The organism is Rhodanobacter sp. UC4443_H10, assembly GCF_052978325.1.
The window spans coordinates 738,118-792,380 of the sequence record NZ_CM129668.1; the positions used below are offsets into that span (position 1 = coordinate 738,118).

General features: G+C 67.6%; 56 protein-coding genes, 1 tRNA gene and 1 other RNA gene (2 of these 58 only partly in view). 25 read left to right on the forward strand and 33 right to left on the reverse strand.

The genetic code is table 11. The features are described 5' to 3' along the window. The 13 genes from ACVCMB_RS03380 to ACVCMB_RS03440 all read right to left on the reverse strand — a co-directional run. On the reverse strand, positions 1–278 hold the 5' portion of the coding sequence (locus tag ACVCMB_RS03380; RefSeq protein WP_395118618.1) for a PIG-L deacetylase family protein. 709 nt of this gene lie to the left of the window's left edge; the window shows 278 of its 987 coding nt (coding positions 1–278); its start codon is at positions 276–278; its stop codon lies beyond the left edge, outside the window. Continuing rightward, on the reverse strand, positions 278–1,213 hold the full coding sequence (holB, locus tag ACVCMB_RS03385; RefSeq protein ID WP_395118620.1) for a DNA polymerase III subunit delta': 936 nt from the start codon (positions 1,211–1,213) through the stop codon (positions 278–280). Before holB ends, ACVCMB_RS03380 begins: the two co-directional genes overlap by 1 nt. Next, a complete protein-coding gene (tmk, locus tag ACVCMB_RS03390) occupies positions 1,210–1,851 on the reverse strand; it encodes a dTMP kinase (protein WP_395118622.1) in 642 nt (213 codons plus the stop codon). Before tmk ends, holB begins: the two co-directional genes overlap by 4 nt. After that, positions 1,848–2,888 carry an endolytic transglycosylase MltG gene (gene mltG / locus ACVCMB_RS03395; protein ID WP_395118624.1) on the reverse strand — a complete coding sequence of 347 codons (1,041 nt, stop codon included), beginning with the start codon at positions 2,886–2,888 and terminating at the stop codon, positions 1,848–1,850. Before mltG ends, tmk begins: the two co-directional genes overlap by 4 nt. Further along, complete coding sequence (gene pabC / locus ACVCMB_RS03400) at positions 2,885–3,706, reverse strand: aminodeoxychorismate lyase (protein WP_447106139.1); 822 nt, start codon at positions 3,704–3,706, stop codon at positions 2,885–2,887. The genes mltG and pabC overlap by 4 nt, the downstream gene beginning before the upstream one ends. Continuing rightward, positions 3,706–5,052, reverse strand: a complete 1,347-nt coding sequence (locus ACVCMB_RS03405) for an aminodeoxychorismate synthase component I (RefSeq protein WP_447106140.1) — start codon at positions 5,050–5,052, stop codon at positions 3,706–3,708. The genes pabC and ACVCMB_RS03405 overlap by 1 nt, the downstream gene beginning before the upstream one ends. Before the next feature lie 11 nt (positions 5,053–5,063). Next, complete coding sequence (fabF, locus tag ACVCMB_RS03410) at positions 5,064–6,302, reverse strand: beta-ketoacyl-ACP synthase II (protein ID WP_395118630.1); 1,239 nt, start codon at positions 6,300–6,302, stop codon at positions 5,064–5,066. A 231-nt stretch (positions 6,303–6,533) separates the two neighbouring features. Then, positions 6,534–6,773, reverse strand: coding sequence for an acyl carrier protein (gene acpP, locus ACVCMB_RS03415; RefSeq protein ID WP_007513179.1), 240 nt, complete (start codon positions 6,771–6,773; stop codon positions 6,534–6,536). 199 nt (positions 6,774–6,972) lie between these two features. Then, positions 6,973–7,716, reverse strand: a complete 744-nt coding sequence (fabG, locus tag ACVCMB_RS03420) for a 3-oxoacyl-ACP reductase FabG (RefSeq protein ID WP_447106141.1) — start codon at positions 7,714–7,716, stop codon at positions 6,973–6,975. Positions 7,717–7,754: 38 nt separating this feature from the next. Further along, the gene (gene fabD, locus ACVCMB_RS03425; RefSeq protein WP_447106142.1) at positions 7,755–8,702 is read right to left on the reverse strand and encodes an ACP S-malonyltransferase; all 948 of its coding nucleotides are present in this window, start codon (positions 8,700–8,702) and stop codon (positions 7,755–7,757) included. A 144-nt stretch (positions 8,703–8,846) separates the two neighbouring features. Next, complete coding sequence (locus tag ACVCMB_RS03430) at positions 8,847–9,821, reverse strand: beta-ketoacyl-ACP synthase III (protein WP_447098836.1); 975 nt, start codon at positions 9,819–9,821, stop codon at positions 8,847–8,849. 148 nt (positions 9,822–9,969) lie between these two features. Continuing rightward, positions 9,970–10,164 carry a 50S ribosomal protein L32 gene (gene rpmF / locus ACVCMB_RS03435; protein WP_136257062.1) on the reverse strand — a complete coding sequence of 65 codons (195 nt, stop codon included), beginning with the start codon at positions 10,162–10,164 and terminating at the stop codon, positions 9,970–9,972. 83 nt (positions 10,165–10,247) lie between these two features. Next, complete coding sequence (locus tag ACVCMB_RS03440) at positions 10,248–10,766, reverse strand: YceD family protein (RefSeq protein WP_447107210.1); 519 nt, start codon at positions 10,764–10,766, stop codon at positions 10,248–10,250. Positions 10,767–10,911: 145 nt separating this feature from the next. On the opposite strand from ACVCMB_RS03440, the gene ACVCMB_RS03445 reads away from it, so the two are divergent. The 6 genes from ACVCMB_RS03445 to ACVCMB_RS03470 all read left to right on the forward strand — a co-directional run bounded on the left by ACVCMB_RS03445 (position 10,912) and on the right by ACVCMB_RS03470 (position 16,536). Further along, on the forward strand, positions 10,912–11,367 hold the full coding sequence (locus tag ACVCMB_RS03445; protein ID WP_395118638.1) for a hypothetical protein: 456 nt from the start codon (positions 10,912–10,914) through the stop codon (positions 11,365–11,367). Further along, positions 11,367–11,963, forward strand: coding sequence for a Maf family protein (locus tag ACVCMB_RS03450; protein ID WP_447106143.1), 597 nt, complete (start codon positions 11,367–11,369; stop codon positions 11,961–11,963). Before ACVCMB_RS03445 ends, ACVCMB_RS03450 begins: the two co-directional genes overlap by 1 nt. Before the next feature lie 77 nt (positions 11,964–12,040). After that, positions 12,041–12,982, forward strand: coding sequence for an AAA family ATPase (locus ACVCMB_RS03455; RefSeq protein WP_395118642.1), 942 nt, complete (start codon positions 12,041–12,043; stop codon positions 12,980–12,982). Then, positions 12,982–13,935, forward strand: a complete 954-nt coding sequence (locus ACVCMB_RS03460; RefSeq protein WP_447106144.1) for a DUF58 domain-containing protein — start codon at positions 12,982–12,984, stop codon at positions 13,933–13,935. Before ACVCMB_RS03455 ends, ACVCMB_RS03460 begins: the two co-directional genes overlap by 1 nt. Beyond that, positions 13,932–15,899 carry a transglutaminase TgpA family protein gene (locus tag ACVCMB_RS03465; RefSeq protein ID WP_447106145.1) on the forward strand — a complete coding sequence of 656 codons (1,968 nt, stop codon included), beginning with the start codon at positions 13,932–13,934 and terminating at the stop codon, positions 15,897–15,899. Before ACVCMB_RS03460 ends, ACVCMB_RS03465 begins: the two co-directional genes overlap by 4 nt. A gap of 46 nt (positions 15,900–15,945) precedes the next feature. Then, entirely contained in the window at positions 15,946–16,536 is a 591-nt protein-coding gene (locus tag ACVCMB_RS03470) for a Slp family lipoprotein (protein ID WP_447106146.1), read from the forward strand. 65 nt (positions 16,537–16,601) lie between these two features. Here the strand turns inward: ACVCMB_RS03470 and ACVCMB_RS03475 are convergent, their stop codons facing one another. The 8 genes from ACVCMB_RS03475 to ACVCMB_RS03510 all read right to left on the reverse strand — a co-directional run bounded on the left by ACVCMB_RS03475 (position 16,602) and on the right by ACVCMB_RS03510 (position 21,596). Next, positions 16,602–16,946, reverse strand: coding sequence for a histidine triad nucleotide-binding protein (locus ACVCMB_RS03475; protein WP_395118650.1), 345 nt, complete (start codon positions 16,944–16,946; stop codon positions 16,602–16,604). 37 nt (positions 16,947–16,983) lie between these two features. Next, complete coding sequence (gene recR / locus ACVCMB_RS03480) at positions 16,984–17,583, reverse strand: recombination mediator RecR (RefSeq protein WP_447098830.1); 600 nt, start codon at positions 17,581–17,583, stop codon at positions 16,984–16,986. Between the two features lie 103 nt (positions 17,584–17,686). Then, on the reverse strand, positions 17,687–18,010 hold the full coding sequence (locus ACVCMB_RS03485; RefSeq protein ID WP_447106147.1) for a YbaB/EbfC family nucleoid-associated protein: 324 nt from the start codon (positions 18,008–18,010) through the stop codon (positions 17,687–17,689). Further along, entirely contained in the window at positions 18,010–19,671 is a 1,662-nt protein-coding gene (dnaX, locus tag ACVCMB_RS03490; RefSeq protein WP_447106148.1) for a DNA polymerase III subunit gamma/tau, read from the reverse strand. The genes ACVCMB_RS03485 and dnaX overlap by 1 nt, the downstream gene beginning before the upstream one ends. An 82-nt stretch (positions 19,672–19,753) precedes the next feature. Then, an RNA gene (gene ffs, locus ACVCMB_RS03495) (signal recognition particle sRNA small type) lies at positions 19,754–19,850 on the reverse strand. Positions 19,851–19,900: 50 nt separating this feature from the next. Then, positions 19,901–19,993: transfer RNA gene (locus tag ACVCMB_RS03500), tRNA-Ser, on the reverse strand. Between the two features lie 116 nt (positions 19,994–20,109). After that, positions 20,110–20,868 (reverse strand): MBL fold metallo-hydrolase, encoded by a 759-nt coding sequence (locus ACVCMB_RS03505; protein ID WP_447106149.1) that lies wholly within the window; start codon positions 20,866–20,868, stop codon positions 20,110–20,112. Continuing rightward, a complete protein-coding gene (locus ACVCMB_RS03510) occupies positions 20,865–21,596 on the reverse strand; it encodes a 3-deoxy-D-manno-octulosonic acid kinase (RefSeq protein WP_447107211.1) in 732 nt (243 codons plus the stop codon). The genes ACVCMB_RS03505 and ACVCMB_RS03510 overlap by 4 nt, the downstream gene beginning before the upstream one ends. A gap of 75 nt (positions 21,597–21,671) precedes the next feature. On the opposite strand from ACVCMB_RS03510, the gene ACVCMB_RS03515 reads away from it, so the two are divergent. Then, on the forward strand, positions 21,672–22,715 hold the full coding sequence (locus ACVCMB_RS03515; protein ID WP_447106150.1) for a glycosyltransferase family 9 protein: 1,044 nt from the start codon (positions 21,672–21,674) through the stop codon (positions 22,713–22,715). A gap of 18 nt (positions 22,716–22,733) precedes the next feature. On the opposite strand, the gene ACVCMB_RS03520 is transcribed toward ACVCMB_RS03515, so the two are convergent. Then, positions 22,734–23,663 (reverse strand): LysR family transcriptional regulator, encoded by a 930-nt coding sequence (locus ACVCMB_RS03520; protein WP_447106151.1) that lies wholly within the window; start codon positions 23,661–23,663, stop codon positions 22,734–22,736. 104 nt (positions 23,664–23,767) lie between these two features. Next, positions 23,768–23,908 carry a hypothetical protein gene (locus ACVCMB_RS03525; RefSeq protein WP_447098825.1) on the reverse strand — a complete coding sequence of 47 codons (141 nt, stop codon included), beginning with the start codon at positions 23,906–23,908 and terminating at the stop codon, positions 23,768–23,770. Between ACVCMB_RS03525 and acnA the strand changes: the two genes are divergently transcribed. Then, positions 23,907–26,660, forward strand: a complete 2,754-nt coding sequence (gene acnA, locus ACVCMB_RS03530) for an aconitate hydratase AcnA (protein WP_447098824.1) — start codon at positions 23,907–23,909, stop codon at positions 26,658–26,660. The genes ACVCMB_RS03525 and acnA overlap by 2 nt on opposite strands. An 85-nt stretch (positions 26,661–26,745) precedes the next feature. Here the strand turns inward: acnA and ACVCMB_RS03535 are convergent, their stop codons facing one another. Continuing rightward, positions 26,746–27,192, reverse strand: coding sequence for a hypothetical protein (locus ACVCMB_RS03535; RefSeq protein WP_395118660.1), 447 nt, complete (start codon positions 27,190–27,192; stop codon positions 26,746–26,748). Positions 27,193–27,336: 144 nt separating this feature from the next. Here ACVCMB_RS03535 and ACVCMB_RS03540 point away from each other — a divergent pair, with 144 nt between their 5' ends. Next, positions 27,337–29,022: an AMP-binding protein gene (locus tag ACVCMB_RS03540; protein WP_447106152.1), complete on the forward strand. Its 1,686-nt coding sequence runs from the start codon at positions 27,337–27,339 to the stop codon at positions 29,020–29,022. 70 nt (positions 29,023–29,092) lie between these two features. On the opposite strand, the gene ACVCMB_RS03545 is transcribed toward ACVCMB_RS03540, so the two are convergent. Continuing rightward, positions 29,093–29,461 carry a PilZ domain-containing protein gene (locus tag ACVCMB_RS03545; RefSeq protein ID WP_395118664.1) on the reverse strand — a complete coding sequence of 123 codons (369 nt, stop codon included), beginning with the start codon at positions 29,459–29,461 and terminating at the stop codon, positions 29,093–29,095. 846 nt (positions 29,462–30,307) lie between these two features. Here ACVCMB_RS03545 and ACVCMB_RS03550 point away from each other — a divergent pair. The 4 genes from ACVCMB_RS03550 (at position 30,308) to arsC (ending at position 33,917) form a co-directional block, all read left to right on the forward strand. Continuing rightward, positions 30,308–31,240, forward strand: coding sequence for a segregation and condensation protein A (locus ACVCMB_RS03550; protein WP_395118666.1), 933 nt, complete (start codon positions 30,308–30,310; stop codon positions 31,238–31,240). A 62-nt stretch (positions 31,241–31,302) separates the two neighbouring features. Next, positions 31,303–32,166: an SMC-Scp complex subunit ScpB gene (gene scpB, locus ACVCMB_RS03555; RefSeq protein ID WP_447106153.1), complete on the forward strand. Its 864-nt coding sequence runs from the start codon at positions 31,303–31,305 to the stop codon at positions 32,164–32,166. Further along, positions 32,163–33,563, forward strand: a complete 1,401-nt coding sequence (locus ACVCMB_RS03560; protein WP_395118670.1) for a pseudouridine synthase — start codon at positions 32,163–32,165, stop codon at positions 33,561–33,563. The genes scpB and ACVCMB_RS03560 overlap by 4 nt, the downstream gene beginning before the upstream one ends. A gap of 9 nt (positions 33,564–33,572) precedes the next feature. Then, on the forward strand, positions 33,573–33,917 hold the full coding sequence (gene arsC / locus ACVCMB_RS03565; RefSeq protein ID WP_447106154.1) for an arsenate reductase (glutaredoxin): 345 nt from the start codon (positions 33,573–33,575) through the stop codon (positions 33,915–33,917). A gap of 34 nt (positions 33,918–33,951) precedes the next feature. Here arsC and ACVCMB_RS03570 read toward each other — a convergent pair whose 3' ends face one another. The 3 genes from ACVCMB_RS03570 to ACVCMB_RS03580 all read right to left on the reverse strand — a co-directional run bounded on the left by ACVCMB_RS03570 (position 33,952) and on the right by ACVCMB_RS03580 (position 36,933). Continuing rightward, positions 33,952–34,752, reverse strand: coding sequence for an amidohydrolase (locus ACVCMB_RS03570; protein WP_447106155.1), 801 nt, complete (start codon positions 34,750–34,752; stop codon positions 33,952–33,954). A 2-nt stretch (positions 34,753–34,754) separates the two neighbouring features. Continuing rightward, positions 34,755–35,894, reverse strand: a complete 1,140-nt coding sequence (locus ACVCMB_RS03575) for a pyridoxal phosphate-dependent aminotransferase (RefSeq protein ID WP_447106156.1) — start codon at positions 35,892–35,894, stop codon at positions 34,755–34,757. 64 nt (positions 35,895–35,958) lie between these two features. Next, positions 35,959–36,933 (reverse strand): LysR substrate-binding domain-containing protein, encoded by a 975-nt coding sequence (locus ACVCMB_RS03580; RefSeq protein ID WP_395118678.1) that lies wholly within the window; start codon positions 36,931–36,933, stop codon positions 35,959–35,961. 127 nt (positions 36,934–37,060) lie between these two features. Here ACVCMB_RS03580 and ACVCMB_RS03585 point away from each other — a divergent pair, with 127 nt between their 5' ends. From ACVCMB_RS03585 to ACVCMB_RS03610, 6 genes are all read left to right on the forward strand, one after another. Continuing rightward, entirely contained in the window at positions 37,061–38,731 is a 1,671-nt protein-coding gene (locus tag ACVCMB_RS03585; protein ID WP_447106157.1) for an amidohydrolase, read from the forward strand. A gap of 272 nt (positions 38,732–39,003) precedes the next feature. After that, positions 39,004–39,351 (forward strand): hypothetical protein, encoded by a 348-nt coding sequence (locus ACVCMB_RS03590; protein WP_447106158.1) that lies wholly within the window; start codon positions 39,004–39,006, stop codon positions 39,349–39,351. A gap of 2 nt (positions 39,352–39,353) precedes the next feature. Then, positions 39,354–39,728: a GntR family transcriptional regulator gene (locus ACVCMB_RS03595; protein ID WP_395118684.1), complete on the forward strand. Its 375-nt coding sequence runs from the start codon at positions 39,354–39,356 to the stop codon at positions 39,726–39,728. Then, positions 39,725–40,582 (forward strand): ABC transporter ATP-binding protein, encoded by an 858-nt coding sequence (locus ACVCMB_RS03600; RefSeq protein WP_395118686.1) that lies wholly within the window; start codon positions 39,725–39,727, stop codon positions 40,580–40,582. The genes ACVCMB_RS03595 and ACVCMB_RS03600 overlap by 4 nt, the downstream gene beginning before the upstream one ends. Beyond that, positions 40,579–41,538 (forward strand): ABC-2 transporter permease, encoded by a 960-nt coding sequence (locus tag ACVCMB_RS03605; RefSeq protein WP_395118688.1) that lies wholly within the window; start codon positions 40,579–40,581, stop codon positions 41,536–41,538. The genes ACVCMB_RS03600 and ACVCMB_RS03605 overlap by 4 nt, the downstream gene beginning before the upstream one ends. A 34-nt stretch (positions 41,539–41,572) precedes the next feature. Continuing rightward, positions 41,573–42,265 (forward strand): hypothetical protein, encoded by a 693-nt coding sequence (locus ACVCMB_RS03610; RefSeq protein WP_395118690.1) that lies wholly within the window; start codon positions 41,573–41,575, stop codon positions 42,263–42,265. A gap of 163 nt (positions 42,266–42,428) precedes the next feature. Here ACVCMB_RS03610 and ACVCMB_RS03615 read toward each other — a convergent pair whose 3' ends face one another. Continuing rightward, positions 42,429–43,811: a class II fumarate hydratase gene (locus tag ACVCMB_RS03615; protein WP_447106159.1), complete on the reverse strand. Its 1,383-nt coding sequence runs from the start codon at positions 43,809–43,811 to the stop codon at positions 42,429–42,431. A 226-nt stretch (positions 43,812–44,037) separates the two neighbouring features. Between ACVCMB_RS03615 and purB the strand changes: the two genes are divergently transcribed. From purB to ACVCMB_RS03630, 3 genes are all read left to right on the forward strand, one after another. Then, positions 44,038–45,405 (forward strand): adenylosuccinate lyase, encoded by a 1,368-nt coding sequence (gene purB, locus ACVCMB_RS03620; protein ID WP_447098814.1) that lies wholly within the window; start codon positions 44,038–44,040, stop codon positions 45,403–45,405. A 103-nt stretch (positions 45,406–45,508) separates the two neighbouring features. Next, positions 45,509–47,320, forward strand: a complete 1,812-nt coding sequence (locus ACVCMB_RS03625; protein ID WP_447106160.1) for a DUF885 domain-containing protein — start codon at positions 45,509–45,511, stop codon at positions 47,318–47,320. A gap of 13 nt (positions 47,321–47,333) precedes the next feature. Next, on the forward strand, positions 47,334–47,537 hold the full coding sequence (locus tag ACVCMB_RS03630; protein WP_447110585.1) for a hypothetical protein: 204 nt from the start codon (positions 47,334–47,336) through the stop codon (positions 47,535–47,537). On the opposite strand, the gene ACVCMB_RS03635 is transcribed toward ACVCMB_RS03630, so the two are convergent. After that, entirely contained in the window at positions 47,513–48,880 is a 1,368-nt protein-coding gene (locus ACVCMB_RS03635) for an amidohydrolase family protein (protein ID WP_447106161.1), read from the reverse strand. The two genes, ACVCMB_RS03630 and ACVCMB_RS03635, sit on opposite strands and share 25 nt — an antisense overlap. Continuing rightward, the gene (locus tag ACVCMB_RS03640) at positions 48,877–50,301 is read right to left on the reverse strand and encodes an amidohydrolase (protein WP_447107212.1); all 1,425 of its coding nucleotides are present in this window, start codon (positions 50,299–50,301) and stop codon (positions 48,877–48,879) included. Before ACVCMB_RS03640 ends, ACVCMB_RS03635 begins: the two co-directional genes overlap by 4 nt. 456 nt (positions 50,302–50,757) lie before the next feature. Here ACVCMB_RS03640 and ACVCMB_RS03645 point away from each other — a divergent pair, with 456 nt between their 5' ends. Continuing rightward, positions 50,758–51,105 (forward strand): hypothetical protein, encoded by a 348-nt coding sequence (locus ACVCMB_RS03645; RefSeq protein WP_447106162.1) that lies wholly within the window; start codon positions 50,758–50,760, stop codon positions 51,103–51,105. Positions 51,106–51,165: 60 nt separating this feature from the next. Here the strand turns inward: ACVCMB_RS03645 and ACVCMB_RS03650 are convergent, their stop codons facing one another. Then, entirely contained in the window at positions 51,166–51,585 is a 420-nt protein-coding gene (locus tag ACVCMB_RS03650) for a hypothetical protein (RefSeq protein ID WP_447106163.1), read from the reverse strand. Positions 51,586–51,883: 298 nt separating this feature from the next. On the opposite strand from ACVCMB_RS03650, the gene ACVCMB_RS03655 reads away from it, so the two are divergent. Continuing rightward, positions 51,884–52,432, forward strand: a complete 549-nt coding sequence (locus ACVCMB_RS03655) for an ATP-dependent nuclease (RefSeq protein ID WP_447106164.1) — start codon at positions 51,884–51,886, stop codon at positions 52,430–52,432. On the opposite strand, the gene ACVCMB_RS03660 is transcribed toward ACVCMB_RS03655, so the two are convergent. Beyond that, positions 52,403–53,559 (reverse strand): IS3 family transposase gene (locus ACVCMB_RS03660; protein WP_447105647.1). Its coding sequence is split into 2 segments (ribosomal slippage): positions 52,403–53,310 and positions 53,310–53,559, totalling 1,158 coding nucleotides; the frame shifts between segments, so codons are not numbered across the junction. The genes ACVCMB_RS03655 and ACVCMB_RS03660 overlap by 30 nt on opposite strands. Positions 53,560–53,651: 92 nt before the next feature. Between ACVCMB_RS03660 and ACVCMB_RS03665 the strand changes: the two genes are divergently transcribed. Further along, a protein-coding gene (locus ACVCMB_RS03665) for an ATP-binding domain-containing protein (RefSeq protein ID WP_447106165.1) crosses the window boundary here: on the forward strand, positions 53,652–54,263 show its 5' portion. It continues 96 nt past the right edge of the window; the window shows 612 of its 708 coding nt (coding positions 1–612); it begins with the start codon at positions 53,652–53,654; its stop codon lies beyond the right edge, outside the window.

Genomic DNA, 54,263 nt, shown 5'->3' on the forward strand with positions numbered 1-54,263 from the left:
AGCGCGGCGAGCGCATGCTGCAATTCGGCCGCGCGCCGCTGCGCCCAGCGGCGCCGATCCGCCGCGCCGAGGCGCCAGCGGCGTTCCAGCGCGCGCTGCGGCCAGGGATTGTTGTCGCCGGCGGTCAGCAGCAGGATGCGCACCTCGCCACCGGCCGCCAGCACTTGCTGCAGCAGCACGCCGGTGGCCAGGGTTTCGTCATCGGGATGCGGCGCGATCACCAGCAGACGGGTGCTCGCGGAGAACTCTGGCCCGCCGTCGCCCCGGGCACTGTCCATCAGCGCCACCGGGACAGCAGCTCCAGCAGCAGCAGATCCGGGCGCAAGGGGCCGCGCAGGCCCTCGCGTGCACGGTTGCTGGCGTCGTGCCAATCGCCCAGCGCCGCCGCGTCCAGCGCGCTGCCCAGTGGCGGGCGATCGCCCAGCGAACGGGCGCGCAGTTCGTCGGCCGCGGCCTGCGCGGCAAACCACAGCCGTTGCGCCGGCTCGTCGTCCAGCCAGCGCTTGACCACCTCGGCCGCCTGGCCGCGCCCGCCGGCCAGCGCCGCCAGGTCGCGGCGGACTTCGGTGCGCTGCTCCAGCGCGCCATGCCGGCTCCATTGCATGGCGAGTCCCGGGTTGCCACCGGCTGCCGCCAGCGCCGCCCTGCCGTCGGCCACGCCTTCGCGCTGCAGCCAGGCCAGCGCCAGCGCCGGTTCGGGCAGATGGAACTCGATCCGCTGGCAACGGCTGCGGATCGTCGGCGGCAACCGCCACGGCGCATCGGCCAGCAGGATCAGCATGGTTTGCGCAGCCGGTTCCTCCAGCGTCTTCAGCAAGGCATTGGCCGCCGCGGCGTTCATCGCGTCGGCCGGGTCGATGGTGACCACCTGCCAGCCGCCGAGCTGGCTGCGCATGGCCAGCCGGGCGGACAACTCGCGAATCTGGTCGACCACGATCTCGGTGCGTGGCGTGCCGTCCTTGCGCAAGCCGAAGGTCAGTTCCACCCGGTCCGGATGCGAGCCGGCCGCGGTCAACCGGCAACCCCGGCAATGCCCGCAGGCTTCGCCGTGCACCGGCTCGGTGCACAGCAGGCCGCGCACGAAACGCTGCGCGAACGCACGCTTGCCCAGGCCGGCGGCACCACACAGCAGCAGGGCGTGCGGCAGCGCGCCGCGCTCGCGACGGGCCTGCAGCCGCGACCAATGATCCTCGTGCCATGGCAGTGCGTTCATCGGGCCGACCCTTCCAGCCACTCGATCAAGGCATGCGTGGCCGTCTGCAGCACCTGCCCGGGAGCCTGGCTGGCGTCGATGACGCGGAAGCGGTTCGGCTCCTGTGCCGCGCGGTCGCGGTAGCTGGCACGCACCCGCTCGAAGAACGCGTCCGCCTCGGACTCGATGCGGTCGGCCTCGCCGCGACCGGCGGCACGGGCGCGCCCGGCCGCGACCGGCAGGTCGAGCAGCAAAGTGAGATCAGGCTTCACGCCGTCGCAGGCCCAGCGCTCCAGTTCCTCGATGCGCGCGGCGGGCTGGCCGCGTCCACCGCCCTGGTAGGCGTAACTCGCGTCGGCAAAGCGGTCGCACACCACCCACTGCCCCGCAGCCAGCGCGGGCTCGATCACCTCGCGCACCAGCTGTGCGCGCGAGGCGAACATCAACAGCAGTTCGGTCTCCGCCGCCAGCGGGGCCAGCGCCGGGTCCAGCACGATCGCGCGCACCGCCTCGCCCACCGGCGTGCCGCCCGGCTCGCGCGCCTGCACCACCGACAGCCCGCGCTGGCGAAGGCAGGCCAGCACGCCGGCCAGCAAGGTGCTCTTGCCGGCGCCCTCGCCGCCCTCGAGGCTGATGAACCTGCCGCGCGCGGGACTCATCGGCAGCGCTTCCGCTGGTAGCAGTCGACGTTGCGGTTGTGCTCGGCCAGGGTGCTGGAGAACACGTGGCTGCCATCGCCGCGCGCCACGAAATACAACGCATCGCCGGCGGCGGGATGCAGCGCGGCCGCGATCGCCGGCCGGCCCGGCAGGGCGATCGGTGTGGGCGGGAGGCCGGGCCGGGTGTAGGTGTTGTAGGGCGTGTCGGCGGCGAGATCGCTCTTGCGGATGTTGCCGTCGTAACGCGCGCCCATGCCGTAGATCACGCTGGGGTCGGTCTGCAGCAGCATGTGATGCTCCAGGCGCCGGACGAACACCCCGGCGATCTTCGCACGCTCGTCGGCGCGGCCGGTTTCCTTTTCCACGATCGAGGCCAGGATCAGCGCCTGGTACGGATTGGCCAGCGGCAAGTCCGGCGCACGCCCCGGCCAAAGCGCCGCCAGCGTACGCTCCATCGCCGCATGGGCGCGGCGCAGGATGTCCAGCTCGCCGTCGCCCTTCACGTAGGCGTAGGTCTCTGGCAGGAAGCGTCCTTCCGGCGCCTCGCCGCCGGCGCCGATGCGCTGCATGATCGTCGCGTCGTCGAGGCCGCTGGTGTCGTGCTGCAGCACGTCGGCCTGGGCCAGCGCGCGGCGCAGCTCGGCGAACGTCCAGCCGTCGACGATAGTGAAGTTGCGCTGCAGGACCTTGCCCGCCGCCATGTCCGACAGCAACTGGCGCGGCGTGATGCCGGGCGCGAGCGCATATTCCCCCGCGTGCAGTTTGCCGGCCACGTGCATCTGCTCGGCCAGCAATCGCCAGTACCACGGGCTGGCCGTGGTCAGACCCTGTCGCCGCAGCTCGGCGACGATGCCCCGGAAACTGGTGCCGCGGCTGACGTCGATGCTTTGCTGTTGCGGCGATACGTTCAACGCGGTCACGCTGAAACGATGGTAGTCGTTCCAGCCCACCGCCAGCGCCGCAGCGAGCGCCAGCGCCAGCACCACCAGCAGCAACCCGTGCAGCCGCGCAGCCCCGCGCATCGCTCGAACACTCATCCGCCCTGCTCCATTGAAAATCCCAGATCGCGCCAATGCTGCTGCAACCGGCGCGCCACTGCGCCGGGTGCCCAGGTCCAACGCTCCAGCGACTGTACCGGCACGATGCCGCGCACGCTCGAACTCAGGAACAGTTCGCTGGCCCCGGCCAGGGCCTCCAACCCGATCTCGGCCACGCGCGCCGACATCGCCTCCAGCACCTCGGCCCGCGCGACCCCGGCGATACCGCAGCGGTCCACGGCCGGGGTCAGCAACTCGCCATCGATCACCGCGAACAGGTTGGCCATGGTCGCCGAAATCACATGGCGGTGGCCATCGCACAGCACGCCTTCGGCGATCGCCGGATCGTTCCACTCGGCGCGCGCCAGCACCTGCTCCAACCGGTTCAGATGCTTGACGCCGGCCAGTCGCGGCTGCTCGGCCAGCCGCAGCCGGCACACCCGCATGCGCACGCCGTGGATGGCCGCCTCTCCCACCGGCGGCGGCGGGAACGCGGCCACCACGCGGGTGGGTCGCGGCGTTGCCGGCGGCGCATAACCGCGCTCGCCGATGCCGCGCGTCACGGTGATACGCACCACCGCATGCGCCATGTCCGCCCGGACCTGCTGCGTTTCGTGCCAGAGCTGGTCCGGGTCGGGCGCGGGAATCAGCAGGCGCTCGCAACCGGCCGTCAGCCGCTGCATGTGCCGCGCCCACAGCGGCGCGCGCGTGCCGACCAGGCGGATGCTCTCGAACAGGCCGTCGCCGTAACCGAAACCGCGGTCGAGCACGCTGACCCGATCCGCGGCCACGCCGTCGACCAGCAGCCGCGCCGCCATCAGCCCGGCTTCCCGAGCGCGCGCAGCAGGCCGCGTGCCTTGGCGCGCGTCTCGTCCAGCTCGGCGGCGGCTTCCGAGTCGGCGACGATGCCCGCGCCGGCGCGCAGGCTCACGTGCTCGCCGCTCAGCGTCAGGGTGCGGATCAGGATGTTCAAGTCGAGATCGCCATTGCAGTCCAGGTAGCCCAGCGCGCCGGTATAGGCGCCGCGCGGCGTGCGCTCCAGCGCGGCGATGATCTCCATGCAGCGTACCTTGGGGCAGCCGGTGATGGTGCCGCCGGGAAAGGTGGCGGCGATCACCTCGCCCGGCGTCACGCCGGCGCGCAGCCGTCCGCGTACATTGGAGACGATGTGGTGAACATGGGCGTAACTCTCCACCACCATCAGCTCGTCGACCTCGACCGTGCCCGGCGCGCAGACACGACCCAGGTCGTTGCGCTCCAGGTCGAGCAGCATCACGTGTTCGGCACGCTCCTTCGGGTGGGCGCTCAGTTCGCGGATGCGCGCATGCTCGTCGTCGCCGCTCAGCCGCGGGCGCGTACCGGCGATCGGACGCGTCTGCGCCACGCCGCCGCGCACTTCCACCAGGCGTTCGGGCGAGGAACTCAGCACGGCCCAGCCCGGCTGTTGCAGCAAACCGGCGAACGGCGCCGGGTTGGCGCGGCGCAAGGCGTCGTAAAGCGCCGCCGGCTGGGGAGGCAGCGCGTAGCGGGCGTTCCAGCCGCGCGACAGGTTCACCTGGAACGTGTCGCCGGCCCGGAGATGTTCGTGAATGCGCTGCACGCCATCGAGGAAGTCGCCGGGCGGGTCTTCCTCGATGGTCTCGAGTGCGGGCAACGGCGGCCATGCCGCCGGCGATGCAAGATCGGCTTCGAGCCGGTCGAGCAACGGCTCGAAGCCGGCCTCGGCGACCAGCCAGGTGCATTCGTGCCAATGGTCGACGATGATCGCCGCCGGGCAGCGCACGGCCAGCGCCAACGGCAGCGTCGAGCTGGGCGGCAACTTCAATCGGGGCTCGATCTCGGCGGCCAGTTCATAGCTCAGCAGCAAAACCCAACCGCCGTGGAACGGCAACTCGTCGGCGCCAGCCGGGCACCGCCCGGCAAGCCACGCCCGGTCCAGCGCATCGAGAAAGCGACCCGGCTGCACGCGACCGTCCCCGTCGCGCAACACGCCATCGGCGACCAGTTCCAGGCGCTCGCCGGGAAACGCGAACAGGATGTCGTAGCGCGATTGCGCGCTGCCGTGCACGACGCTCTGCAACAGGCAGGGATAGCGCTCGGGGAGCGCCGCCGCCGGCGCGAGAAGATCGCGCCGGCCGTCCAGCCGGCGCCGATGGCAAGCCATGCCCGCGTCGGTCAAACGCGACGGAACGCCAGCGTGCCGTTGGTGCCGCCGAAGCCGAACGAGTTGGACAGCACCACGTCGAGCTTCGCCTCGCGCGCGACGTTGGGCACGAAGTCGAGGTCGCAGCCTTCGCCCGGCTCGTCCAGGTTGATCGTGGGCGGCAGCACCTGGTCGCGCAGCGCCAGCACGCTGAAGATCGCCTCGACGCCACCGGCCGCGCCCAGCAGATGGCCGGTGGTGGATTTGGTGGAGCTCATCGCCAGCTTGTACGCGTGGTCGCCGAACACCTTCTTCGCCGCCATCACCTCGCCGAGGTCGCCCAGCGGCGTGGAGGTGCCGTGGGCGTTGACATACTGCACGTCGGACGGATTGAGGCCGGCGTCGTTCAACGCGGTCTGGATGCAGCGCGCCGCGCCTTCGCCGCCTTCGCTGGGCGCGGTCATGTGGAATGCGTCGCCGCTCATGCCGAAGCCGACCAGCTCGGCGTAGATGCGCGCGCCGCGCGCCTTGGCATGCTCGTACTCCTCCAGCATCACCACGCCGGCGCCGTCGGACAGCACGAACCCGTCGCGATCCTTGTCCCACGGGCGACTCGCCTTGGTCGGCTCGTCGTTGCGGGTGGACATCGCCTTGGCCGAGCAGAAGCCGGCCATCGCGGTGCCGGTGGTGGCGAACTCGGCGCCGCCGGCGATCATCGCGTCGGCATCGCCGTACTGGATCATGCGTGCGGCCAGGCCGATGTTGTGCGCGCCGGTGGTACAGGCAGTGACGCAGGCGATGTTGGGGCCCTTCAGGCCGAACATGATGGACAGCTGGCCCGAGACCATGTTGATGATCGAGCTGGGCACGTAGAACGGCGACACGCGGCGCGGGCCCTTCGCGGCCAGTTCCAGCGTGGTCGATTCGATCGTGTACAGGCCGCCGATACCGGCGCCCACTGCCACGCCGACGCGCGGCGCATTGGCATCGGTGATCTCCAGGCCCGAATCGCGCAGCGCCTGGGTGCCCGCCGCCACGCCGTAGTGGATGAACGGGTCCATCTTCTTGACGTCCTTGAGCGGCATCCATTCGGCGGGGTCGAAGCCGCTGACCTGGCCGGCGATGCGCGTCGAGTAGGCCGAGGTGTCGAAATGGACGACCGGCCCGATGCCGCTCTCGCCCTTGACCACCCGATCCCACGCGCTGGCGATGTCGTTGCCGACGGGCGAGATGATGCCCATGCCGGTCACTACTACTCGACGCTTGCTCATGCTTGTTCCTTCGTTATTCCCGGGAAGCTGCCACGACCGATGGCCGGCGCGGCGCGCTTCGGGTGCGTCGTCCGTGGCGCCCGACGATGCGCGATGCACCATACGGGTTCGGACGTTGCGAAATTCAGAAACGAAAACTGCGCCATTCAGGCGCAGCATTCGATACCGCTGCCCATCCTTGCCGGCTCGCACGGGGCGTGCCAGGCGGGATGGACATGCCTCCGGAACCGATCAGTCCTTGGAGTGGGCCTTGATGTAGTCGACGGCCTGCTGCACGGTGGTGATCTTCTCGGCATCCTCGTCCGGGATCTCGGTCTCGAACTCTTCCTCGAGCGCCATCACCAGCTCCACCGTGTCCAGCGAGTCCGCGCCCAGATCATCCACGAACGAAGCGTTCGCCGTGACTTCATCTTCCTTCACGCCCAACTGCTCGACGACGATTTTCTTGACGCGTTCTTCGATGGTGCTCATGTTGCCCATACCTCTCAAGGGGTGATTGTTTGTCGGTACCGGTCCGACTGCATGGCTCAAGACCGGCGGCATTGTAGTGGCTAAGCGCCAGCGCTGCCACGATTCGCCGGCGATGGCTGGACCTGCCTGCCGCTGACCGACGCGAAAGGGCGATTGTCGCCCAAAACGAGGCCGCTGGCGACAGCTGCGTGCGCATGCCTCACGGCATGTACATCCCGCCGTTGACGTGCAAGGTCTCGCCGGTGATGTAGGACGCCGCAGGCGAAGCCAGGAATCCCACGGCCTTGGCGATGTCGCCGGCATCGCCCAGACGGCCGAGCGCGATCTGGCCGAGCAACCCGTGGCGGGTCTCTTCCGGCAGTGCGCGGGTCATGTCGGTGTCGATGAAGCCGGGCGCCACCACGTTGACCGTGATGCCGCGCGTGCCGATCTCGCGCGCCAGCGATTTGGAGAACGCGATGATGCCGGCCTTCGCCGCCGCGTAGTTCGCCTGGCCGGGGTTGCCGGTGAGCCCGATCACGGAGGCGATCGAAATGATGCGGCCCTTCTTCGCCTTCATCATGCCGCGCATCACCGCCTTCGACGTGCGGTACACGGAGGTGAGGTTGGTGTCGATGATCGCCTGCCAGTCCTCCTCCTTCATCCGCATCAGCAACTGGTCGCGGGTGATGCCGGCGTTGTTGACCAGGATCGAGACCGGGCCGAATTCCTTCGCGATGGCGTCGACCAGCGCCTCGATGGCGGCGCCGTCGGTGACGTCCAGCACGCGGCCGTGACCGCCGTGCGCAGCCATCCGCTCACCGATCGCGGCGGCGCCGCCTTCGCTGGTGGCGGTGCCGATCACGATGGCGCCCATGGCCGCCAGCTCGTCCGCGATCGCCGCGCCGATGCCGCGGCTGGCGCCGGTGACCAGCGCGATTTCACCTTGCAGTGGGTTGCTCATTGTCGGGTGTTCCTTCGGGGAATCGGAAAACTGAAAACTCACGCCCACTCGGCGCGGGCGGCATCGAGCTGGGCCGGATCGCCAAGCGGGCGCGCCTCGATGCTCTTGTCGATGCGCTTGATCAGTCCGGCCAGCACCTTGCCCGGCCCGCATTCGGCGATGTGCGTGGCACCGCCAGCGGCCAGTGCCTGCACGCACTCGGTCCAGCGCACCGGCAGGTACAACTGGCGCTGCAAGGCGCCGCGGATCTCCTCGACCGTGCCGTAGCTGCGCGCCTCGGCGTTCTGGATCACCGGCACGCGCGGAAGCTGCCAGTCGATCGTGGCCATCCGCTCGCCCAACCGATCGGCCGCCTCGCGCATCAGTGCGCAGTGCGACGGCACCGACACGGCCAGCTTGATCGCCTTCTTCACGCCCAGCTCGGCGAGCCGGACCAGCGCACGATCGACCGCCTCGGTGTTGCCGGCGATCACCAGTTGTCCCGGTGAATTGAAATTGGCCGGTGACACGACCTGCCCTTGCGCCACCTCTTCGCAGACAGCCGCGATCTGCGCATCATCGCCACCGAGGATGGCCGCCATCGCGCCCACGCCGGCCGGCACTGCAGCCTGCATCAGGCGCCCGCGCTCGGCCACCAGGGCGGCCGCGTCGTGCAAGGACAGCGAACCGGCGCAGACCAGCGCGCTGTACTCGCCCAGGCTGTGGCCCGCCAGTTGTGCCGGATCCACGCCACCCAGCTTCTGCCACACGCGCCACACCGCCACGCTGGCAGCCAGCAGCGCCGGCTGGGTGTGCTCGGTGCGGTTGAGCAGTTCCTCCGGCCCCTGCATGGCGAGGCTCCACAGATCGACGCCGGCGCCCTGCGAAGCTTCCCCGAACGCCGACTGCACCTCGGCGTGCGCAGCAGCCAGCTCGGTCAGCATGCCGACCGATTGCGAGCCCTGACCGGGGAAAACGAAAGCCAGCGAAGCGGAAGTGGAACTCATGGAGGCGCAAATCCCGTCGACGAAAACCGCCATGGTGCCAGCATCGACGGCCATACGCAGCTGTATTCCGCATTTTCCGGGACACAAAACACGATGCCGCCCGGCTGGGCGGCATCACGAAGAACTCGCCGGAACCGCGGTGGCTCAGTAACGCAGCAACGCCGAGGCCCAGGTGAAACCGCCGCCGAATGCTTCCAGCAACAGGTTCTGGCCACGCTGCACCTTGCCCGAACGCACCGCGTAATCGAGCGCGAGCGGCACCGAACCCGAGGACGTGTTCGCATGCTTGTCGACCGTCACGATGACCCGCTCCATCGACATGTTCAGCCGCTTGGCGGTCGCCTCGATGATGCGCAGGTTGGCCTGGTGCGGGATCAGCCAGTCGATGTCCGACTCCTGCATGCCGGCCGCCTCCAGCGTCTCGCCGACCAGGGCGTCCAGCGTCTTCACCGCGACCTTGAACACCTCGCGCCCGGACATGCGGATGCGCACGCCGTGATTGGGCTCGTCGCTGAAACCGGCCGACACGCCCACCGGGTTGTACAGCAGGTGCTTGTAGCCGCCGTCGGCGTGCAGGCAGGTGGCGTAGACGCCCGGTTCGCTGGACGCCTCCAGCACCACCGCGCCGGCGCCGTCGCCGAACAGCACGCAGGTTTCGCGCTCCGTCCAGTCGACCATCCGGGTGAGCGTCTCGGCGCCCACCACCAGCACCTTCTTCGACTGCCCGCTGCGGATGAACTTGTCGGCAACGCCCAACGCGTAGACGAAGCCCGAGCACGCCGCATTCACGTCGAACGCCGCGCAACCGTTGGCGCCCAGGCGATGCTGCAGCAGGCAGGCGGTGGAAGGAAAGATGAGGTCCGGCGTGGTCGTGCCGAGCACGATCAGGTCGAGCTCGGACGCCTTGACGCCCGCCGCCTCCAGCGCGTTCTGCGCGGCCCGGAAGGACAAGTCGCCCGTGGTTTCGCCGTCGGCGGCGATGTGCCGCTGGCGGATGCCGGTGCGGGTGCGGATCCACTCGTCACTGGTGTCGACGATCTTTTCCAGATCGGCATTGGTGACGATACGCTCGGGCAAGGCGCTGCCGGTGGCGACGAGGCGGGAATAAATCTGGGTCATTCAACTTTCCATCGGCAGGGACTGCGGGATCGGCCGCTGGGCCGACGCCGTACGTTACGTGCCCGGGTGGCGGAACGCAAAAACGGCGCGTCGCCGCGCCGTTCCGGTTGATCGCCCGGCGGGACCCCGCAGGGCCCCGGCAACCCGGTCAATCCTCGACCGACACCGCGGCCTTGGCCTGGATCACCTTCTTGCCACGGTAGTAGCCGTCCTTGGTGACGTGGTGGCGCAGGTGCACCTCGCCGCTGGTCGGGTCGGTGGAAAGCTGCACGGTGCTCAGCTTGTCGTGGGCACGACGCATGCCGCGGGTGGACGGGGTACGGCGGCTCTTGGCAACAGCCATGGTAGTTCTCCAACTGAAACGTGGTGAAATGAAGCGGGATGATCGTTGATCGAACGGCCCGGATCAGGCGAGCCGGGCCGACGTTATTTCTTCAGCTCGCGCAATACCGCGAACGGATTCTCCGAGCGCCCCGATTCGGCATGATCCTGCGCCGGGTCGCGGCCTGTCACTTCGTCGGGCAACCGGCTGTCCGGGTTGACCGGGACCAGCGGCAGCGCCAACAGCAATTCGTCCTCTATCACATCCGCCGGTCGCAGGCGGCCATCCTCGGCCACCAGCAGCGGTTCGCAATCGGGCGGCAACCCCGCCTCGTCGCGTTCCTGGCCGATCAGCCCCAGCCGCGTGTGCACCGCAACCGGCAGCACGAACGGTTCCAGCGAACGCTGACAGATCAACGTCAGCGGCGCGCTGGCGCGAACATCCACGTAGCTGGTGCCGAGATCGTCGCGCCCGAAATCAAGCGTGAAACTGACCTCGCCACCGGTGCCGGCAAGTGCCTCGCCGAGGCGCCGCAGGCTCGCGATGGGCAGCGTTCCCTCGAATGAACGCCGCGCCGAGACCATGCGCCAAGCGTCCACGGACTCTGGCAGTGTCACGGACATAATCGCGGAATGGTAGGTTTGCCGGGTCGCCAAGTCAACCCGCGGCTGCGCCGGACCGCCGACGCCGACGTCTGTCAGGTGCATTTTGCCTGATCCCGCCCCGATGCGGCAGACTGGGCCACTCCCGCACGACGAAGCCGCGCCCTTGAATCCGTACCTCACGCTCAGCGTGGCGGCCTGCCTCGCCATCCTGATCCTGCTGGCCGGCACGGCCATGCTGCTGCGCAAGCACCAGAACCGGCGCGCCGGCAGCATCCGCGACCTGCTGGACCTCGCCGACCGGCTGGAGATCGACCTGAAAACCTGCCGCTCCGGCCTGCAGCAGGCGCATGCGGTGATGTCGCTGAACCCGGACCTGCCCGCCGCCAGTGAAAAGGACGCCCGTCACGCGGTCGATGCGGGGCTGCGCGCGCTGCTGCAGCAACGCTTGTGGATTCGCGACCGGTCCCCCGCCGCGAGCCAGCACGAACTGGACGAAACCGCCAGCTCGATGCGCGAGGCGCGCGACCGCCTGCAGCCGCTGCTGAAGGCACTGGCCCAGGCGCAAACCGAGCTGAACAGCGCGATGCGCGAGCAGATCCGCCGCGACTCGGACCACTGATGGACAAACTGCACACGCGACGCCGCATCGTGCTGGCCTCGACCTCCCGCTACCGCGCCGACCTGCTGCGCCGCCTGCTGGCGGATTTCGAGCAGGCCGCGCCCGATACCGACGAGACACCGCAGGCCGGGGAAGCTCCCGCGTCGCGTGCCCTGCGCCTGGCGATCGCCAAGGCAACCGCCGTGGCCGCGGATTTCGACGACGCGCTGGTGATCGGCTCCGACCAGGTGGCCGCGCTCGACGGCGCCATCCTGCGCAAGCCCGGCAGCGTGCAGGCGGCCCGCGAGCAGCTCAGCGCCAGCTCCGGCTGCGTCGTGCATTTCCACACCGCGTTGTGCCTGCTCGACACCCGTCACGGCCGCTCGCAAACCCACGTGGATGACACCCGGGTCCGCTTTCGCGAGTTGGGCAGCGCGGAAATCGAGCGCTACGTCACACGCGAGCTGCCGCTGGATTGCGCCGGCAGCTTCAAGTGCGAAGGATTGGGCATCAGCCTGTTCGAGGAAATCGACAATCGCGATCCCAGCGCCCTGATCGGCCTGCCGCTGATCGCACTCGCGCGCATGCTGCGCCAGGCCGGCGTCGCCGTGCCCTGAGCGGCGACGGGCGTGCCGCTACACTGCCGGACACGGCGCGGACCGCGCCCGCCTTGGCTCCAGACCGTCGAGAAACCATGTCCGCCACCATCGAGCCCCGCGCCGAAGCCCTGCAACAACGCCTGCAAGCCGCGATCGACCAGGTCAATCGCGTCCTGCTGGGCAAGCCGCATCAGGTCAAACTCGCCTTCACCTGCCTGATCGCCGGCGGCCACCTGCTGCTGGAGGATGTGCCCGGCGTGGGCAAGACCACCCTGGCGCATGCGCTGGCCGCCACCTTCGGGCTGGAGTTCCAGCGCGTGCAGTTCACCAGCGACCTGCTGCCGTCGGACATCATCGGGGTCAGCGTCTACGAGCGCGACAGCGGCAGCTTCCGCTTCCATCCCGGGCCGATCTTCACCGGCCTTCTGCTCGCCGACGAGATCAATCGGGCCAGCCCCAAGACGCAAAGCGCCCTGCTCGAGGCGATGGCGGAGAACCAGGTCACCGTGGACGGCCAGACCCACGCGCTGGCCCCACCCTTTTTCGTCGTCGCCACGCAGAATCCGCTCGATCTCAACGGCACCTTCCCGCTGCCGGATTCGCAACTGGACCGGTTCATGCTGCGGCTGTCGCTGGATTACCCCGACCCCGGCGCCGAGCGCGCGCTGCTCACCGGCAGCGATCGCCGCGACATGCTGGCCCGACTCACCCCGCAGCTGGACGCCGAATCGCTGCTGGCCCTGCACCAGCGGGCGCAGGCCATCACTGCCAGCAGCGCCCTGCTCGACTATCTGCAGGCGCTGCTGGCCGCGAGCCGGCGCCATCCGGAGATCCGCGCGGGCCTGTCGCCACGCGCGGGCCTGGCGTTGCTGGGCGCTGCCCGCGCCTGGGCCATGCTCAGCGGCCGCAGTCATGTACTGCCCGAAGACATCCAGGCCCTGTTCGTGCCGCTGGCAGCTCACCGACTGCCGGCCACGCGGGGGGCCGACGGAGCGCAGCTGGCGCGGCAGTTGCTGACCGAGGTGGCGGTGGATTGATGCGAGGCCTGATGCAACGCCTGCAACGCCGGGCGGAAAAGCGCCTGCCGGCGTTGACCCGCTACCGCCGCCCGGAGCGATTGCCGATCACCCTGCATCGCCGACGCATCTATATCGTGCCCAGCGGCTTCGGCCTCGGCTTCACCGTGCTGTTGCTGGTGATGCTGGTCGGCGCGCTGAACTACAACAACAACGCCGCCCTGCTGCTGACCTGTCTGCTCGGCGCAGCGAGTGCGGCGAGCATGCTGGTGGCATTCCGCAACCTCGACGGGCTGCGCCTGGATCACCTGCGCGCCGGCCATGCGATCGCCGGCGAGGCGATCGAGCTGGTGTGCTCGTTCCATTCGGATCGCCCGCGCGGCGCCCTCCAGCTGGACCTGGACGACGAATCGACTGCCTTCGCCGTGGACAGCGCCGACGCCGCCCAGGTCCGCCTGCGCCTGCCGACCCACCGGCGCGGCTGGCAACCGCTGCCGCGACTGCGCCTGTGGACCAGTTGGCCGCTGGGCATGTTCCGCGCCTGGAGCTGGCTGCACCCGGAGCAATCCGTGCTGGTCTGGCCGCGTCCGGAGGCGACCGGTCCGGCGCCACGGGCGATGGCCGACGACGCCCGCCACATGCAACTTCACCACGGCGAGGAACTGGCCGCGTTGCGCGACTATCGCGCCGGCGATCCGCAACGGCACATCGCCTGGAAACCCAGCGCCCGCCACGACGACCTGCTGGTGAAGGACTTCGAACAGCCGCGCAGCCGGCCGCAGTGGCGCCTGGACTGGCGGCAACTGCATGGTCTGGACGATGAAGCCCGCATCGCGCGACTGGCACGCTGGCTCAACGAGGCGCAGGCGCAGCGCTGCAGCTACAGCCTGTGGCTGCCGGGCACCGAGATCGGCAGCGGCAGCGGACTGCAGCACTACGTCCGCTGCATGGACGCGCTGGCGGGCCTGCCGTGAGCGGGCGCAGGAAACCGGGCAAGCCGGCGATCGCGCTGCCACAACGCGCGTTCGACCTGCTCTGCCTCAGCGCAGCCTTCGTGCTGGCGGTCAACGCCAGCCACCTGCCGTGGTGGCTCAGTGCCGCGCTTGCCGTGATCCTGGGCAGCCGCTGGTGGCAGCGTCACCGCCACCCCGGTCGCGTGCCGCAGGCGATCAAGCTGCCGCTGCTGACCCTGCTGACCCTGGCGATCATCGCCTACTACGGCAACCTGTTCGGGCGTGCGCCGGGCACCGCGCTGGGCATCGGCCTGCTGGTGCTCAAGCTGCTGGAAACCGAAACGCTGCGCGACGTGCGCGTCGGGGTGGGCTTCGCCTGTTTCACCCTGATGACCGCCCTGCTGTTCGACCAGGGCATGGTCAGCACGCTGGTGGTGGCGCTGGGACTGGTGCCCGCGCTGGCCACCCTGCGGGCGCTGGAACCCGCGCAACCGGCGACCGGCATGACGCGCAGCTTCATGCCCGCGCTGGCGCTGCTGGCGGCGGCACTCCCGCTGGCCTTGCTCGCCTTCGTGCTGGTGCCCCGGCTGGGTTCGCCGTTGTGGGGCGCACCCGGCCGCGACCAGGCGCGCACCGGCCTCAGCGACCGCATGAGTCCGGGTGCCTTCACCGAGCTGTTGACCGACGATCACCCGGCCATGCGGGTCACCTTCGACGGCCCACCGCCGCCGCCGGACCAGCGCTACTTTCGCGCCTTCGTCATGGCCAGGTACGACGGCGTGAGCTGGAGCTATGACGACGTGGCCCACGCAGCACCGGTGCCGCTCGAGGTCGAGCAGTCGATCGGCTACCGGATCAACCTGCTGCCCACGCATCGCCGCGTGCTGCCGACCCTGGACGTGCCGATCGAGGCGCCCCCGGGGGCGGTCATGCGCAGGGACCGCGTGGTGGTAGCCAGCCGACCGGTCGACGATGCGCTCAGCTATGCGCTCGGTTCGGCCACGCGATATCGGCTCGAACCGCAGTTGGACGCGCGACCCCAGCGCTGGCTGCAGCTCCCCGCCCGCTTCAACCCGCGCACGCTGGCGCTCGGCCAATCCTGGCGCGAGCGCCACGGCAGCGACGACAACGCCATCGTCCGCGAGGCGCTGGCGCTGTTTCACGATGGCGGGTTTCGCTACACGCTCGCGCCGGCGCCGTTGGGCCGCGACGCCATGGACGATTTCCTGTTCGCCACGCGCGAAGGCTATTGCGAGCACTACTCGTCCGCATTCACCGTGCTGATGCGCGCAGCCGGCATTCCGGCACGCGTGGTCACCGGCTACCAGGGTGGCTACTGGAACAAGCTGGGCAACTATCTGCTGGTGCGCAACTCCGATGCCCATGCCTGGAGCGAAGTGTGGCTGGCCGGTCGCGGCTGGGTGCGCGTCGACCCCACGGCCGCCGTGCGCCCCGAACGGGTCAGCCTGGGCGCTGCCGCCGCCGCGGGTGATCAGTTGGACTGGTACCGACGCGACTGGCTGCAGCAGTTCCGCAATCGCTGGGACATTGTCAACCGGTGGTGGGACCAGGGCGTTGTGGCGTTTGATGCGCTACGTCAGCGCGGCTTGCTGACCCCGTTCGGCATCCGCGACACCGACACGAGGACGCTGGGTGTGCTGCTGGCCATCGGCAGCAGCCTGTTCATCGCCATCGGGCTGGCGTGGGCATTGCGGCGGCGGCAGCCGCGCGACCCGTTGCGGGAGGCCTTGCGCGCGCTGGAACGCAAGCTCGCACGGCAACGGATCGTCCGGCGGACCGGCGAAGGCCCGCAGCACTACCTGAGCCGCGCGGCACGTGCCCTGCCGGCGCAGCGCGGCCAGCTGACGGAGTTGATGCAGCAGTACCTGGAGCTTTGCTATGCCAGCGACGAACCCGCGCCTGAATCAGTCCACGCGTTCCGGCGCACGGTGCGGGATTTTCGGGTAACGAACGTGGTCAAATGACATCGATGCGATGGTGGACACCATCGTTCCTGACGGAGAAAACCTCATGTCTCTTTACCGTCCTCTCACCCTCGCCGCCGCGGTTGCCGTGCTGGGTGGTTGTGCGACGATCCCGCAACCGCTGCAGGGAAACTACGCCACCGTCTCCACCGCCAGTGCGCGACAGGGCGGCGCCGGCGACACCCCGGTTCGCTGGGGTGGCGAGATCATCAAGACCGAACCCGGCCCGCAGCAGACCTGCTTCTTCGTGCTGTCGCGCCCGCTGGACAAGCAGGCACGACCGCGCCTGGGCAATTCGGGCGAGAACGACGGCCGCTTCGTCGCCTGCCGTGACGGTTTCTACGACCCTGAGGTGTTCACCCGCGGACGCGAGCTGACCGTGACCGGCACCCTGCACGGCACCGTGACCAAGAAGGTCGGCGAATACGACTACGCCTACCCGCGCATCGAGGCGAACGTGGTCTACCTGTGGCCCAAGCGACAGCCCCGCGCAGCCTACCCGCCCGGCTTCTACGACCCGTTCTGGGGCTCGGGCTTCGGCCCGTACTGGGGCAGCCCGTGGGGCTATCCGTACTGGGGCGGCCCGCGGGTGATCGTGGTGCGTCCGCCGGCACCGCCACCGCCGCCGAAGAAGTAACCATCTGCCTACGAAAACGCCGGCTCGCAGCCGGCGTTTTCCGTTTTTCGTCAGGTCCGCGCCGGTCAGCCCGGCGGCCAATGCATGCGGCGTCCGGCCAGCAGATGGACATGGATGTGGAAGACGGTCTGGCCGCCATCCTCGTTGCAATTGATCACGGTGCGATAACCCTGCTCGGCGAAGCCTTCCTGCTTGGCGTAGGCCGCGGCGGCCAGCAGCAGTTTTCCGAGCAGGGCCGCCTGTTCCGGAGTCGCGTCGTTGAGCGTCGCCAGCGACTGCCTGGGAATGAACAGCACGTGCACCGGTGCCTGCGGATTCAGATCGCGGAAGCCCAGCACCTCGTCGTCCTCGTAGACGATGTCGGCGGGAATCTCGCGGCGGACGATCTTGCTGAAAATGGTATCGCTCATGCTTGACTCCCTCGATCCGGCGGCGCGGTGGCCGTCATCAGTCCAGTATCTGGCGACCGCCGAACGCATGCGCCAGCGTGCTGCGGTCGACGTATTCCAGTTCGCCGCCCAGCGGCACGCCGTAGGCCAGCCGGGTCGGGCGCACGCCACCGGCACGCGCCAGCTGCGCGAGGTAGTGCGCGGTCGCGTCACCTTCCACGGTGGGATTGGTGGCGATGATCATCTCCTCGATCTCGCCCTCGCCCAGGCGCCGGGTCAGTTTCGCCAGCCCCAGTTCTTCCGGCCCGAGCCCGTCCAGCGGCGACAGCCGGCCCATCAGCACGAAGTACTGGCCACGATAACCGGTGGCCTGCTCGATCGCCGCCAGTTCGGTCGGCGACTCGACCACGCACAACACCTGTCGATCACGACTGGCACTGGCGCACAACGCGCACAGCGGCTCCTCGCTGAAATTGCGGCAACGCTCGCAGTGGCCGATCTTCTCCATCGCCTGCGCCATCACCCGCGCAAGCCGCGACCCGCGCTCGCGCTCGCGCTCAAGCAGATGAAACGCCATCCGCTGCGCACTCTTGCCACCCACGCCGGGCAGGCAGCGCAGCGCCTCGATCAGTTCGGCAAGAAGTGGGGAGCTGTTCATGGGCCCTTGGCCGCGAATGGAGAATCGGGAATGGAGAGTCGGGAAAGCACGGATCGCTGGCTCCCGCGCCTGGTCTCGCGATTCCCCATTTCCGATTTCCGGCTCAAAACGGCATCTTGAACCCGGCCGGCAGGTTCATCCCGGCGGTGACGCCGCCGAGCTTGTCTTTGCTGGCCTGGGCAACTTTGTTGACGGCGTCGTTCACGGCGGCGGCGACGAGGTCTTCCGCCATCTCGGGGTCGTCGGCAAAGGTCTGCCGGTCGATCTGCACGCGGCGCACTTCATGCGCGCCGGTCATCACCACGCTGATCAGGCCGCCGCCGGCGCTGCCGGTGACTTCGAGTTTCGCGATCTCCTCCTGCGCGCGCTTCATGTCTTCCTGCATGCGCTGCGCCTGCTGCATCAACTGACCGATTTGTCCTCTCATCATCTGGCTCCGGGTTCGTTGCCCAAGGGTTTGACGGATTGCGGCACGACGCGGGCGCCGAAGTCGCGCTTCAGGCTCTGCACCAGCGGATCGTCCTCGATCGCCTGCTCGGCCGCGCTCTGCGCGCTGTCGCGTGCCTTGGCCGCGCGCGCCGCCGGGGTCTGCATGGCGTCGGCCTGGCTCTCGCTGACGAAGCGCAGGCGGATGGTCTCGCCCAGCGCCTGGCTGATGCGATCCTCCATCTGGCTGACCATGGGCTCCACCGCCATGCCCATGTGCGCCGGCTGCAACGCCAGCACCAGGGTCTGGCCGTCACGCTCGCGCAGCACCGCGTTCTGCGCCACCACGCTGAACGGCCCGCGCAGCTGGGCCCGTTCGATCAGCGCCTCCCAATCCGGCCGGCCGCTCGCATCGCGTGCGATCGGCGCGGGCGCCGGAGCCTGCGCGGCTGGCTCGCGCGGTGCTGGCGCGGGTGTCGGCGTGGCAGCGCGAGTATCTGCGGACGGCGGTGCGGGTGCACGCGCGTGCGCCTGGCTCGTCGGCGCACGCGGCGCCACGCGCGCCGCCGCGGGTTCGTCGCCCGGACGGAAAGCGAGCATGCGCAGCAAGGCCATCTCGAAACCGGTGCGGGCGTCGGGCGCCAGCGTGAGGTCGCGCCGGCCCGTCACTGCAATCTGGTAGTACAGCTGCACGTCCTCCGGCGTGATGCGCCCGGCGAGGTCGGCCAGCGCGCCGTCGGCGTCATCCGCTTCCGGCCGGTAGCCGGGAATCAGCTGGATCAGCTGCAGGCGATGCAGCAGGCCGGCGATGTCGTCGAGCACGCCGCCGAAGTCGGGCGAATAGGAGGCGATCTGCGTGCACTCGACCAGCAGCTGCTCGCCGTCGCCCGAAGCCAGCGCCTCCAGTACGCCGAGCACCTGCCCGCGCGCCACGCTGCCCAGCATGGTGCGCACGTCGTCGGCGTGCAGCGCGCCGCCGCCATAGGCGATGGCCTGGTCAAGCAGCGACAGGCCATCGCGCAGCGAGCCGTCCGCGGCGCGGGCCAGCTCGCCGATCGCGCTGTCTTCATAGGCGATGTTCTCGGCACCCAGGATGTGCCGCATCTGGCCGGAGATCTGCTCCGGCAGCAGCCGCTTCAGGTTGAACTTCAGGCAGCGCGACAGCACCGTCACCGGCAGCTTCTGCGGGTCGGTGGTGGCGAGCAGGAACTTCACGTGCGGTGGCGGCTCTTCCAGCGTCTTCAGCAACGCGTTGAACGCGTTCTTCGACAGCATGTGCACCTCGTCGACCAGGTACACCTTGAAGCGGCCGCGCGACGGCGCGTACTGCGCGTTCTCGATCACCTCGCGCACGTCGTCCACGCCGGTGTTGCTGGCCGCGTCGATCTCCAGCAGGTCGACGAAGCGGCCTTCGTCCACCGCCGTGCACACCGAACACTCGCCGCACGGATCGGCCGACTGTCCGCGCTCGCAGTTCAGCGACTTGGCGAAGATGCGTGCAATGGTGGTCTTGCCGACGCCGCGGGTGCCGGTGAACAGGTAGGCGTGATGCATGCGGCCGGTGTCGAGCGCGTTGGTGAGCGCGCGCACCACGTGTTCCTGCCCCACCAGCTCGGAGAACTTGCGCGGGCGCCACTTGCGGGCGAGTACCTGATAGGACATGACTGCCAACGTGGGGACAAAGGTCGATTGTGCCAAGTCGGCGCACGCAAGTCAGCAAACGTCCGGCCCGAAATGGTGGCGGCCCCGCCAGCCACACCCCGGCACCCGAGTCATTCGCTACCGTTGCTTCCTTCCGGACCTGGCGGAGTTTGCGAACTATCGTCGCGGGGGGACCGACGGGGCCACCATGGACGTTGCACGGCGCTCGCCGTGACTCACTTCACTCAATTGGCGGAGAGGGCGGGATTCGAACCCGCGATACGGGGATAAGCCGTATACACACTTTCCAGGCGTGCTCCTTCAACCACTCGGACACCTCTCCACTTTTCGAAGCAACCCGGCAAGGACGCCCGGATCTTCCTTGCGGGGCATCCCGCCCGACAAAGAAGCGGAAGGATAGCCGCAGGCCCGGATGCAGGCAAGCAAATCGAACGGGAGTCAACCGGCGTCGGCGCGCGGCGCGGCCGGCGCCTGCAACGCGACGCGTTGCCCCGGCGTGGCGATACGGAAACCGCGTGCCGCCAGCGCATCGCCATCGGCCGCGCTGCCGTAGTGGTAAAGAAGCAACTGTCGCTGCAGCGCCTGCGGGTATTCCCGCGCGATGTCGTCGATGCCGGTGTGCGACGGATTGCCGAGCAGGCTGCAGTCGTGGGCGACCAGCGCCGCGCCGCCGGCATGCCGCGCCAGCACTTCCGGGATCGGCCGGGTGTCGCCGGTGTAGACGAAACTGCCCTCCAGCGCCAGGCCGTACGAGGTGCCCGGCACGTGATGGCGGGTGGCGAACACGTCGAACCAGCAGCCATCCAGCCAGAAGCCGCGACTGCACGGCACCAGTTGGAACGCCTCCCAGAAATTGACTCCGCCTTCGGCCAGCGCACCGGGGTAATCGGCCACCCGCGTCTGCAGCCATGGCACCAGCGCGGCGTGGGTGAACAGGCGCATCCGCCCACGCCGCGCGGGATCGAACCAGAGCCGGATGAACAACTGCTCCAGCTCCGCGACATGATCCATGTGGGTGTGGGTGATGAACACCGCGTCCGGCAGGGTGCCGTAGCTTGCCGTGTAGCGGTCGAGCGTGCCCGGTCCGCAGTCGATCAGCAGCACCGGCTTGCCCGCGCGCACGAGGACGGCGGCAGAGGCACCCAGCGCCGTCGCATGCGCGGCGCCCACGCCGAGAAAATGCAGTTGCCAGTTCATGCCGTCAGTGCGCGCTCGTGGCCATGCAGCAGAGGCTGCCAGATTTCGCGCTCGAACGCCTGCTCGCCTGCCGCGGCGGCGCCGAGCTTGAGCAACGACCGGCGCAGCCGCTGCAGGTTCGCCCGGCGCCAACCGGGTGCGGGCGCACGCTGGCGACCGCGGTCGAAGTCGATCAGATGCAGGCCGGCGGCCGAGACCAGGACGTTGTGCGCGTTCAGGTCGGCATGCCAGATGCCGGCCCGATGGAAACGCCCGACCACCGCGCCGACCTCGACCGCAAGCTCGCTGCCGAGGTCACCGCCGGCCAGGCACTCGGCGAGCGTCCGCGCGCCGGCGATGCGATGCGTGATGAGGTCGGCGCGATACAGCAGACCCTGGCGACGGTAACGCGCGGCGACCGCGCATGGCCCGGGCAAGCCCAGCCGCGCGATCTCGGCAAGCAGCCGGAACTCCCTGAAAGGCCGGCTGCGCCGCGCCCCCAGCCACAGGTAGCGATCGCCCAGCAGTGCCCGTACCAGTCCGCCACGACGATAGTGGCGCAGCACGCACTCGCCGAGCGGGCTCGCGATGATCGCCACGCCGCCGCGGCCGCCGGCCTGCATGCGCAAGGCGCCGCGTTCGCGCCAGTAATCCGGCGCAAACCAGTCGTCGTCGACTTGTGACGATACGGCGGCGTCACACAGAATCGCGCCGTGGGCGTCTTGCTGGATGCGTTCGGGCATCATGATGCCTTGTGACCGGACACCGATTCTAACCCACAGGCCTGCCCTGCCTTCCGCTGGCGCGGGCCAACGACCATCGCGATGAATGCACCTTCCTCGATCTGCCTGCTGCGCACCTCCGCCATCGGCGACGTCACCCACGTCGTGCCACTGGTGCGCACGCTGCAACAGGCGTGGCCACAGACCGCGCTGACGTGGATCGTCGGCAAGCTCGAACGCAAACTGGTGGGCGACCTGCCCGGCGTGGAGTTCGTCACCTTCGACAAGGCCGCCGGCTGGGCCGGCCTGAGTGCAGTGCGTGCCGCCCTGCAGGGACGTCGCTTCGACGCGCTGCTGCAGATGCAGGTGGCGATGCGCTCGAACCTGCTGAGCCTGGCCGTCAAGGCGGATCGGCGCATCGGTTACGACCGCGCCCGTGCGAAAGACCTGCACGGCCTGGTCATCAACGAGCGCATCCCTGCGCGCGGCGGCGAACACGTGCTCGACGCGATCGGCAGCTTCTGCGAACCGCTGGGCCTGCAACAGACGCAGGTGCGCTGGGACATCCCGATCCCCGGCGATGCGCACGCCTGGGCCGCCACGCAACTGCCCGGCGACACACCCACCTTGCTGGTCAGCCCCGCCTCCAGCCATGCCTTGCGCAACTGGCGGCCCGAGCGCTACGCGGCGGTGATGGACCATGTCGCCTCCCGCGGCTGGCGGGTGGCCCTGATTGGCGGACCATCCGCATCGGAGCGCGCCATGGCCGACGCGGTGCTGGCCGCCTGCCGGCGCGCGCCGCTCGATCTCACCGGCAAGGACACCCTGAAGAAACTGCTGGCCCTGCTCGCCCGCGCGCAGCTGCTGCTGGGCCCGGATTCCGGTCCGATGCACATGGCCAACAGCGTCGGCACCCGCGTGCTCGGCCTGCATGCCGCCAGCAACCCGGAGCGCTCCGGCCCCTACTCCGATCGACGCTGGTGCGTGAACAAGTACGACGAGGCCGCGCGCAAGTACCTGGGCCGACCGGCAGCGGAGATTCCGTGGGGCAGCAAGATCGAACGCACCGGCGTGATGGACTTGATCGACGTGGATGCGGTGATCGACCGTTACGAGGCAGCCGCACGCGACCTCGGCCTGGCCTGACCTTCGCGCGTCGACGCGTCAGCCCTTGCCGCTGCGCACGCGCAAGCCCGGTCGCTGCCGCGCCAGCTTGCGCAACAGCTCGGCAAAGGCGTGCAGGTCGTCGTGCCAGGGCGAGGCATCGCGCCAGTACAGCGCGATTTCGCGACCGCCGGCCGAACCCTTGAGCCGCGCCAGCACGATCCCCGGCATCGAGGCGAGCCGCTCGTGCGCCAGCGCCGGTACCAGTGCGTAGCCACCGCGCAAGCTGACCAGCGCGGCGAGGCTTTCCAGGCTGACGTCCTGCACGTTGCCACGCTCACTGCCGTCGAACCCGTCGGCATGGCTTTCCGCCATCAGGATCGCCTCGGCCTGGTCCAGTTGTTCCAGCGCAATGGACGGTCGGCCGGCCAGTGGATGATCGGCGCGCAGCATCAGCTCCCACGGTTCGAAGAACAGCGCCCGTGAGGCAATCCCGCTGACAGTCGATGCCGATGGGGCGAGCACCGCGTCCAGTTCACCCTCGTGCAGCCTGCGCAACAAGCCGCGTGGCTTGCCCTCGGAGATGCCCAGTCGGGCGCCGGGAAAATGCTGCGGAAACGGCGCAATCAAATGCGGCAACAGATATGGCCCCAGCGACGCCGGCAAGCCCAGCCGCAGCGCGCCGCCGAAAGCCACCTCGCCGGCACGGGCGACCTGCTGCAGGTGCTCGGCCGCCACCAGCACCGCATCGATCTGCTGCAACAGGCGTTGGCCGCCGGCGGTCACCACCACCCGCCGCCCGCCACGTTCGAACAGCGGTGCACCGAGCGCCTGCTCCACCTTCTGCACCTGGTGGGACAAGCCGGACGGACTGATGTGCATCGCGCGCGCGGCACTGTTGAAACTGCCGTTCCGATGCACCGCCTGCACCAGCGCAAGGTCGCGCAGCGAGACGGCGGCGAGGTGGGTCGAAATCATCGAACGCTGCATGTCGTCAAAGGCGTTTGTCTGTGATGGTCAAGGCGGGCATCCTGCAGGCGCCGCGTGATTCCCCGCCCGGGCGCCGGGTGCAGTCTAACCGGCGCAGCAGCCCGTCACGCGCCGACACGCCCGGGTTCCTCGACGCCGACATGCAGCGTTTGAGCGATAATTCCCCTTTTGGCGGGGCCGGCCGCGCCGTTTCCGCATGCTTGCCAGTCGTCCCAGCCGCAGGATTCAGCCAGGAGCAGCACCATGAAAGACACGTTCGCCACCCGTGACACTCTCGAAGTCAACGGCAGGAAATACGCCTATGCCAGCCTCGCCAAGCTTGGCGAGCGCTTCGACCTGAAGCGGCTGCCCTACTCGATGAAGATCCTGCTGGAGAACCTGCTGCGCCACGAGGATGGCGTAGACGTGACTTCCCGCGAGATCGAGGCGGTGGCCACCTGGGACGCCAGCAAGGAGCCGGATACCGAAATCGCCTTCATGCCGGCGCGCGTGCTGCTGCAGGATTTCACCGGCGTGCCGTGCGTGGTCGACCTGGCTGCCATGCGCGACGCGATGAAGGCGCTGGGCGGCGATCCCACCCTGATCAACCCGCTGTCGCCGGCCGAGCTGGTGATCGACCACTCGGTGCAGGTGGACGTCTTCGGCAGCGAGGACGCGCTGGAGAGGAACGTCGCGATCGAGTTCGACCGCAACCAGGCGCGCTACAGCTTCCTGCGCTGGGGCCAGAAGGCGCTGAGCAACTTCAAGGTGGTGCCGCCGCGCACCGGCATCGTCCACCAGGTGAACCTGGAATACCTGGCGCGGGTGGTGATGCACACCGAGATCGACGGCCAGGCCTGGGCCTACCCCGACACCCTGTTCGGCACCGACTCGCACACCACGATGGTCAATGGCCTGGGCGTGCTGGGCTGGGGCGTGGGCGGCATCGAGGCGGAGGCGGCCATGCTCGGCCAGCCTTCTTCCATGCTGATTCCGCAGGTGGTCGGCTTCAAGCTGTCCGGCCGCCTGCCCGAGGGCGCCACCGCCACCGACCTGGTGCTGACCGTGACGCAGATGCTGCGCAAGCAGGGCGTGGTCGGCAAGTTCGTGGAGTTCTTCGGTCCGGGCCTGCAGCACCTCGCTCTGGCCGACCGCGCCACCATCGGCAACATGGCGCCGGAATACGGCGCCACCTGCGGCATCTTCCCGGTCGACCAGGAGTCGCTGAACTACCTGCGCCTGTCCGGCCGCAGCGACGAGCAGATCCAGCTGGTGGAGGCGTACGCCAAGGCCCAGGGCCTGTGGCATGACGCCAACAGCCCGGAGCCGGCGTTCTCCGCCGTGCTCGAACTCGACCTCGCCGACGTGAAGCCCTCGATGGCCGGCCCCAAGCGCCCGCAGGATCGCGTGTTGCTGACCGACGTGCAGAAGAACTTCCACGAAGTGGTGGGCCCGCTCACTGCCAATCGTCGCCGCGGCAATGGCGACGTCGACCGTTTCTCCAACGAGGGCGGCGCCAGCGCGATCGGCAACCCGTCCAACGCGATCGGCGATACCGGCGTGCTGGTGGAACGCAACGGCCAGAGCTTCCGCGTCGCTGACGGTTCGGTGGTGATCGCCGCGATCACCTCGTGCACCAACACCTCCAACCCGGCAGTGATGCTGGCGGCAGGCCTGGTCGCCAAGAAGGCCGCTGCCAGGGGCCTGAAGGCCAAGCCGTGGGTGAAGACCTCGCTGGCCCCCGGCTCCAAGGTGGTGACCGATTACCTGGAGCAGACCGGCCTGCTGAGCGAGCTGGAGAAGACCGGCTTCTACCTGGTCGGCTACGGCTGCACGACCTGCATCGGCAACTCTGGCCCGCTGCCGGTCGAGGTCAGCAAGGGCATCGCCGACGGCGACCTGGCGGTGGCCGCCGTGCTCTCGGGCAACCGCAACTTCGAAGGCCGCGTGCATGCCGAGGTGAAGATGAACTACCTGGCCTCGCCGCCGCTGGTGGTCGCCTATGCGCTGGCCGGCTCGCTCGACGTGAACCTTTCCACCGATCCGCTGGGCCAGGATGCGCAGGGCAAGGACGTGTTCCTCAAGGACATCTGGCCGAGCAACAAGGAAATCAGCGACCTGATGGCCAGCGCGGTCACCTCGGCCATGTTCAAGAAGAACTACGCCGACGTGTTCAAGGGCGACGAGCGCTGGAACGCGATCGCCTCGCCGGACGGCGCGCTGTACGCCTGGGACGAAGCTTCCACCTACATCAAGAACCCGCCCTACTTCGAAGGCATGACGATGGAGCTGGGCACGGTCGAGGACATCCACGCCGCGCGCTGCCTGGGCCTGTTCGGCGACTCCATCACCACCGACCACATCTCCCCGGCCGGTTCGATCAAGAAGGATTCGCCCGCCGGCCGCTTCCTGATCTCGCGCGGCGTGCAGCCGATCGACTTCAACTCATACGGCTCGCGCCGCGGCAACGACGACGTGATGGTGCGCGGCACCTTCGCCAACATCCGCATCAAGAACCAGATGCTGGATGGCGTGGAAGGCGGCTTCACCCGCCACATTCCCAGCGGCGAACAGCTGGCGATCTATGACGCGGCGATGAAGTACAAGGAAACCGGCACGCCGCTGGTAGTCATCGCCGGCAAGGAATACGGCACCGGCTCCTCGCGCGACTGGGCAGCCAAGGGCACCCTGCTGCTGGGCGTCAAGGCGGTGATCACCGAGAGTTTCGAGCGCATCCACCGCTCCAACCTGGTCGGCATGGGCGTGCTGCCGCTGCAGTTCAAGGCCGGCGAGAATGCCAAGTCGCTGGGCCTGACCGGTCGCGAGAGCTTCGACATCACCGGCCTGGACAACGGCAACGCGAAGGAAGCCACGGTGACCGCCACCGCCGAGGACGGCAGCAAGAAGCAGTTCAGCGTGCACGTGATGCTGCTCACGCCGAAGGAGCGCGAGTTCTTCCGCCATGGCGGCATCCTGCAGTACGTGCTGCGCCAGCTGGCCGGCCGCAAGGCCGCCTGATCCGGCGACACCCTGACAAGAAAACGCCCCGCTGGCCGGGGCGTTTTCTTTGTGGGGCACCGCAGCGTCGCCTGCGCGCCGGCTGCTAAATCGAACGCTCCCAGCTGGCGGTATAGCAGTGCCAGTCGCCGCCTTCCTCGCGCCATCCCGAGGTCACCCTGTAGACCCCCAGCCGATCGGGCAGCAGGCGTCCGCCGCTGCTCAGGGTGACCGTGAAAGTCGCCACCATGCGTTCGCCGCGTGGCTCGACGGAGACCGGCCCGAGCAAGACGCCGACGTGTTCGCCGCGCAGCTTCAACAGGCCCACCATCGCCATCAACCGGCGCCGGTCCAGTTCGCCGGCGTTGCCGTCGAAGTCCTCGCTCAATGACTCGCCCACGCCGCTGGCCGAACCGGCTTCCGCCGCCTGCGCCGTCGCAGTGATTGCGGCACGTATGCGCTCCTCGTCCGGCGCACGGTGGCAGGCAGCAAGCATCACCACGCACCACAGCAGTGCCGCCGACAGCAGGAAGATTTTTCGCGATCCGATCATCGGTGGACTCCATGGCAACGCGGCTTGCCGCCGTGCGCGGGCGTATGCTCCAATGAACCGGCGCATGGGCCATCATGGATGCGTTCGGCATCCTGATTCCACCATCGGCGGCGCCATCACGGAAAACACGGGGAACCCCAGAGCATGAGCAACGAACGTCCCTGGCTGGAACACTATCCGGCCGGCGTGCCCGGTCAGATCGACGTCAACCAGTATGCTTCGGTCCCGGCGGTGCTCGAGGAAGCGTTCACCCGTTTCCGCGATCGTCCCGCCTTCGCCAATTTCGGCCGCCAGCTCAGCTATGGACAGATCGACGAGATGAGCCGCCAGTTCGCCGGCTACCTCACCGGCGTGCTCAAGCTCGGCAAGGGCGATCGCATCGCGATCATGCTGCCCAACGTGCTGCAGTATCCGATCGCGCTGTTCGGGGCGTTGCGCGCCGGGCTGGTGGTGGTCAATACCAACCCGATGTACACCGCGCGCGAGTTGAAGCATCAGCTGGAGGATTCCGGCGCCAAGGCGATCGTGGTGCTGGACAATTTCGCTGCCACGCTGCAGCAGGTGGCAGCGCAGACCCAGGTCAAGCACATCGTCACCACGGGCATCGGCGACCTGCTCGGCTTCCCCAAGGGCGCGCTGGTCAACTTCGTGCTCAAGCACGTCAAGAAGATGGTGCCGGCGTTCCACTTGCCCGAAGCCGTGCGTTTCCGCGACGCGCTGGCCCAGGGCGCAACGCACCCGCTGCAGCCGGTCACGATGGACCACGACGACATCGCTTTCCTGCAGTACACCGGCGGCACCACCGGCGTGGCCAAGGGTGCGATGCTGACCCACGGCAACATGATCGCCAACATGCTGCAGGCAGCCGCCTGGATCGGCACCGAGCTGGTCAAGCCCGGCAAGGAAGTGATCATTACCGCGCTGCCGCTGTATCACATCTTTTCGCTGACGGCGAACGGCCTGGTCTTCACCCGCCTGGGCGGCCTCAACTGGCTGATCACCAACCCGCGCGACATGCCCGGCTTCGTCAAGGAGCTGGGCAAGTCCGGTTTCACTGCGCTGACCGGCGTCAACACCCTGTTCAATGGCCTGCTCAACACGCCGGGCTTTGCCGAACTGGATTTCTCCCGCCTGCACCTGACCCTCGGCGGCGGCATGGCGGTGCAACGCAAGGTGGCCGAGCGCTGGAAACAGACTACCGGCTGCACGCTCGCCGAAGCCTACGGTCTCACCGAAACCTCCCCGGCGGTGTGCATCAATCCGCTGAACCTGAGGGAGTACAACGGCTCGATCGGGCTGCCGGTACCGTCCACCGACGTGGCAATCTGGTCGGAGGCCGGCCAGCCGCTGCCGGTCGGCGAAGTCGGCGAGCTGATGGTGCGCGGGCCGCAGGTGATGAAGGGCTACTGGAAGCGCGAGGATGAAACCGCCAAGGTGCTCGGCGCCGATGGCTGGCTGCACACTGGCGACATCGCGAAGATGGACGAGAACGGCTACTTCTACATCGTCGACCGCAAGAAGGACATGATCCTGGTCTCCGGCTTCAACGTGTATCCGAACGAAGTCGAGGACGCGGTGATGGCGCACCCCGGCGTGCTGGAAGTGGCCGCGGTCGGCGTGCCCGACGAGCATTCCGGCGAAGTGGTGAAACTGTTCGTGGTGCGCAAGGACCCGAACCTCACCGAGGAAGCGCTCAGGCAGTTCTGCCGCGAGAACCTGACCGGCTACAAGCGGCCCAAGCTGATCGAATTCCGCGACAGCCTGCCCAAGAGCAACGTGGGCAAGATCCTGCGCCGCGAATTGCGCGACGAGAAGAAACCCGCGGGCTGAACCTTCGCACATCCACCTGCAAAAACGCCCGCAATCGCGGGCGTTTCCGTGCAGGCGCGACGGAACCGGCTCAACCGTCCTTCCAGTACTCCAGGATATCGGCGTAACCGCCCAGCAGGTTCCACAGCGGCACCTGCTTGTCCTCCGGAATGCGGCTGTAGGAAAAACCGATGTGATGATCGGAGATGCGCGCGACAGTCGCCTCCAGATGGATATGCAGGTTGTGCCCGAAAATCATGTCCAGCACCCAGCTCTGCCCGGTTTCGCCGGTCCAGCCCAGCGGGCGGCGCAGCAATGCTCCGGTCGCCGAGATATCCACCAGTTCGGTGGGGTGCGACTCGCCATGACGGCTGATCAGCACCGTCGTCTCGATCTGCATGCGTGCCGGACGCAACTTCTCCGGCTCGCCTCGATCATGTCCCTGTTTGTCGATCGCCATCAGTTTTACCGCCTGTCTGCGTTTGCGCCTGCCCGGGGCAGGAACGCACCACCCTCATGTCCGGCGACCGCACCGGCCCCATCGAAACCGGCTGTCGTGCGTCCGGCCTCCCTCCGCTCGTAGCAATTGCCGTGCCACGGCGTACGTACACCGCCAAACCCCTCGCCAGGCCTCTTGCCGTGGGCAGACGCCGCATTTGCCGGCCGCCGAAAGGACACCTTCCTTTCAGCTGTGGACAGCCCCCTCCGGAAGGGCGCTTCGAGCGCTTTCGCGCTTGCCCCGCAGCGTCACATTGGGTCACGTGGGGCCACCGGCATCCCCGCGGTAGTGGCGGAACCCCCTATTCTGCCTGTTGCCGACGCGGACATGAACCCCGCACGCGCTTTTCGTCCACCCGCGACCGACTGGACTTGTGTCCGGCTTGCCATTACCCTGTGGCCACGCGTGGACCCATGGAACCTGCTTGCTGCCGGCCCTTCGGCGCTCCAGGGTTGTCCACCGAAGTACCCAGACTGACCGGCAAAGAGCCAGCGGCGCCGAAGTTGTTCGCCAGTTGGCTTGCTCTGTTGTCGTGGCCGACGACCCGCAACAGCAGCGCCTTGGTCGCTGACGACCCGCCTGACCGAACCACGACGCGTGGATTCATCATGCCGGGCGAAACGATGGCGCCGACCGCGCCTCGGTTTTGATGTTGCACGGAAACGGGATACCGGGACGCCGCCCAACGACGCGTTTGAGCGCGGGCACATGCCGGGCGCGAGCACCACGTCGCGCCTGCCCACGAACAACCATGAACATGCGCTACCCACTGCCAGCCGTGGAACACGGCTCTCCAGACAGGCCTTGATGAGCACTGAATCCGTCGTCGAGCAGTCCGATCCGGGCGCCGCCACGCCCGACGCATTTGCCGCGGTACCGCAACAACAGGAGATGCCGCTGGCCATCGTGCGCGGCGAACCGATGCTGCAGATGCCGCAGGATCTGTACATCCCGCCGGACGCGCTCGAGGTCATCCTGGAGTCGTTCGAAGGTCCGCTGGACCTGCTGCTGTACCTGATCCGCCGACAGAACCTGGACATCCTGGACATCCCGGTTGCCGAGATCACCCGGCAGTACATGACCTACATCGAACTGATGCGGGACGTGATGCGGCTGGAGCTGGCCGCCGAGTACCTGCTGATGGCGGCGATCCTGGGCGAGATCAAATCGCGCCTGCTGCTGCCGCGTCCGCCGCTGGAAGAAGGGTTGGAAGACGACCCGCGCGCCGAACTGGTACGCCGTTTGCAGGAGTACGAGCGGTTCAAGCGGGCGGCCGAGGACATCGAGGCCCTGCCGCGCATGGAGCGCGACAGCGTGGTGGTGCATGCCGACACCGGCGAGCGCAACGTGATCCGGCTGCCGCCCCCGCTGGAACTGACCGAGCTGCTGCTGGCACTCAAGGACGTGATGCACCGGGCCGAACTGTTCGGGCATCACGCGATCAAGCGCGAGGCGCTCAGCGTGCGCCAGCGCATGGGCGAGCTGCTGAGCCGGCTGGAGGACGACACCTTCCACCGGTTCGAGGACCTGTTCGACCTGGCCGAAGGCCGCCCGGGCATCGTGGTGACCTTCCTGGCGATGCTGGAGCTGGCCAAGGAAATGCTGATCGAGATCGTGCAGGAAGTGCCGCTGGCGCCGATCTACGTCAAGGCCAAGGCCAGCCATGAGGAGCCCGCCGAACTGCCGGCGGAAGACACACGAACGGGCGAATCGGCGCTGGCCGAACCGTCCGGCGACTGATCCACCCATCGACCGATCCATCCCTGGACCGACCCACGCCGACCCGGCACCGACTCGAACCCATGCAGATCGACCAACTCAAACCCATCATCGAGGCCGCCTTGCTGGCGTCGACCCAACCGATGACCCTGCCCCAGCTCGGCGACCTGTTCAACGAAGACGAGGACGTCGGCTCGCAGCAGATCGCCCAGGCGCTGGAATCACTGGCCGGCGACTGTGAAGGGCGCGGCATCGAACTGAAGGAGGTCGCCTCCGGCTTCCGCTACCAGGTGCGCCAGGACGTGCATCCGTGGATCTCGCGGATGTGGACCGAGCGACCCAGCCGCTACTCGCGCGCCCTGCTGGAAACACTGGCGCTGATCGCCTACCGGCAGCCGATCACCCGTCCCGAGATCGAGCAGATCCGCGGCGTGGTGGTGTCCTCCAACATCATCAAGACGATGGAGGAGCGCGAGTGGATTCGCGTGGTCGGCCATCGCGACGTGCCCGGCAAGCCGGCGTTGTTCGGCACCACGCGCGCGTTCCTCGACTACTTCAACCTCAAATCGCTCGATCAGCTGCCGCCGCTGTCGGAGATCCGCGACATGGAAGATCCGCAGATGCGCTTCGAGCCCGACCCGCTGCCGGCGCACGTCGGCCGCGACCTGCCCATCGACCCGGACGACGACGCGGACGACCAGGTTGCGGAAACGACCGATCCGGGCGAAACCGACCCCCCGCGCGAACCGCTGTCCGACGCCGAGTCAGGCACCGGATCACCGATCGACGCCCACCACCCCACCCTCGCCGCCGACGCCCAGGCGTCCAGCGGCTCATCCGGGCCTGACGAAGCTGCCGACCATCCCGGTTCGCCTTCCGTCAGCCCGTCGACCACGGCCGTCGAAACCGACGCCGACGATCAAGATACCAAGGAGCAAAGCGCATGACTGCGCCGCAAAAATCCGTTCTTACCCTGAAGCGCGACACCCGCGCAGCCACTGACGGACCGGCCCTGGAGGAACGCCTGCACAAGGTGCTCGCCAACGCCGGCCTCGGCTCGCGCCGCATGCTGGAACAACGCATCCAGGCCGGAGAGATAGAGCTCAACGGCAGCCCCGCCGAGATCGGCATGAGCGTCAAGGCTGGCGATCGCGTGGTCATGGACGGCAAGCAGTTCGTGGTGGCCACCGACAACCGCGATGACGCCGAAGTGCTGATCTACCACAAGCCCGAAGGCGTGCTGACCACCCGCGACGATCCCGATGGCCGCCCGACCGTGTTCGAGCAACTGCCGCAACTCAAAGGCGCGCGCTGGGTTGCCGTGGGCCGGCTGGACATCAACACCACCGGCCTGCTGCTGCTGACCACCGACGGCGAGCTGGCCAACGGCTTGATGCATCCCAAGAGCGGCATGGAGCGCGAGTACCTGTGCCGCGTGCACGGCGAGGTGCCGGACGAGGTCATCGAACGCCTGAAAGCCGGCGTGGAGCTGGAGGACGGCCCGGCCCGCTTCGACGAGATCGCCGTGATCAGCCGCGGCGGCAGCCACAGCTGGTTCCGCGTGGTGATCCGCGAAGGCCGCAACCGCGAAGTGCGCCGCTTGTGGGATTCGCAGGGCTTCCTGGTCAGCCGGCTCAAGCGCATCCGCTACGGCCGGATCGAGCTGCCGCGCAACTTGCGTCGCGGCGAATGCGAGGCGCTCGACGCCGACAGCGTCAAGCAGTTGCGCCAGACCAGCGGGCTCGGACTCCCCCAGCCGGTGCTGACGCTGAGCCCGATCCTGCACCAGCGCCGTGCCACCCGCGGTGTCACCGAATATCGCCCGGAACACGGCACCGGCAGCGCCTGGACCAGCGGCCAGGACGAGGCGCGCGAGCTGCGTGCCTACGACCGCATTCGCGAAGAACCCGCACGCGGACGCAAATCCGCGCCGCGCAACGGCCGCGAGGTCAACGGCAACGTGGCGGCACCGGAGCGGGCGCCGGGGAATGCGAAGCGGCACGGCAAGGGCCGTCGTGTGGCACCGGGCCAGGAGCTGCCTTCGGTACGCACCTGGTTTGCCGGCGAGTCTCGCGATGGCAGCCCCCGTCCCGGCGGTCGGCGCGGCTTGGCCGGTGCCACCACCGGCAACCGTGGCGCGGCGGGTGGCCGCTCACGCGGCGCCCCCGCTGCCGGCAGCCCCTACGCCGGCACGGGCGGCAGCGGCAACCGCGCGCCTGCCAACCGACCCGGCCACGCCGGTCGTGGCCAGGGCGGCAACCGCGCCCCGGGCAGCCCGCGGCCCAAGGGCCATGGCGGCGGACGCCCGCCGGGTCGCGGCGGCAACCGCTCCGGCAACCGTTGAGGGCGAGCGATGATCCGCATCTACCACAACAACCGCTGCTCCAAGTCGCGCGCCACGCTGGCCCTGCTGCAGGAACGCGCCGACGACGTCGAGGTAATCAACTACCTCGACACGCCACCCACCGCGACGGAACTGGTCGACCTGCTCAAGCAACTGGGCATGACCGCCCGGCAATTGCTGCGCACCGGCGAAGCGGAGTACACCGAGCTCGGCCTGGATTCGCCCTCGCTCGATGACCAGTCGCTGATCGCCGCCATGGTGGCGCACCCGCGCCTGATCGAACGACCGATCGTGGTGGCCAACGGCAAGGCCGTGATCGGCCGGCCGCCCGAATCGGTGCTGGCCATCTTGTAGGAGCCCGCTCGCGCCCGGTGCCGGTCAGCGCTCGTCAATCCGCGTCAAGCGTGAATGAGTCCGCATCCATCCATGCCGGGAAGCGTTCGCGATGCGCCAGCAGCGGGGCCGGGTCGAGAGTGACGGTGACCACCTGCTCCTGCGCGCCCAGTTCCACCAGTGCCTCGCCCACCGGATCGATCACCGCGCTGTCGCCGGCATAGGCGATCTCGTTGCCGTCCACGCCGATCCGGTTCACGCCGACCACGCAGGCGAGGTTCTCGATCGCCCGCGCGCGCAGCAGGGTACGCCAGGGATGCCGACGCGCAGCCGGCCAGTTCGCCACGAATACCGCCAGGTCGTAATCCATGCCACCACTGGCCGATGCGAGCCGGCGATTGCGCAACCACACCGGAAAGCGCAGGTCGTAGCAGACCTGCGGCAGGATGCGCCAACCCTTCAGCTCGACGATTGGCCGCCGGCTGCCGCTGCCGTAGCGGGTGTGCTCGCCGGCCATGCGGAACAGGTGGCGCTTGTCGTACTGCTCGAAGCTGCCGTCCGGGCGCATCCACAGCAGGCGGTTGTAGACCACCTCGTCCTCGCGGATCGCCACGCTGCCGCAGATCACCGCCCCCACCTCGACGGCCAGCGCGCGCAGCCAGGCGATGCCCTCGCCCTCCATCGTGTCGGCGCTGGCGCGGGTATCGTTGCTGAAGCCGGAGAGGAAGGTTTCCGGCAGCACCACCAGATCGCTGCCGCGCGCACGACGCACCAGCTCGCCGTAATAGTCGCGGTTGGCCGGCGCGTCGTGCCAGCGCGTGGCGCCCTGCACCAGCGACACGGTCAGCGGCAGCATCGTCACAGCCGGCACAGCCGCTCGGCGGCCGCCTCCATGGTGGCGTCGCTCTTGGCAAAGCACAGCCGCAGCAGGCGCGTGCCCGGCGGGCGTTCGCAGAACGGCGTCAGCGGAATCGTCGCCACGCCGCCGTGCTCCACCAGCCAGCGACTGAAGGCGAGATCGTCCTCGTCGCGGATCGCCGAGTAATCGACCAGCTGGAAATAGCCGCCCGGCACGTCGAGCAGTTTGAAACGCGAAGGCGCCAGCAGCGCGCGGAAGCGGTCGCGCTTGGCCCGGTAGAACGCCGGCAATTCCAGGTAGTGTTGCGGCGTGCTGGCCATGAATTCGGCAAATGCCACCTGCGCCGGATGAAACGTGCAGAAGGTCAGGTACTGGTGCACCTTGCGAAATTCGGCCGACAACGCGGCCGGCGCCACCGCATAACCGACCTTCCAGCCGGTGCAGTGATAGGTCTTGCCGAACGAGGAGACCACGATGCTGCGTTCGGCCAGTTCCGGGTGGCGCAGCACGCTCTCATGGGCACCTTCGTAGACGATGTGCTCGTACACCTCGTCGGACAGCACCACGATGCCGGTATCGCGCACGATCGCCGCCAGCTCGTCCAGGTCGGCCGCCGAGAGCACCGCGCCGGAAGGATTGTGCGGGGTGTTGATGAGGATCATGCGCGTCTTCGGCGTCACCGCGTCGCGCACGCGCTGCCAGTCGATCGCGAACGCCGGCACGGTCAGCGGGATGTGCACCGCGCGCGCCCCCTGCAGCTCGATCGCCGGCTCGTAGCAGTCGTACGCCGGGTCGAACACGATCACCTCCTCGCCTGCGCGCACCGTCGCGGCGATTGCCGCGAAGATCGCCTCGGTGGCGCCGGAGGTGACCGTGATGTCGGTATCGACGTCGAGCTTGCGCCCGTACAGACGCGCGGTCTTCAGCGCAATCTGCTCGCGCAGGCCGGCGGTGCCGTGCATCGGGGCGTACTGGTTCCTGCCGGTGTTCATCGCCCGCGTCAAAGCATCGCGCAGCTCCTGCGGCGGTTCGAAATCGGGGAAGCCCTGGCCGAGGTTGACTGCCTGGTGCTGCAGCGCCCACTGGCTCATCACGCTGAAAATCGTCGTACCGACCTTGGGCAGCTTGGTTTCAATCATCGTCATCTGGCCGTTTGGATGTCCATAAGGGAACCAGCGTAGCGCATGGGCCGGGTCGCCTGCATCAGGCAGGCGGCAGCTCGGCCTGCGGGCGTTTGCTGCACTGCTGGTGTTTCAGCAACGTGGTTTCCGGCAGGCGCTCGGCCAGGAAATCGACCAGCGCGCGCACGCCCGGCAGCATGCCGCGCCGGCTGGGGTAGACGAAATGCATGATGCCCTCGGGCATGGTCCAGTCCGGCAACACCACTTCCAGTTCGCCGGCGGCAATCGCCGGCGCGCACACGAACTCCGGCAGCAGGGCCACGCCCAGGCCGCGGCGGGCCGCCTCCAGCAGCACGGCGAAATCGCCGGTGATCAGGCGCGCCTGCACCTCCACGTTGACTTGCTCCCCGCCGGCGTCGATCAACTCCCACGTCTGCGCGCCTTCGTGCTCGCGCATCGACAGAGCGGGCAACCTGGCCAGCTCCTCCGGCGTCGCCGGGCGCCCGGTGACCTTCAGCAGCGCGGGGCTGGCCACCAGGGTGGTGCTGGAATGGCCGAAACTGCGGATCACCAGGTTGGCGTCGGTGTCCAGCTTGCTGCGCACGCGAATGGCCAGGTCGAAGCCCTCGCCGATCACGTCGATACGGCGATCGTTCGCCAGCAGACGCACCTGCATCTTCGGGTACATCGCCAGGAAATCCGGCAGCAGGTACGCCAGCACGGTCTGCGCCAGCGAAACCGGGCAGCTCAGGCGCACGACACCGCGCGGCTCGGCGCGCAACTCGTCCACCGCGTCCTGCGCCGCCTGGGCCTCTTCCAGCACCGCACGGCAATGGGTGTAGAAGCGCTCGCCGACCTCGGTAACCACGAACCGGCGGGTGGTTCGCTGCAGCAGGCGCACGCCGAGCCGCTCCTCCAGCTGGGCCACCCGCTTGCTCAGGCGCGACTTGGGCACGCCCAGCGCGCGGCCGGCGGCGGAGAAGCCGCCGTGCTCGACCACCGCCGCAAAGAAGTACAGATCGTTCAGATCCTGCAAGGCACCGCTCAGTTGCGTCATCTTCGTATCCATCTACGAACCACGGCCATCGCGCCAGCGTAGCACCGCGGTTCGACTGCGCCAGCCGCCGCTGGAAATTGCCGGCCGGCATTGACACACTGGCGCACCCGACTGCCGGAATCTCCACATGACTCCGTTCCCGCGCGTGCTCCTGTTCGCCGTGCTGCTGGCGAGCGCCCCGCTGGGCCATGCCGCCAAGCTGCTGGTCAGCAACGTCAACGGCTACACGCTGGACAGCCACGGCCAGTTGCAGCAATTCCAGGCGCTGCTGGTCGATGACGGCAAGGTGGTGGCCACCGGCAGCACGGCCGAACTGCAACAGCGTGCCGATGGCGCCCGCGTGTTCGACGGCCGCGGCCGCACCCTGCTGCCCGGCCTGATCGATGCGCACGGCCACGTGCTGGAACTGGGCTACGCGCGCAACAGCGTCGACCTCAGCGAGACCCGCTCCCTCGACGAGGCGCTGGCCAAGGTGAAGGCCTACGCCCAGGCGCATCCACAGGCGAAATGGATCCGCGGCGGCGGCTGGAACCAGGTGATCTGGAAACTTGGCCGCTTCCCCACCGCCAGCGAGCTCGATACCGCGGTCGCCGACCGGCCGGTGTGGTTGAGCCGCGTGGACGGCCACGCCGCGTGGGCCAACAATGCAGCGATCAAGCTCGCCGGCGTCACCCGCGCCACTGCCGACCCGGCTGGCGGACGCATCGAGCGCGACGCGCAAGGCAATCCGGCCGGCGTGTTCGTCGACGGCGCCACCGAGCTGGTCGACACCCACGTGCCGGCGCTCACCGCGGCCGAAAAGGCCGCTGCGCTGGACACGGCGCTGGCCGAGATGGCCCGCGTCGGCCTCACCGGCGTCAGCGATGCCGGCATCGATCTGGACAACTACCGGCTCTACCGGCAGTACGCCGACGCGCACAAGCTGACCGCGCGCATCTACGCGATGATCCGCGATACCGGCGAGTCCTTCGACGTCATCAGCAAGGACGGTCCGCTGATCGGCTACGGCAATGATTTCCTCACCGTGCGCGCGGTCAAGCTGTTCGCCGACGGCGCACTGGGCAGCCGCGGCGCCGCGATGCTCAAGCCCTACTCCGACGACCCGCACAACAGCGGCCTGCTCTTCATGTCGCCTGCCACCATGACGGCCAAGATCGACAAGGCATTCGCCAAGGGCTACCAGGTCGGCATCCACGCCATCGGCGACCGCGCCAACCGCGAAGTGCTGGACAGCTTCGCCGCGGCCTATCGCAGCCACCCCGACGCCAAGGCGTTGCGCAACCGCGTCGAGCACGCGCAGATCGTCTCGCTGGAGGACATCCCGCGCTTCGTGCCGCTGCAGCTGATCGCCTCGATGCAGCCCACCCACGCCACCTCCGACATGAACATGGCCGAGGATCGCGTGGGCCACGAACGCATCAAGGGGGCTTACGCGTGGCAGCGCTTCCTGAAACAGGGCACGGTGATCGCCGCGGGTTCGGATTTCCCGGTCGAGTCGCCCAACCCGTTCTTCGGGCTGTACTCGGCCGTCACCCGCGAAGACCACCAGGGGCAGCCGCCCGGCGGCTGGTATCCGCAGCAGGATCTGAGTCTGACCCAGGCCCTGCGCGCCTTCACCCTCGATGCGGCGTACGCCGAGCATGCGGAGAACCGCATCGGCACGCTGGAGCCCGGCAAGTGGGCCGACTTCATCCTGGTCGACCACGACGTATTCAAGGACCCGGCCAGCAAGCTCTGGAACACCAAGGTGCTGCAGACCTGGGTCGGCGGCAGGCAGGTGTACGCGAAGAAGGATTGATCACCTCCCCTGACGACCCGAGAAGGCCGGCTGCGAAGCCGGCTTTTTGTTTGGAGCAGGGAATAGGGAATGGGGAATAGGGAATAGAAAGAGCGGAAAAGCGCCGCCCTGATGCTCTTGGCTTCGGCTATTCCCTATTCCCTATTCCCTACTCCCCCGCCCCATAGGCCATCAGTCATGTAGTCAAATCCGAATTTCCCCTTGACGGCTCAAAAGTCGGTGTTATAGTTCACTACAACACCACTCACCCAGAGCACCAAAGGAGGTTCGACATGAAAGCGTACAAACTGATCGCCGGCGCCGCGGCCATCCTGCTCACCTTCGCGAGCCTGCGCGCCGTCTTGTACAACGTCGACGCCTGGCAGCCGATCGGCAACAGCCACACCAGCACGCCGGCCCACGTCACCAACCTGGCCCCGGTCACCGTGCATCCGAGCGCCGCCGAATGGCGCGCCGCGGCGCTGATCGACGACGGCAGCGCCGCCAACCTCGCCGTCGTGCCCGCCGACGCGCAGCTGCGCCTGGGCGACACGATCGAGCCGCTGGGCCTGCTCGGGGCGCAGTGGGTCATGCCCTACTATTCGTTTGGCAAGAAGTTCGATCGCATCACCAAGGAATAACCATGACCATCGCCTGGAACGACAGCGTCCCGATCTATCGCCAACTGCACCAGCGTGTGGTGGCGATGATCCTGGACGGCGCCTTGAATGAAGGCGACCCGCTGCCGTCGGTACGCCAGGTAGCGGCGGATTATCAGATCAACCCGCTGACCGTATCGAAGGCGTACCAGGAACTGGTCGACGAACAACTCGTGGAAAAAAGGAGGGGTCTGGGCATGTTTGTCATCGAAGGCGCGCGCGATGCGCTGCTCAAGTCCGAACGGGAACGCTTCCTGCGCGAGGAATGGCCGGCGTTGCATGCCCGCCTGCAGCGCCTCGGACTGGATCTCAAGACCCTGATGCGGGAAGCCGGCAACCACCAGGAGCCATCAGCATGAGCGCGGTCATCACGGCCAGCGGCCTCGGCAAGCGTTACAAGTCGACGGTCGCGCTGGACAACGTCAGTTTCCAGGTCGAACCCGGTCGCATCGTCGGCCTGATCGGCCCCAACGGTGCCGGCAAGACCACCGCACTGAAGGCCATCCTGGGCCTGACCGACTTCACCGGCGAGCTGAACGTGCTGGGTTTCGACCCGCGCAAGCAGCGCGACCGGCTGATGGGCGAGGTGTGCTTCATCGCCGACGTGGCGGTGCTGCCGCGCTGGATTCGCGTGCGTGAAGTGGTCGACTTCGTCGCCCACGTGCATCCGCGTTTCGACCGCGCCAAGTGCGAGGCCTTCCTTGCCCGCACCAAGCTGCAGCCCGAACAGCGCGTGCGGCAGATGTCCAAGGGCATGATCGTGCAGTTGCACCTGGCGCTGGTGATGGCGATCGACGCCAAGCTGCTGATCCTGGACGAGCCGACCCTGGGCCTGGACATCCTCTACCGCAAGCAGTTCTACCAGAACCTGCTGGAGGACTACTTCGACGAGAACAAGACCATCATCGTCACCACCCACCAGGTGGAGGAAGTCGAGCACATCCTCACCGACCTGATGTTCATCCGCGACGGCAGGATCGTGCTCGACGCGGACATGGACGCCGTGGGCGAGCGCTACATCGAGGTGATGGTCAACGCCGACCGGTCCGAGGCCGCCCGTGCGCTGAAGCCGCTGGACGAGCGCCAGGTCTTCGGCAAGAGCATCTTTCTGTTCGACGGTGTCGGACGCGCGCAACTGGAAGCCCTGGGCGAAACCCGGCGGCCATCCATCAGCGACCTGTTCGTCGCCACCATGAAGGGAACCTACGCATGAACACCTTCCTGTGGTTGGTCAAACGCGAATTCTGGGAGCACCGCGGCGGCTTCCTGCGTGCGCCGGTGATCACGGCCGCGATTTTCCTGGTGCTCAACCTGATGGGCATCGTGACCGGCGAGGTGATGGGCCGGCAGATGGGCTTCCACCTGGGTATGGGCAGCAACAACCTGCACCTGCTCACCCAGGACCTGGACCAGCGGTCGATGGAGGCGGTCGGTGCCGGGCTGGACCTGGTGATGTACTCCTCCACCATGATCATCGGTATCGTGCTCGGCTTCGTGGTGTTCTTCTACTGCCTCGGCGCGCTCTACGACGATCGCCGCGACCGCAGCATCCTGTTCTGGAAATCGCTGCCGGTGTCGGACACCGCAACCGTGCTGTCCAAGGTCTTCTCCGCCACCGTGGTCGCGCCGTTGATCGCGGTGGTCGTGGGCGCCCTCACCGGGATCGTGATGCTGCTGATGTTCGCCATCACCCTGTCCCTGCATGGCGTCAGCGTGTGGCACCTGCTGGGCCTGTCGCACCCGCTGCAGGTGATCGCCAACTTGGTCGGCTCGATCCCGCTCTATGTGCTGTGGGCGCTGCCGACGGTGGGCTGGCTGATGCTCTGCTCGGCCTGGGCGCGCAGCAAGCCCTTCCTGTGGGCGGTGGCATTGCCGGTGGGCGTCGGCATCGTGATCGGCTGGTTCAACCTGCTGGGCACGCTGAATATCTCCAACGACTGGTACTGGCGTGGCGTGGTGGCCCGCATCCTGGGCAGCGTGTTCCCGGGTGGCTGGTTCAGCGAGGTCAGCGGCATCGGCGGCGACAACCCGGCGCAGGTGCTCTCCACCCTGAGCGTGATGCACAGCTACAGCGCGATGGGCTCGATGAACCTCTGGATCGGCGTGGCCGCGGCCGCCGCCATGCTGGCCGGTGCGATCTGGTTCCGCCGCTGGCGCGACGACAGCTGAGTTGCGTTCCAACACACGACTTGGAGAAGCACCCATGAAATCCCTCACCCTCAACGCCCTCGCCCTGGCCTTGCTGTTGCCGCTGGCCGCCTGCGGCCAGTCGGACCACACGGACTCCCAGCCGGCCTCCTCGGCAACCACCGCACAAACTGCCGGTGACAAGGCGCCCACCTCGTGGGTGGCCCGTCGCGTCGACGACGCCATGCAGAAGGCCCGGCAGGAACTGGCGACCAAAAACATCGACGTGGACACCGTCCACATCGGCAGCACCCTGCGCATGGGCCGCTCGACATCCAACGCCCAGATCACGCCGCAAGGCGAGCTGCTGATCGACGGCAAGCCGGTCGCCGCCACACCGGAACAACGGCAGCTGCTGCTGGACTACCGCCACCGCGTCATCGACATCGCCGAGGCCGGCATGGCGATCGGCACGCAAGGCGCGGACCTCGGCATGCATGCCGCCAGCGCAGCGCTGAGCGGCGCGTTCAGCGGCAAGAGCGACGCGGAAATCGAGGCGGCGATCAAGCCGCAGACCGACCGCATCCAGGCCGCCGCCCTCGAACTGTGCAAACGCCTGCCCGACCTGCGCGCCGCCCAGCAGCAGCTGGCAACCACGATGCCCGCATTCAAGCCCTACGCGACGATGACGGAGGAAGACGTGCAGGACTGCGACAAGAACATTGCCAACTCGGGCCACAAGAAAGGCGTGACCGTGCTGTCGTTCTGAGGACGGGATTCGGGATTCGGGATTCGGGATTCGGGATTCGCGAGAGCAAAAGCAAAGGCGTCGCCCGCGAGCGGGCTTCTACAAGATGACGGAGGCTGCAGGAGCCCGCTCGAGGGCGATGCCTTTGCAAATCACCAATCCCGTATCCCGAATCCCTGGTTGTCTATTTTTCGTGGATGCCGCCGCGGGTCAGCGCCATCGGGTCGAGCAGCTTCTTCAACTCGTCCTTTTTCAGCCCGGTGGTTTCCAGCGCCACGTCCATGATCGGCCGGTGCTGTTTGTACGCCTGCTTGGCGGTGGCCGCGCCCTTCTCGTAGCCGATCACCGGGTTCAGCGCGGTGACCAGGATCGGGTTCATCGCCAGCGCCTGATTCACCCGTGCCTTGTTGACCTTGAACCCGGCGATGGATTTGTCCGCCAGCAGCACGCTGACGTTGGCCAGAATGCCGATCGACTGCAGCAGGTTGTGCGCGATCAGCGGCAACATCACGTTGAGCTGGAAATTGCCGGACTGGCCGGCGATGGTGATCGAGGCATCGTTGCCGATCACCTGCGCGGCCACCATCGCCACCGCCTCGGGGATCACCGGATTGACCTTGCCCGGCATGATCGACGACCCCGGCTGCAGCGCCGGCAGCTCGATCTCGCCCAGGCCGGCCAGCGGGCCGGAGTTCATCCAGCGCAGGTCGTTGGCGATCTTCATCAACGCGACGGCCAGCGTCTTCAGCGCGCCGGACAGCTCCACCGCCGCATCCTGCGCGGCCATGCCCTCGAAATAGTTCTCCGCCGACTCGAACTTCACGCCGGTCAGCTTCTTCAACTGCGCGGCCATCGCCGGGCCGAACTTCGGGTCGGCGTTGATGCCGGTGCCCACCGCCGTGCCGCCCTGCGGCAGTCGGCGCATGCGCTTCAGCGCATCCTCGATCCGCTCGATGGCCGCGCCGACCTGCGCCGCCCAGCCCGACAGTTCCTGCCCGAAGGTGATCGGCATCGCGTCCATCAGGTGGGTGCGGCCGGTCTTGGGCGTGTTCTTCAGTTCGCGCGCGCGCTTGTCGATCGCCTTCTGCAGGTGCTTCAGCGCCGGCAGCAATTGCTCGCTGGCGGTCAGCGTGGCGCTGACGTGGATGGCGGTGGGGATCACGTCGTTCGAGCTCTGCCCGTAATTGACGTGGTCGTTCGGATGCACCTTCGCACCCGCGGCAACCGCCAGGTGCGCGATCACCTCGTTTGCATTCATGTTGGTGCTGGTGCCCGAACCGGTCTGGAAGATGTCGATCGGGAATTGCGCGTCGTACTGGCCGTCCGCCACCGCCAGCGCCGCCTTGCGGATCGCCGCCGCCTGACCCTTCTTCAGATGGCCCAGCGAAAGGTTCACGTCGGCCGCGGCGGCCTTGATCAGCCCCAGCGCACGGATGAACGGCCGCGGCAGGTGCAGGCCGGAAATTGGGAAGTTGTCGATCGCGCGCTGGGTCTGCGCGCCATACAGCGCGTCGGCGGGTACCTGCAGTTCGCCCATGCTGTCGTGTTCGATGCGGAAGCCGCTCATGGTTTGTTCCTTCGGTGGATGGGAGAAGCCAGATCCTGGAGAATTCCCGTCGCCCCAGCGCAAGCTGGGGCCCAGTGACTCGTGCCCTTGAAGACCAAAGGCACTGGATTCCTGCTCACGCAGGAATGACGGGCAAAAAGCCGTTTGATGGCTCGCCACTATAAGCCGCAAGGCAGCGCGCCGCCGGCAATGTAAAATGCCCGTTTCCCCTCGCCGGAACGCCCCGATGTCCAACCACGCCCTGACCGCCCTGTCGCCGCTGGACGGCCGCTACGCCAGCAAGGTCGAAGCGCTGCGTCCGATCTTCAGCGAGTTCGGGCTGATGCATCGCCGCGTGCAGGTGGAGATCGAATGGCTGCTGGCCCTTGCCGCCGAGCCGAAGATCGTCGAACTCCCCGCCTTCGACGCGACCCAGGTCGCCACCCTGAAAGCCATCGCGGAGGACTTCAGCGAAGCCGACGGCGAGCGGATCAAGGCGATCGAGGCGACCACCAACCACGACGTCAAGGCGGTCGAGTACTTCATCAAGGAGAAGATCGGCGCCGACGCCAGCCTCGCGCAGGCGAAGGAGTTCGTGCACTTCGCCTGCACCAGCGAGGACATCAACAACCTCTCCTACGCGCTGATGCTGCGCGACGCGCGCCGCGGCGTGCTGCTGCCGCAGCTCGATGCACTGATCGACACGCTGCGCCAGATGGCGCACGACAACGCCGGCCTGCCGCTGCTCTCGCGCACGCACGGCCAGACCGCCTCGCCCAGCACGCTGGGCAAGGAGATCGCCAACGTGGTGGCGCGCCTGGAACGTCAGCGCAAGCAGCTGGCGGCGGTCGAAGTCTCCGGCAAGATCAACGGCGCGGTGGGCAACTACAACGCCCACGTGATCACCTACCCTGAAATGGACTGGCGGGGTTTCTCGCAGCGCTTCGTCGAAAGCCTCGGCCTCGACTACAACGCCTACACCACCCAGATCGAGCCGCACGACAACGTTGCCGAATACTGCGACGCGGTGCGCCGCGCCAACATCATCCTGATCGACCTGGCCCGCGACATCTGGGGCTACATCTCGCTGGGCTACTTCAAGCAGACCTTGAAGGCCGGTGAAGTCGGCTCCTCGACCATGCCGCACAAGGTCAACCCGATCGACTTCGAGAACGCCGAAGGCAACTTCGGCCTCGCCAACGCGCTGCTGGGTCACTTCGCCGAGAAGCTGCCGATCAGCCGCTGGCAGCGCGACCTCACCGATTCCACCGTGCTGCGCGCGCTCGGCACCGCCTTCGGCCACACGCTGGTGGCGCTGGAATCGCTGAAGAAGGGCCTGGGCAAACTCAACGTCAACGCCGAACGCATCGCCGCCGACCTCGACACCAGCTGGGAAGTGCTGGCCGAAGCCGTACAGACCGTGATGCGTCGCTACGGCCTGCCGCAACCCTACGAGCAGCTCAAGGCACTGACCCGCGGCCACGGCATCACCAGGGATTCCATGCGCGAGTTCATCGCCGGGCTTGAACTTCCGGCGGATGCGAAACAGCACCTGCTGGAGCTGACGCCGGCCGGCTACATCGGGCTGGCAAAGCGCCTGGCGAAGGAAATCTGATCGCTCCGCGCGGCACGACAACCGGCACCATCCCGCGCGCGATTGCGTCGAACCGGCAGTACGCCTTAGGCTCGGCGCTTGCGATCATCCCGGGGAAGTCGACATGCATCCATTGCGCGCGCTCACACTCTCTGCCGTCGTTGCCGCCACCTTTCTTGCCGGCTGCTCCGCCGACGCCTCGCTGTCGGGCCAGTCCACGCCGGCCGCCGCATCCAGCGTCCACGCGGCGGACGCCGGCCGCAACGCGGCACTGGCAACGGACGTCGACGCGTTCCTTGCCGGCTACTTCCAGCACTACCCGGTGTTCGCGGCCAACGCCGGCAAGCACGAGTTCGACGGCCGTCTGCCCGATTTCAGCGCCGAAGGCCTGAAGGCCAACGCGGACTGGCTGCATGCGCAAAGGAAGAGCTTTGCCGCATTCACCGATGACGAGCTGGATGCCCGCGGCCGATTCCAGCGCGACTACGTACTGGCGGTGATCGACGGCCAATTGTTCTGGCTGGAGGATTCGGGCGCTCCGTACAAGAACCCCACCTTCTACACTGGCGACCTGTCGCCGAGCATGTACCTGACCCGGCCATACGCGCCGCTGGCGCAGCGCATGGCGGCCTTCGTGACTTACCAGGAGGCGCTGCCCAAGGCGCTGGCGCAGATCAAGGCCAACCTCAAGCTGCCACTGCCCGCCTCGTACATCGACGTGGGCGTCAATTCGTTCGCCGGCTTCGCCAGCTTCTTCAAGACCGACGTGCCCGGCATCTTCGCCCAGGTGAAGGACGATGCTCTGCAGGCGCGCTTCAAGGCCAGCAACGCCGCCGCCATCAAGGCCTCGCAAGAGCTGGCCGACTGGCTCAAGGCGCAGAAACCGCACGCCACCCAGGACTTCGCGCTGGGCGCGGACAAGTTCGCGAAGATGCTGCATGCCACCGAACGGGTCGACATTCCGCTGGACCAGCTCAAGGCGATCGGCGAATCCGATCTTGCGCGCAACCTTGCCTCGCTCAAGAGCGCCTGCGACAAGTTTGCCCCGGGCCAATCGCTGAAGGATTGCGTGGCGAAGGAGAGCGCCGACAAACCCGTCGGCGGAGCAGTCGAAGGCGCCCGCGCGCAGCTCGCCAGCCTGCGCCAGTTCATCGTCGACAAGGATCTGGTGAGCATTCCCGGCACCGAGCAGGCCAAGGCCGAAGAGGCACCGCCGTTCAACCGCTGGAACTTCGCCTATATCGAGATTCCCGGCCCGTACGAGAAAAACCTGCCGTCGGTGTACTACATCGCCCCGCCCGACCCGACCTGGAGCAAGGCCGACCAGGCCGCCTACGTACCGGGCAAGGCGGCGCTGCTGTTCGTCTCCGCGCATGAAGTCTGGCCCGGCCACTTCCTGCAGTTCCTGCACGCCAACCGTGCGCACTGGAAATTCGGCCAGCTGTTCGTCGGCTACGCCTTCGCCGAAGGCTGGGCGCACTACGCCGAGGAAATGATGTTCGACGCCGGCCTCGACGGCGCCACGCCGGAAGTCCACATCGGCCAGCTCACCAACGCCCTGCTGCGCGACGTGCGCTATCTCTCGGCAATCGGCCTGCACACCGGCGGCATGAGCATGGCCCAGTCCGAGCAGATGTTCCGCGACAAGGCCTTCCAGGACCCCGGCAACGCCCGCCAGCAGGCCGCCCGCGGCACCTACGACCCGGCCTATCTCAACTACACCATGGGCAAGCTGATGATCATGCAGCTGCGCAAGGACTGGATCGCGGCGCACCCCGGCCCGAATGCGCTGAAGGCCTTCCACGACCAGTTCCTCAGCTACGGCGGCCCGCCGATTCCGCTGGTGCGCCAGCAGATGCTGGGCGGCAAGGTGGAGGCGAAGCTGTGGACGGTGGATGAGGTGACGGACGCCAAGGCGACTGCGGCGGCCGAGTAGCCTGGAACACGGCATGTCGAAGGAGTCGACCCGTGCCACCGGCTACTGGAACAGCACCGCCATCCAGGCTGCCGGAGCAGCGGCAGATGCACTCGCCACGCGCATGGCGATATGGGGAAGAGCCGGCGGACAGTGCCTGGCCTGCGACGACCGGCTCCGTCGCCTGCAGGCGACGGAGCCCGCGGCACATGCCTACGGCGCCGTCGGCATGATGTAACCCGGCGGCAAGGCGTGCTTCTCCCGCATCGCCTGCATGTAGCGGTCGCGCAGCATCGTCTGGCGGCTGACCATGGGAATCTTGCGGCCGGCGATGAATACCTGGTCGGCAAAGCTGGACAGTTCCAGCGGGTCGCCGCTCCAGATCACCACGTCGGCCAGCTTGCCCTGCTCCAGCGTGCCCACGTCCTGGTCCATGCCGTAGATCCGCGCCGGGTTCAACATCAGCGCCTTCAGCGCGTCGAGCCACGGCAGGCCGTTGGCCACCGCATTGCCGGCAGCCTGGGTGACATTGCGCGCGTTGTGGGTGTCGCCGGTGGCGAAGGCGATCATCACGCCGGCTTTCTGCAGACGCGCGGCGTTTTCCAGGGTCGAGCCCAGCGTCTCGAAATGTGCCGGCAGGTCTTCCAGCGGATTGAGCAGCACCGGCACGTGGGCGGCGGCGAGTTCGTCGGCGACCATCCAGGCTTCGGCGCCGCCGGAGACGATCAGCTTCAGCTTGAAGTCGCCGGCCAGCCGCAACGCCGCCTCGATGTCGCTGGCACGCTCGACGTGGAGCACCAGCGGCTCCTTGCCCGCCAGCACCGGGCCCAGCGCCTCCAGGTCCAGCCGTGTCAGCGCGTACGTGCGGCGCTGGTTGCTGGCATAGGCGCTGGTGTTGTCGGCGTAGTCCTTCGCATCCTGCAGCGCCTCGCGCAGGGCCAGCATGGCGGCCGCGCGCGAGCCGCCGGCCTGGGCGGCGCCGGTCTCGCCCAGCGCGGCGAACATCGCTGCCGCATCGCGATGGATGAAGCCTTCGGTGGAACCCAGGTCGATGATGGCGCCACGGCCGGCGATGATGTGCTTGTCGCCGTTGGTGGGCGACACCATCGCGCGGGTGACGCCGGCGATCCGGTTGACCGGGATCAGCATCGAGCGCGGGTTGATCGCGTCGGCCACGTCGAACGCGGCGCTGAAACGCGAGTCGCCGGCCGAGGCGTCGCGGGTTTCCTTCACCGCGCCCACCTCGACGATGCCGAACTGGCTTTGCGGGTCGAAGATGCCGGGCGTGACGATCTTGCCGGTGGCGTCGATGCGCTCGGCATCGGCGGGAATCTCGACGTTGGCGCCCACCGCGGCGATCCTGCCGTTCTTGACCAGCACCGTGCCATGCTCGATCTTGCCGGCGGCGCCCAGCGTGTACACGGTGCCGCCGGTGATGGCGTAGGTCTTGCCATCGCCGGCAGCGTTGCCATTCGCAGGCGCCGCGGAACTGGCCGCCGCGGTATCGGCATGGCCGTCCGAACGGTCGGCCGGGCTGCAGGCGACGCAGAGCATCGCCAGGATCATGGCCAGATATTTCATCGTGCGCCCTCCCCTGCGGCGGCATCGGTGGCATGCGGGTCGATGAAGCTGCCCAGCATGAAATCGGAGGTCGATTGCCGCTGCGGTTCGTCGCGCTCGTAGACCACGGCGCCGTCGAGGAACACCTTCTCGGTGCGCGCGTAGACGCTGAACGGGTCGGCGCTCCAGATCACCACGTCGGCATCCTTGCCCGGTTCCAGCGAGCCGATGCGGTCGGCCAGGCCCAGCGCCTTGGCCGGGTTGAGCGTCATCCACATCACCGCGTGCTCCTTGCTGATGTCGAGCCCGGCACGCCGCCCTGCTGCCAGCGCCTTGGCCACTTCCTGGTTGAGGCGCTGGATGCCGTTCTCGTCGTCCGAGTGGATCATCGCGCAGGCACCGCCGGCATCGACCATCGCGATGTTGGCGCGGATGCCGTCCCACGCTTCCATCTTGAAGCCCCACCAGTCGGCCCACATCGCGGCACAGGTGTCGGCCTTGGCCAGCAGGTGCGGGATCTTGTACGCCTCGACGGCATGGTGGAATGCGGCGATCTTGAAATCGAACTCCTGCGCCACGTCGAGCAAGGCGGCCATCTCGTCGGCGCGGTAGCAATGCATCTGTACGCGGATCTTGCCGCCGAGCACTTCGGCCAGAGTCTCCTTGCCCAGATCGCGCTTGGGCGGCGGGCCGGCCTCCGTGGCGCCCTTGGCCTTGACCTTGGCCTCCCACGCCTTCCACTCGCGGTCGTAGGCCTGCGCGTCGGCGAACGCCTGCCGGTAACCGGCGACGTCGCCCATCAACGTCGACGGAAACTGGTGGCGGCTGCCGTAGACCCGCATCGGATTCTCGCCGCAGGCCATCTTCAGGCCGTACGGCGCACCCGGAAATTTCATTCCCTGCACGGTGGTGGCCGGCACGTTCTTCAACACCACGCTGCGCCCGCCGATCAGGTTGCCGGAACCGGGCAGGATCTCCAGCGTGGTCACGCCGCCCGCACGCGCGGTGTTGAAGCCCGGGTCCTGCGGCCACACCGAATGCTCGGCCATCACCTGCGGCGTGGTCGGATTGGTCATCTCGTTGCCGTTGGCGGTGGCCTCCACCGCGGGCGACGGATACACGCCGAGATGCGAATGCACGTCGATCAGCCCGGGCGTGACGAACTTGCCCTTGGCGTCGATCACCACGGCGTCGGCTGGCGCCTCGACCTGCTTGCCGATCGCCGCGACCTTGCCGTCACGCAGCAGTACCGCGCCGTCGTCGATGCGCTCGCCGGTGCCGGTGTAGATCGTCGCGTGCTGGATCAGCGTGGTCTGCGCCGGCAGCGGCTGGTAGGTGGACGGGAAGGCGTCCGGCGGGAATTCGGTGGGTTGCGGTGTCGCGGCCTGCGCGACCGCCCCGACGGATACCCCCAGCCATGCGGCAAGCATCGCCGCGCGCATACATGACGATTTCATCTTCGCTCCCAAGTCGGCCCCAATGCCACGCCAGCCCTGGCTGCGATGCGCGGCGCGTCCGTTGCCGCCAACGGCGAACCGTACATGGACGGGGCGGAAAAGTCTTGCTTGCTGGGACGAGGGCCGATGAGCCGGCTTCGAGCGTTGTTTGGGTGGCAGAAGGTGTACGCCCTGTCAGGATTTGGAACTCAAGTCGGCGCGGCTCAACCCCCTCCGTACCGCTTCCGATGCGCACCGCTCGGCACGACAAGCATGGTGGCCGGCGCCGGAGGGGGCGCGCGTGGCACTCAAGAACATAAGTTGTCCGGATACCGTTTCTGGCAACCCGCGACTGCGTCAACGCGTGGCCCCGAGCGGCGTTCTCCTTCCGGCATGCCGCCGTTCGTCCGGCGCCACATGGCAGTACCCAACCGCCGGCCTCCCACACTGAAGGACACCGTCATGAACCACGCTTCGATGATCCGTCTCGGTCTGCTCAGCCTGATCGCCTGCACCGCGTTCGCCAGCGCCAGCGCGATGGCCGCCGACACCACCGTCCCCGGTCACCCCCGCGTCAACGAGGTCAACCAGCGCATCGACAACCAGCAGGCGCGCACCGCAAAAGGCGTCGCCAACGGCACCATCACGCCGAAGCAGGCGGCCAACGACCAGCGCCGCGCCGCCAACATCGCCCAGCGCGAAAGCGCCGCCGAAGCGAAGCACAACGGCCACCTGACCAAGGGCGAAACCCGCCGCCTCAACCGCGCGGAAAATCGCAACAGCCGCGCGATCCATCGCCAGCGCCACTGAGCGCCAGCAAAAAAAAGAGGCCCCGCCTGCGGGGCCTCTTCCATTCCAGGAAATGACGAATCAGGCCGGCAGCGGCTCGCTCGGCGCCGGCTCACTGGCCGGTGCGGGATTGCGCGGACCGCGGGCAAAGCGGGCGGCCAGCGCCTTGCGCGCCTCGTCCAGCCCCTGCCCCTTGCCGGCCACCTTCAGCACCGCGTAACCCTCCAGCGCATTGGTCATCAGGTCGCTGCCCACCGCCATCTCGGTATCGACGCCGCGCTGGTGCAGCTTGCCCAGCCGCACCAGGCGCGGGCGCAACGCATCCAGCGTGGCGATGTCGCGCTGGTAACCCTCCAGGTCGAAATTGCGCGGCAGCACGCCGTGGTTGTCGCCGAACACATGGCCCGCCTGCCGGCAGAACGCCTCGGACTTGTCGCCCATCTTGGTCAGCCCGTGGCGCTGGTCGGGCGTCAGCGCGATCGGCCCCGAAGAGCCAGGCACGGCCGGAAAAGAGCCGCGCGCCGAGGAAAAAGAGCCAAGCGAGACACTGTCGAGTGCCGCGTTCCGCTGGAAAAGAGTCGCGCTCCGAAGAAAAAGAGCCGGGCTGCGAGGGGAAAGAGCCAAGCGAGGCACTGTGGCGTGTCCAGCGTGGCTCTCCCCGCTCCGCGCTCGGCGCGAAAAGTGCGGTGGTTGGCACTGTGAGGAGTCAGGCGTGGCACTTCGGAACCCAACTGCCCCTGACACTTTTTCCCAGTCCGATATAGTTCAGCGGGGCCAGCCATAGAGGGCATGGGTAAACATGAGAATTGCCGATCTTTCGATAAAGAACTACCGGGGTGTCCGCGAGGGATACTTACGGTTCAAGCCCCATGTGGTCCTAGTAGGTGGCAACAACACCGGCAAAACCACCGTGATCGAAGCTCTGACTCTTCTGCTGGGTCGTGATCGTTTGATCCGCGACCTAACAGAACACGACTTCTTTGGCTCCGATCCACAGCCCGCTGACCGGATACAGCTCGTGGCCACGATCATTGGTTTTGAGGGCGATGATCCCAGTGACTATCCAGCCTGGTTTCGAGATGGCCGTGCAGTCCCTAAGTGGTGGGACGATGTCGAAGGCACTGTGAATCCTGCTCGGACAGATACTGGCTGGAAGCTATGCTGTCAGATCGGTGTCCAAGCCTACTTTGACCGCCCATCACTAACGGTTGAAATTGTTCGCTACTTCCATGATCACGACGGCGTAATCGACCCGTTCGACGATGACTCGCCAGTGGGAGTTCCACCAAAACTTGTGCAGCAGTTTGGTTTTTGGGTTCTACCCCGTTTCCACGGACGGTTTGATTAAGGCTGAAAACTCCCGGTCGCGCCGGGCAACTCTACGACGCATGCGCGGGTTGTGGAACCGCTCAAGGTAATCGAACAGATCGGCCCGCGCCTCGTCGCGAGTCCGGTAGCAGCGATGGTGCACCCGCTCTCGTTTGAGCATCCCGAAGAAGCCCTCGCACGCCGCGTTGTCGGCGCAGTGGCCAACCGCACTCATGCTGCTCACCAGGGCATTCCCGCCCAGGAACTTCTGATACGTGCCGCTGATGAACTGGCCACCGCGATCGGAGTGCAGGATGACCTCCGAGCTGCCTTGCCGCTGCCACACCGCCATTTGCACCGCCCGCACCACCATGTGGCGATCCTGGCGGTGATGCATCGACCAGCCCACCACCAGCTTGCTGTACAGATCGACCACGACGCACAGGTACAACTTGCCTTCCTGCGTCGCGACTTCGGTGATGTCGGTTACCCATTTCGTCTCCGGTTCGGAGGCTTGGAAGTCACGTTCCAGCCGGTTCTCGATCCCCACGGGCCGGGCGCCCGGCTTGCCGCCAAAACGGCGCCGGGTTCGCCGTGGCCAGCCCTGCAGGCCAGCGCGGGCCATCAGTCGAGCCACCCGATTGACGCTGGCATGCATGCCCTCATCGACCAGGTCCTCTTGCATGCGTGGGGCGCCGATGACGCCCTTGCTGTCCTCGTGGATCTCCCGGATGCGCTCCAGCAGGCCCGCGTTGGCCCGCGCACGCGGGCCCGGCTTGCGCCCGACCCAAGCGTAGAAACCACTCGTTGAAACTTCAAGGCAGCGGCACATCATCCCGACGGGATAGTCGCTGCGGCAGCGCTCAATCACCGCGTACCGTTCGGTGATTGCTTCGCGAAGTACGCTGCCGCGTCTTTTAAAAAATCCCGTTCCTTGGTCACGCGCGTCAGTTCGCGCTTGAGCCGAGCGAGCTCCTCGTCACGCGGGGTGCCGCCTCCGGGGAAAGCTTTGCCACCTCCCGCCTCGGCCTCCCGCACCCACCGGGTCAGCATGTTCGGATTGACGCCGACCTCCAGGGCGACCTGGCGGCAGCTCGACTTCGACCGCCGAACCAGTTCGACGATCTCCCGTTTGTATTCAGGGCTGTAACGCTTGCGCTTGGACATGGACACTCCTCTGGCCCAGTATGGGGCTTAGTGAAAGTGTCCGCAGAATCGGGGTAGAACCCCAGGAAGACCATACAGCGCTCAAAAAGCCGATGCGCACCAATGTCATTTCCTTGCTGGATGCGGCTGCCGCGTTAAGGGAGGGCAGGCCCGTGCAGGCGCGCAAAGGACTATCGATTTGTTTCACTCCGACTGCCCCAATGGCCGGCGGCTTCCTGAACACTCGTATTGCTGGTCTCAAAGGTGGCGGACTCGTCGTCATAACGCCATCAGTTAAGGACTTTGCTAACGGCGTCATTGCATGGTCCAGCCGCAACTCGAATAGTAAGGGTAAAGGTCCCTACCCGATTGAGTGGGAAAAGAGCGAAACCAAAGCCGCCGAAGCTGCCATGGAAGGTATCGCCCTTCCCAGAGACGCAACCCCGGCACAAGCGCTCGCGGCAATGCAAGCCATCGACGATCACGCGTTGGTTCGCGAGGTCGCCTCGTGGCTCGACCGGTTAAGCCGCACACACAACACGTCAATCATCACCAGAGAAGCTCTGGCCGAGAGAGTCCAGATGATCTGCGCTAACCGCCGACGTTTCCAAAGCCCCCTTGATTGGGGCCTTCGCGCCATGTCAGTGCACGGAGCGAAGAACAGGGAGTTCGAGAACGTAGTGGTTCTATGGCCAGCTGCGGTGGCCGGTGACGACGAACACAAA

Coding starts and splice junctions, on each gene's coding strand:
- fabD (WP_447106142.1), bottom strand. CDS start 8,702: ATGAGTTCCACTTCCGCTTCGCTGGCTTTCGTTTTCCCCGGTCAGGGC.
- ACVCMB_RS03475 (WP_395118650.1), bottom strand. CDS start 16,946: ATGAGCGATACCATTTTCAGCAAGATCGTCCGCCGCGAGATTCCCGCC.
- fabF (WP_395118630.1), bottom strand. CDS start 6,302: ATGAGCAAGCGTCGAGTAGTAGTGACCGGCATGGGCATCATCTCGCCC.
- dnaX (WP_447106148.1), bottom strand. CDS start 19,671: ATGTCCTATCAGGTACTCGCCCGCAAGTGGCGCCCGCGCAAGTTCTCC.
- ACVCMB_RS03460 (WP_447106144.1), top strand. CDS start 12,982: ATGCGAGGCCTGATGCAACGCCTGCAACGCCGGGCGGAAAAGCGCCTG.
- ACVCMB_RS03505 (WP_447106149.1), bottom strand. CDS start 20,868: ATGAACTGGCAACTGCATTTTCTCGGCGTGGGCGCCGCGCATGCGACG.
- rpmF (WP_136257062.1), bottom strand. CDS start 10,164: ATGGCTGTTGCCAAGAGCCGCCGTACCCCGTCCACCCGCGGCATGCGT.
- recR (WP_447098830.1), bottom strand. CDS start 17,583: ATGAACAGCTCCCCACTTCTTGCCGAACTGATCGAGGCGCTGCGCTGC.
- ACVCMB_RS03590 (WP_447106158.1), top strand. CDS start 39,004: ATGAAAGCGTACAAACTGATCGCCGGCGCCGCGGCCATCCTGCTCACC.
- ACVCMB_RS03575 (WP_447106156.1), bottom strand. CDS start 35,894: ATGATTGAAACCAAGCTGCCCAAGGTCGGTACGACGATTTTCAGCGTG.
- ACVCMB_RS03595 (WP_395118684.1), top strand. CDS start 39,354: ATGACCATCGCCTGGAACGACAGCGTCCCGATCTATCGCCAACTGCAC.
- ACVCMB_RS03635 (WP_447106161.1), bottom strand. CDS start 48,880: ATGAAATATCTGGCCATGATCCTGGCGATGCTCTGCGTCGCCTGCAGC.
- ACVCMB_RS03545 (WP_395118664.1), bottom strand. CDS start 29,461: ATGGCGATCGACAAACAGGGACATGATCGAGGCGAGCCGGAGAAGTTG.
- ACVCMB_RS03580 (WP_395118678.1), bottom strand. CDS start 36,933: ATGACGCAACTGAGCGGTGCCTTGCAGGATCTGAACGATCTGTACTTC.
- ACVCMB_RS03550 (WP_395118666.1), top strand. CDS start 30,308: ATGAGCACTGAATCCGTCGTCGAGCAGTCCGATCCGGGCGCCGCCACG.
- ACVCMB_RS03605 (WP_395118688.1), top strand. CDS start 40,579: ATGAACACCTTCCTGTGGTTGGTCAAACGCGAATTCTGGGAGCACCGC.
- ACVCMB_RS03560 (WP_395118670.1), top strand. CDS start 32,163: ATGACTGCGCCGCAAAAATCCGTTCTTACCCTGAAGCGCGACACCCGC.
- ACVCMB_RS03640 (WP_447107212.1), bottom strand. CDS start 50,301: ATGCGCGCGGCGATGCTTGCCGCATGGCTGGGGGTATCCGTCGGGGCG.
- ACVCMB_RS03615 (WP_447106159.1), bottom strand. CDS start 43,811: ATGAGCGGCTTCCGCATCGAACACGACAGCATGGGCGAACTGCAGGTA.
- ACVCMB_RS03515 (WP_447106150.1), top strand. CDS start 21,672: ATGAATGCACCTTCCTCGATCTGCCTGCTGCGCACCTCCGCCATCGGC.
- ACVCMB_RS03655 (WP_447106164.1), top strand. CDS start 51,884: ATGAGAATTGCCGATCTTTCGATAAAGAACTACCGGGGTGTCCGCGAG.
- ACVCMB_RS03600 (WP_395118686.1), top strand. CDS start 39,725: ATGAGCGCGGTCATCACGGCCAGCGGCCTCGGCAAGCGTTACAAGTCG.
- ACVCMB_RS03610 (WP_395118690.1), top strand. CDS start 41,573: ATGAAATCCCTCACCCTCAACGCCCTCGCCCTGGCCTTGCTGTTGCCG.
- ACVCMB_RS03625 (WP_447106160.1), top strand. CDS start 45,509: ATGCATCCATTGCGCGCGCTCACACTCTCTGCCGTCGTTGCCGCCACC.
- ACVCMB_RS03525 (WP_447098825.1), bottom strand. CDS start 23,908: ATGGTGCTGCTCCTGGCTGAATCCTGCGGCTGGGACGACTGGCAAGCA.
- ACVCMB_RS03485 (WP_447106147.1), bottom strand. CDS start 18,010: ATGAGAGGACAAATCGGTCAGTTGATGCAGCAGGCGCAGCGCATGCAG.
- acnA (WP_447098824.1), top strand. CDS start 23,907: ATGAAAGACACGTTCGCCACCCGTGACACTCTCGAAGTCAACGGCAGG.
- tmk (WP_395118622.1), bottom strand. CDS start 1,851: ATGAGTCCCGCGCGCGGCAGGTTCATCAGCCTCGAGGGCGGCGAGGGC.
- ACVCMB_RS03585 (WP_447106157.1), top strand. CDS start 37,061: ATGACTCCGTTCCCGCGCGTGCTCCTGTTCGCCGTGCTGCTGGCGAGC.
- fabG (WP_447106141.1), bottom strand. CDS start 7,716: ATGAGCAACCCACTGCAAGGTGAAATCGCGCTGGTCACCGGCGCCAGC.
- scpB (WP_447106153.1), top strand. CDS start 31,303: ATGCAGATCGACCAACTCAAACCCATCATCGAGGCCGCCTTGCTGGCG.
- ACVCMB_RS03535 (WP_395118660.1), bottom strand. CDS start 27,192: ATGATCGGATCGCGAAAAATCTTCCTGCTGTCGGCGGCACTGCTGTGG.
- acpP (WP_007513179.1), bottom strand. CDS start 6,773: ATGAGCACCATCGAAGAACGCGTCAAGAAAATCGTCGTCGAGCAGTTG.
- ACVCMB_RS03630 (WP_447110585.1), top strand. CDS start 47,334: ATGTCGAAGGAGTCGACCCGTGCCACCGGCTACTGGAACAGCACCGCC.
- ACVCMB_RS03455 (WP_395118642.1), top strand. CDS start 12,041: ATGTCCGCCACCATCGAGCCCCGCGCCGAAGCCCTGCAACAACGCCTG.
- ACVCMB_RS03450 (WP_447106143.1), top strand. CDS start 11,367: ATGGACAAACTGCACACGCGACGCCGCATCGTGCTGGCCTCGACCTCC.
- ACVCMB_RS03520 (WP_447106151.1), bottom strand. CDS start 23,663: ATGCAGCGTTCGATGATTTCGACCCACCTCGCCGCCGTCTCGCTGCGC.
- holB (WP_395118620.1), bottom strand. CDS start 1,213: ATGAACGCACTGCCATGGCACGAGGATCATTGGTCGCGGCTGCAGGCC.
- ACVCMB_RS03645 (WP_447106162.1), top strand. CDS start 50,758: ATGAACCACGCTTCGATGATCCGTCTCGGTCTGCTCAGCCTGATCGCC.
- ACVCMB_RS03540 (WP_447106152.1), top strand. CDS start 27,337: ATGAGCAACGAACGTCCCTGGCTGGAACACTATCCGGCCGGCGTGCCC.
- ACVCMB_RS03405 (WP_447106140.1), bottom strand. CDS start 5,052: ATGGCTTGCCATCGGCGCCGGCTGGACGGCCGGCGCGATCTTCTCGCG.
- ACVCMB_RS03470 (WP_447106146.1), top strand. CDS start 15,946: ATGTCTCTTTACCGTCCTCTCACCCTCGCCGCCGCGGTTGCCGTGCTG.
- purB (WP_447098814.1), top strand. CDS start 44,038: ATGTCCAACCACGCCCTGACCGCCCTGTCGCCGCTGGACGGCCGCTAC.
- pabC (WP_447106139.1), bottom strand. CDS start 3,706: ATGGCGGCGCGGCTGCTGGTCGACGGCGTGGCCGCGGATCGGGTCAGC.
- arsC (WP_447106154.1), top strand. CDS start 33,573: ATGATCCGCATCTACCACAACAACCGCTGCTCCAAGTCGCGCGCCACG.
- ACVCMB_RS03430 (WP_447098836.1), bottom strand. CDS start 9,821: ATGACCCAGATTTATTCCCGCCTCGTCGCCACCGGCAGCGCCTTGCCC.
- ACVCMB_RS03440 (WP_447107210.1), bottom strand. CDS start 10,766: ATGTCCGTGACACTGCCAGAGTCCGTGGACGCTTGGCGCATGGTCTCG.
- ACVCMB_RS03570 (WP_447106155.1), bottom strand. CDS start 34,752: ATGCTGCCGCTGACCGTGTCGCTGGTGCAGGGCGCCACGCGCTGGCAC.
- mltG (WP_395118624.1), bottom strand. CDS start 2,888: ATGAGTGTTCGAGCGATGCGCGGGGCTGCGCGGCTGCACGGGTTGCTG.